Here is a 57671-nt window from a genome sequence, read left to right as displayed (position 1 = left end):
ACGGTGCGGCGCATCCGCTCGCCGTCGAGGCGGTGCACGACCTTGTCGCCGCTGATGCAGGGCGCGGTGCAGAGCGCGACTTCCGCGTCGCGCGTGGCGGTGATCGTGACGGTCTTGCCGCCGGGCACGTACAGGGCATCGGGCGACACGTCGTCGAACACGCTGTCGCGCTTGCCCAGGCCCTCAAACGTGGTGCCGTCGACCTCGGCGCGGATCGTGCCGGTCAGCACGACCACGCACAGCTCGCGCGTACCGGTTTCCACCGTTTCGTGGTCGCCGGCCGCCAGGCGCAGCGCGCGAAAGCCGACGTGCTTCCAGCCGGCGGATTCCGGCGTGACATTGCATATCTCGCGCTCCGGCAACGCCTTGACCAGCAATGGAGAGATCGTCATGGAAAGCTCCTTTCGCAAAGCGGTGGCGGCGCAGGTCAGGCGCCCAGCCGGTCGACCAGCGCGCGCAGCGTTTCGTAGCCCTTCTTCGCGTATTGATAGCTCGGCGCGACAGCCGGGTCCTGCTCGGCTTCGACGACGAGCCAGCCTTCGTAGCCGGCGTCCTTGAGTGTGCGCAGCGTGGCCTCGTAGTCGAGGGCGCCGTCGCCCGGCACGGTGAAGGTGCCGTTGATCACGCCGTTCAGGAAGCTCCAGCTGTCGTTGCGGGCCTGGGCGATCAACTGCGGGCGAACGTCCTTGCAATGGACGTGCGCAACGCGCGACACGTGCCGCTTGAGCAGTGCGACGGGGTCGGCCGCGCCGCCGAAGTATGCGTGGCCGGTGTCGAACAGCAGGAAGACCTTCTGCGGGTCGGTCAGCGACATCAGGCGGTCCACGTCGCCGGGGGATTCGACGTACGCGCCCATGTGATGGTGGTAGGCGAGCTTGATCCCGTAGGTCTCGAGCAGATACGCGCCGAACGCGTTCAGGCGTTGCGCGTAGCGCTGCCAGGCGGCGGCGTCGGGGAAGCGGGGCCGCTTCGAGACCGGCGTGTCGATCTGGCCCTGGATCGTGCCGGCGCATTCGCCGTACACGACCACCTTCACGTCGTTGTACTGCAGCTTGGCCATGTGAGCCTTGCCGCGCTCGATTTCGGCGGCGACCGCCTCGGCATCGGTCTTGCCGGGCTCGACCTCCGCGAGAAAGCCGGAGTACCAGCCCGACACGCAGACCAGCCCGTATTCGTTCAACTTCGCTTTCAGCTCGGGGCCGCTCTTCGGAAACTTGTTGCCGAGCTCGAAGCCCGCATAGCCGATTTCCGCGCCTTCCTTCAGGGCGGTCTCGAGCGGCGTTTCGCCGCCGAGCGATGGCAGGTCATCGTTCATCCACGACAGCGGGTTGATGCCGATACGAACGTTCCAGGTCATATGAATCTTCCTCGGGTGATGATGGGGGGAATCGGCGTGGGCCGCTGCGGCTGCCCGCGCCAGGCAGGTCAGTGCCGCTGCCGTGTCTTGGCTTCGAGGTAGGCGCGCCGTGCGCTCCTGACCTCGGGGCGGGTGGAGGTTTCCGGAACCGCGACGTCCCACCACGCGCCGCCATCGTCGGTGGTGCGATGGTGCGTGGTGTCGATCACCAGGACCTGGCTCCTGGTCGCCGCGCGCGCGCGCTTCATCTCGCGGCGCAGCTCCGGGATGTCACGCACGTGCACGGCTTCGGCGCCCATCGAACGGGCATGCATCGCGAAATCGATGGACGAGCGCTCGCCGCCTTCGGGCACGCAGTCGTCGAGCATGTTGTTGAAGCTTGCGCCGCCGCATTTGAGCTGCAGCCGTTCGATGCAGCCGTAGCCGCGGTTGTCGAGGATGACGACGATGATCTTCTTGCCGAGCATGACCGACGTGGCCAGCTCGGCGTTGAGCATCATGTACGAGCCGTCGCCGACGATGACGATCACTTCGCGCTCGGGGCGCGCGAGCTTGGCGCCCAGGCCGCCGGCCACCTCGTAGCCCATGCACGAATAGGCGTAGTCCATGTGGTAGTTGCCCGGCAGGCCGCAGCGCCAGAGCTTGTGCAGCTCGGCGGGCAGCGTGCCGGCCGCGCAGACGACGATGTCGTGGCGCGCGCTGTCCAGCCCGGCATCTGCCGCGGATTCGCGCACCGCGCCGATCACCTCGGCGTCGTAAGGCTGCGTGTCGTTCGGAACATGGCTGGTCAGCGCCGTGACGCGGGCGACCCAGGTGGCGGCCTGGTCGCGGCAGCCGGCTGTCCACGCCGGGTCGGTGTGCCAGCCGACCAGTTCGGCGCTGACCTGGGCGAGTCCGGTGCGGGCATCGGCCACCAGCTGCCGGCCGCGTTTCTTGCCGGCGTCGAACGGCTGGACATTCAGGCTGAGCAGCGTCGCGTGGCCGTAGAGCGCGTGCGAGCCGGTGGTGAAGTCTTGCAGCCGGGTGCCGACCGCGAACACGACATCGCATTGTTCGGCCGCGCGATTGGCGGCGGGCGAGCCCGTCACGCCGATCGCACCGAGATTGAGCGGGTGGTCCCACGCGAGGCTGCCCTTGCCGGCCTGCGACTCCGCAACCGGCACGCCATGCGTTTCGGCAAAGGCGCGCAAGGCGTCCCAGGCCTGGCTGTACAGCACGCCGCCGCCGGCCACAATCAGCGGCTTCCTGGCGGACTTGAGCAGGGCGACGGCGTCGGCCAATTCGACAGGGTCGGCCGGCTGGCGGCGCATGCGGATCAGCGGCGGCTCGAAGAAGCGCTCCGGCCAGTCGTGCGCAAAGGTCTGCACGTCCTGCGGCAATGCCAGGCAGACCGGGCCGCACTGGGCTGGGTCGGTCATCACCTGGATCGCGCGGGGCAGGGCGACCAGCAATTGTTCGGGCGTGGTGATCCGGTCGAAGTAGCGCGTCACCGGGCGGAAGCAGTCGTTGGCGCTGAGGTCGCCCTGTTCGAAGCTCTCGACCTGCTGCAGCACGGGATCGGGCTGGCGCGACACGAAAATGTCGCCGGGCAGGAGCAGCAGCGGCAGCCGGGCCACGTGCGCGAGCGCGGCCGAGGTGAGCATGTTGGTGGCGCCGGGGCCGATGCTCGAGGTGGCGGCCATCATGCGCTGGCGGAAGTGGGCTTTGGCGAAGGCGACCGCCGCGTTGGCCATGCCTTGTTCGTTGTGCGCGCGCAGCGTCGGCAGCCGGTCTTGCTCGGCTTGCAGCGCTTCGCCGAGCCCGGCCACGTTGCCGTGGCCGAAGATCGCGAACACGCCGCCGCAATACGGCAGGATTTCGGTGCGGCCGTCGGGCTGCATGACTTCGGCCCGCAGCGCGGCCAGATAGCGGACCAGCGCCTGGCTGACGGTCAGTCTCACGGTGGTTTTCACTGTCGAATTCGTCGCTCGTGATGGTCGGGCGGTTCAGGCGGCGGAGCGGGCGTCGGCGCGGCGGCCCAGCCACGCATCGGCCAGTTGGGCAAAGTTGTCGGCCACCTCGTCGATGAATGCCTGGTCGGAGATGTCGCCGCGCAGCCATTTCAGCGAGGCGTCTGCCCACAGCGTGCGCCCGACCATGAAGCCCTTGACGATCGGGTTGGTTGCCAAGCGGAAGCTGTCGACCAGATATTGCAGCGGCTGGTTCAGCCCGAGGATCACCGCGCCACGGCAGTGCGCGTCGCGTTCGGTGATGAGCGCTGCGAGCTGCGTCCAGCCGTCGGCGCTCATGGGCGCGAGCTTCCACCATTCGGGGCGGACGCCCAGGTTGTAGACGCGCGCGACCGTGCGCAGCACGGCATCGTCTTCGGTGCCGGCCAGCGTGAACGGGCGCGGCGGAATGATCTCCAGCAGCAGTTCGTTGCCGCTCTCGCGGGTGGCTTCCCAGAGTTCGAGCACTTTCTGCTCCTGGTCCACGCGCAGCGTTGCCGGATCGTCCGGGTGGTAGTGCACGAGGCACTTGACGACCTGTTCCGTCGGCCAGCGGATGAGCGCGGAGCCGACCGAGCGTGTGTCATCGAAGCGCAGCGGACGGGAGCCCGGCAGTTCCACGGGGCGCCCGACCCACCAGCCGCGCCCGGTTGCCGAGGCGAGTGCGTCGCTGCCGTAAGCGCCGCCGTCGATCAGCACGCCGACGTGGCCGTGAAGGGCGCGCTCGCGCTCGACCTGCTCGGCGGCGCGCACCAGCAGTTGCTTGAGCGTCTTGATGCGGGATTCGCCGGCGCCGGCCTGGACGGCCAGATCGTAGAACTGGCTGCGGTGGTCGAAGGCCATCACGCACAGGTCGTCCCAATGGGGACGGGCCACCGTCACGCGATGCAGATGGGCGAGCTCGCGATCGGCGTCGACGCCGGGATGGCGGCTGCCGCCGAACCAGTGCGCGAGTTCCGCGGGCGTCGGCATGGCGGCCGAACACGCGTGGCGCGACACGACGATCGCGCCGCACGCATTGGCGATGCGGGCGGATTCCGCCCAGCCCTTGCCGCGCAGCAGTCCCGAGAGCAACCCCGACAGGAACGCGTCGCCGGCGCCGAGCACGTTGAGCACTTCGACGCGCTCGCCGGGGAAAGTGGGCGCGTCTTCGATGCGCCCGGGAACCGCGCCTTCGATCACGCAGCAGCCGAGCGCGCCGCGCTTGACGACCAGCACCGCGCCCGAGATCTGGCGGACCGCGCGCAGCGAGGCCATCAGATCGCGCGGCACGCCGCCGGCGATCAGGAATTCCTCTTCGGTGCCGACCAGGAGGTCGAACTCGCCGAGCGCCTGCTGCAATTGCCGCGTCACGTGCGCATCGGGCACGTAGCGGTGTTCGCCGGCGCCGCGGCTGGTCAGGCCCCACAGCACCGGCCGGTAGTCGATATCCAGGATGCGCACGGCGCCGTGGCGGCGGGCGTAGGCGAGCGCTGTCAGCGAGGCCTCGCGCGTGGTGGGCGTCGACAGGTGGGTGCCCGTGATCGCCAGCGCGCGGCAGCCGGCGATGAAGCCCTCGTCGATGCCGTCGGCGCGCACGGCCATGTCGGCACAGTTCTCTCGCACGAACAGCAGCGGGAAGGTGTCGCGGTCTTTCAGCCCGAGCAGCACCAGCGCGGTGAGGCGCTCCGGATCGGTCTGGAGCTGGCTGGTGTCGCAGCCTTCGCGTTCCAGGGTTTCACGCAGGAAGCGGCCCATCTGCTCGTCGCCGACGCGCGAGATCATCGCGGTTTTCAGGCCCAGCCGCGCCACGCCGAACGCCACGTTGCCGGACGAGCCGCCCAGATACATCTGGAAGCTGCGCGCGTCTTCCAGGCGGCTGCCGATCTGCTGCGCATACAGGTCCACGGCAACCCGGCCCAGGCAGGCCAGATCGATGGGGCGGTCACTCGGAAAGTTCAACGGGCTCATGTCCACTCGTCATGCTCGCGGCCGGCGCACGGATGCACCGACAGGTTGAGGGCCGGTTGGGCGGATGGCCGTCTTGGGAGCGTGCTTGCCGCAACGGACATCCGCCTTGCCGGACATGCAAGGCTGCGGACGAAGTCTAGATTTTTTGGAAATCGCTTTCCCTAGGTGTAAATACGTAGAAATAAATTTCCAAAAACGATCGGGCGTGAACTAGAGTTTCGTCCTGAAGCCCAGGCTTGATCCGGGGCTTGGCATGGCGGTGCATCGAACACCGCCTTTCGCCCCAAGACAAGGAGACTGATTCATCATGAAGAACACGCTGATGGCCGCCGCCGCGGCCGCCGCCATTCTTGCCACGCCGCTGGCGCACGCCGAGAAGATCGGCGTGGCGATGGCGCTCTTCGACGACACGGGCCTGACCCTTCTGCGCAACGGCATCGCCGACACGGCGAAGAAGCATGGCGCGACCGTCCAGATCGAGGATGCCGGCAACGACGTCGGCAAGCAACTCAGTCAGGTCCAGAACATGATTGCGCAGAAGGTCGACGCGATCATCGTCAACCCGGTCGACACCGACGCGACGCCCAAGATCACGAGGATGGTGACCGAGGCGAAGATCCCCCTGGTCTACGTGAATCGCAAGCCGGTGGATTTCGACAAACTGCCGGCCGGCGTGGCGGTGGTGGCGTCCGACGAGCGGCTCTCGGGCACGCTGCAGGCCCGGCAGGTGTGCAAGCTGCTCGGCGGCAAGGGCGATCTCCTGGTGCTGATGGGCGAGCTCTCCAATGAATCGGCGCGCGCCCGGACCAAGGACATCGAGGACGTGATCGCGACCAACGCGTGTGCCGGCATGAAGATCGTCGACAAGCGCGAAGGCAGGTGGAGCCGTACGCTGGGCCAGGACATCACGATGAACTGGCTGAGTACGGGCATGAAGTTCGACGCGATCGTCTCGAACAACGACGAAATGGCGATCGGTGCGATCAATGCCTTGAAGTCGGCCAGGAAGTGGACGCCGAAGACCATCGTGGCCGGCATCGACGCCACCCCCGACGGGCTCGCCTCGATGCGCAGCGGAGACCTGAAGGTTTCTGTCTTCCAGAACCTGCCCGGGCAGGGCGCTGCGGCGATCGATGCAGCGATCAAGCTGGCGAAGAAGCAGCCGGTGGAGCGCTTCGTGAACGTGCCGTTCGAGCTCGTCACGCCAGAGAACCTGACCCAGTACGCCAAGCACTGACCCACGATCGCCGCAGCCGCGCGGGCATGCCATGCGCCGGCCCGCACTCGTCTTCCGAGGAGCGTCCATGTCCATAGCCGTGTTGGATCGGCCGATGTCCCGCCAGGACACGCCGTCCGCTTCGTCAGTCCCGTCCGCCTGCGACTGCCTGCTGGAAGTTCGTGGCGTCGGCAAATCCTTTCCCGGCGTGGTCGCGCTCGACGACGTGCGGCTGCGCGTGCGGCGCGGCACCGTTCATGCGCTGATGGGCGAGAACGGTGCCGGCAAGTCCACGCTGATGAAGATCATTGCCGGCGTGCATGCGCCGGACAGGGGCGAGATCCGCCTCAAGGGCGAGCCGGTCGTGCTGCACGGCCCGCTCGACGCGCTCAATCGCGGCATTGCGATGATCCATCAGGAACTGAACCTGATGCCGTACATGACCGTGGCCGAGAACATCTGGATTCGGCGCGAGCCCAGGAACCGCTGCGGCCTGGTCGATCACGCCGAACTGCGCCGGCGCACGCAGGCGCTGTTCGCCCGGCTGGCGATCGACATCGACCCGGAGGCCGAAGTGCGCACGCTGACGGTGGCAAGCCGCCAGATGGTCGAGATCGCGAAGGCCGTGTCGTTCGACTCCGAGGTGCTCATCATGGATGAGCCGACGTCGGCGCTGAGCGATGTCGAAGTCCACCATCTGTTCCGCATCATTCGCCAGCTGCGCGAGCAGGGCAAGGGCATCGTCTACATCACGCACAAGATGGACGAGCTGTTCGAGATCGCCGACGAGTTCTCGGTGTTCCGCGACGGCAAGTCCATCGGCACGCATGCGGCGAGCGACGTCACGCGCGACGACATCATCCGCATGATGGTCGGGCGCGAGATCACGCAGATGTTTCCCAAGGCGGATGTGCCGATCGGCGACGTCGTGCTGTCGGTGAAGAACCTGTGCCTCCACGGCGTGTTCCGCGACGTGAGCTTCGATTTGCGCGCGGGCGAGATTCTTGGCGTCGCGGGCCTGGTCGGCTCGGGGCGCTCGAACGTGGCGGAGGCGCTGTTCGGCGTCGTGCCGGCCAGCAGCGGCGAGATCCGGCTCGACGGCGAGCGGGTCAGCATCCGCACGCCCGCGCAGGCGATGCGGTACGGCATGGCCTTCCTGACCGAAGACCGCAAGGACACGGGCTGCTTCCTGAACCTCGACCTGCTCGCCAACATGGAAGCCGCGGTGCTGCAGCGCCACTACATGACATGCGGCTTCGTGCGGCGTGGCGCGCTGAAGCAGGATTGCGAGGCCATGAGCCGCACGCTGCGGGTGAAGTCGCCGGGGCTGCACGAAGAAATCCAGAACCTGTCGGGCGGCAACCAGCAGAAGGTGCTGATCGGCCGCTGGCTGCTGACCCACCCGCGGATCCTGATCCTGGACGAGCCGACGCGCGGCATCGATGTCGGCGCGAAAGCCGAGATCCACCGTCTCGTGAGCGCGCTGGCGGGCGAGGGCGTGGCGGTGCTGATGATCTCGTCGGAGATGCCGGAAGTGCTGGGCATGAGCGACCGGATCATGGTCATGCACGAAGGCCGCGTGACCGGCATCGTCGATCGCAAGGACGCGAGCCAGGTCCGGGTCATGGAACTGGCTTCCCGCTGAGCAGGGGACCCGGCATGGAGACAAGGGACATGGGAACTTCCAATGCAATCGCACACGCGCAGCCGATGCTGGGCAAGCCGCGGCGCGCCAGGTGGCCGCAGGAACTGAGCATTTTCCTGGTGCTGGTCGGCATCGGCCTGTTCTTCGAGGCCGCAGGCTGGATGGTGGTCGGCCAGAGCTTTCTCTTCAACGCGGAGCGGCTGCAGATCATCATCCTGCAGATGGCGGTGATCGGCATCATCGCCGTGGGGGTGAACCTCGTCATCATCACCAGCGGCATCGATCTGTCTTCCGGCTCGGTGGTGGCCGCCGCCGCGGTCGTATCGGCCAGCCTCGCGCAGGTGTCGGACTTTCCGCGCGCGGTGTTTCCGCACCTGACCGATCTGCCGGTGATCTGGCCCGTGCTGGCCGGCGTCTGCGTCGGGCTGCTGGTCGGGCTGATCAACGGCTCCCTGATCGCCTTGACCGGCATCCCGCCGTTCATCGCGACGCTGGGCACGATGGTGGCCGCGCGCGGGTTTGCCAAATGGTTCACCAACGGCACGCCCGTGTCGATGCTGACCGACCCGTTCGCGGCCATCGGTGCGGGCGCCAATCCGGTGATCATCTTCCTCGTGATCGCGGCGATCTTCCATGTGGTGCTGCGCTATACGCGCTTCGGCAAGTACACGTACGCGATCGGCGCCAACCGCCAGGCGGCCGTGGTCTCGGGCATCAACGTGCACCGCCAGCTGATCTGGGTCTACGCGATTGCCGGTGTGCTCAGCGGCATTGCCGGCACGGTGACGGCGGCGCGCGCCATCTCAGGGCAGTCGGGCATGGGCGTCATGTATGAGCTGGACGCGATCGCGGCGGTCGTGATCGGCGGCACCTCGCTGTCCGGCGGCCTGGGGCGCATCACGGGCACGGTGATCGGCGTGCTGATCCTGGGCGTGATGGCGTCGGGCTTCACGTTCATCCGCATCGACGCGTACTACCAGGAGATGGTCAAGGGCGCCATCATCGTCGCGGCGGTCGTCGCCGACCAGTACCGCAACAAGAAGACGCGCCGCTGACCGGCCGCTACGAACCCCTTTGCCGCTTTCTGAAGTGACATCGATTTCCGAATGACCAGAGGAACCGGGATGAAGATCGCGCTGGACCCCTACATGATTCGCCACCTGCCGCTCGACGCACTGCCCGGTGCCGTCGCCGAGCTGGGTTATGACCAGATCGAGCTGTCGCCGCGCAGCGATTTTCTCGACTGGTGGGTGATGCCGCGCGCCACCCGCGAGCGCATGGCCGCGTTCAGGCAGGCGATGCGATCGAGCGGCGTCGGGCTGGCGTCGCTGCAGCCGATGTATCGCTGGGCCAGCCCGTTCGAGGACGAGCGGCAATGGGCGGTCCGCTGCTGGCGCAAGGCCATCGAAGTCGCGGTCGAGATGGAGTGCAGGCTGATGGTGTCCGAATTCGGTCGCGGCGCCTCGCCGGAGCGGTCGGTGGGCGAGCGCCCCGGCGCGAATCCAAAGGAGATGTGCGAAGCCGCGTGGTTCCGCTCGATGGACGAGCTGCTGCCGATGTTCGAACGCGAGGGCATCACGCTGTCGGTGGAGCCGCATCCGGAAGACTGGATCGAACAGATGCAGCCGGCCGTCGACATCGTGAAGAACATCGGCTCGACGGCGCTGAAGCTGTCGTACATCGCGCCGCACACGTTCTATTACGGCGACGACATGGCAGCGATGATCCGCGAGGCCGCGCCGGTGCTGGCGCACGTGCGTGTCGCCGATACGTTCGACCACCGCAAGAGCAGCCAGCTGCGCTACATCGTCAATCCGCCCGGCTCGACGCACATCCGTGTGCACCAGCACCTCGACATCGGCCAGGGCGAGATCGACTGGGATGTGTTCTTCGGCGCGCTGGGCGAGGTCGGCTTCGACGGCGTCATGTCGTCCTGCGTGTTCGCCTGGGAAGACCGCGCGGAGGCATCATCCCGCTTCATGCGCGGTGAACTGCAACGTTACATCGACCGATATTTCCGCGGCGCCGTGCGCTGAATCCACCAATCGACCCCAACCATGAACCACCGCATCCAATTTGGCATCAACCGGATCAGCGCACCGCGCCAGACGTTCGCCGACTATCTGGCCATGTGCAAGCGCATCGGCGTTTCGGCCATCGAGATCCGCAACGACCTGAAAGGCGTGGAGATCAGCGACGGCACGCCGGCCGCCGAACTGAAGGCGCAGGCCGAGCAGGCCGGCATTGTCATCCGCTCGATCAACGCGCTGTATCCGTTCGACGTGTTCGACGCCGGGCTCGAGGCCCGGGCGCGCTCGATGGCCGCCTACGCGCGCGCCTGCGGCGCCCAGGCGCTGGTGATGTGCCCGCTCAACAGCCGGGACGACCAGCGGACCGAGGCCGAGCGCCGCCGGGATCTGGTGCACGCGCTGCGCAGGCTGCGCCCGATTCTGGACGAGCACGGTATCGAAGGGCTGGTCGAGCCGCTCGGCTTCGAGGAATGCGTCCTGCGCCGCAAGTCCGATGCCGTCGAAGCCATCTATGCCGCCGCCGGCGAGCGGCATTTCAAGCTGGTGCACGACACGTTCCACCACCACCTGGCCGGCGAGGACATCTTCTTTCCCGACCTGACGGGGCTCGTGCATGTGTCGGGCGTCGAATCGGCGGAGCTCGACGCGCGCGACATGCGCGATGGCCACCGCGTCCTGGTCGGGCAGGGTGACCGGCTCGGCAATATCGCGCAACTGCGGACGCTGCTCGATCGCGGCTACCGGGGCCTGGTGTCGTTCGAGCCGTTCGCGGCCGAAGTGATGGAGGCGGAGAACAGCGAGGCGTTGCTTGCCGAGAGCATGCACTACATCCACCACGCATTGTCTTGACACGCTGGACGACAAGGAAAACGGTATGACTCTGCAAATTGGGGTGATCGGCTGCGGCGCGATCGGCCAGGACCACATCCGGCGGCTGACGCGCACGCTGTCGGGCGCGCGCGTGGTGGCCGTGAACGACATCGATCCGACGCAGGCACACGCCGCCGTGGCGAATCACGGCCTGAATGCCGAGGTGTACGCGAACGGCGGCGATCTGATCGAGGCGCCGGACGTGCAGGCGGTGCTGGTCACGTCGTGGGGGCCGACGCACGAGGAATTTGTCCTGAAGGCGATCGCGCAAGGCAAGCCGGTGTTCTGCGAGAAGCCGCTGGCGGTGACCGCCGACGGTTGCATGCGGATCGTCGCGGCCGAGCAGGCGCACGGCCGCAGGCTGGTGCAGGTGGGCTTCATGCGCCCATACGACGCCGGCTATCGTGCGCTCAAGCAGGTGATCGACAGCGGCACGATCGGCGCACCGCTGATGCTGCATTGCGCGCACCGCAACCCGTCGGTCGGCGAACGCTATATGACCGACATGGCGATCACCGACACGCTGATCCACGAACTCGACGTGCTGCGCTGGCTGACCGGCGACGACTATGTCAGCGCGCAGGTCGTCTATCCGAGGAAGACGCGCCACGCGTCTTCGCATCTCGCCGATCCGCAGATCGTGCTGCTGGAGACGGCGCAGGGCGCGCGCATCGACGTGGAGATTTTCGTCAACTGCCAGTATGGCTACGACATCCAGTGCGAGGTGGTTGGCGAGAACGGGATTGCCACGCTGCCGGACCCGCAGGCGGTGTCGCTCAAACATGCGGCCAGGCATGCGATCGCGATCCTGACCGATTGGAAGGACCGCTTCATCGCCGCGTACGACGTCGAGTTGCAGGCCTTCATCGATGGCGTGCAAGGGGGCGCATTGACCGGCCCATCGGCGTGGGATGGCTATGCCGCGGCGGTTGCCGCCGACGCCTGCGTGCGGGCACAGAAGAGCGGCGCGATCGAGCGCATCGAGATGGCGGCGAGGCCAGCGTTCTATCGGGGCTGAGTCCGGCCGCGGCCCCAACGAATGGAATCCACCGATATGACGATGAAAATCGGCTGTGCGCCCTGCTGCTGGGGCGTGGACGACGTGAGGAATCCGCACCTGCCGCCCTGGCGCCGGGTGCTGTCCGAAGCGTCGCTGGCGGGCTACTCGGGCATCGAGCTCGGACCTTATGGCTATCTCCCGCTGGAGGCGGATGTCGTGCGGGCCGAGCTGGACGCGCGGGGCCTGAGCATCACGGCCGGCACGATCTTCGACGACCTGGTGTCGCCGGAGAATCTGCCGAGCCTGCTGCGCCAGACGCGCGAGATCTGCGCGCTGATCCGGCAACTGCCGCCATTGCCGACCCAGGCCGGTCAGCGTTATCCCGCGCCGTACCTCGTGGTGATGGACTGGGGGCACCCGGAGCGTGATTACACGGCAGGCCACCCGGAGCGCGCGCCGCGGCTGTCCGATGCACAGTGGGCGGGCATGGTCGAACACATCCGGCAGATCGCGGAGGTGGCCCGCGGCGAGTTCGGCGTGCGCGCGGTCATCCACCCGCATGCCGGCGGCTATCTCGAATTCGACGACGAGATCGACCGGATCGTCGCCGATATCCCCGCCGAAACGGCCGGGCTGTGCCTCGATACGGGGCACCTCTATTACTCCGGCATGGACCCGGCGAGCTGGCTGCGCCGGCATGCCGCGCGCCTCGACTACGTGCATTTCAAGGACATCGATCTCCCGACGTACCGGCAGGTGCTGGGTGAACGGATCGCTTTCTTCGAGGCCTGCGCGCGCGGCGTGATGTGCCCGATCGGCCAGGGTGTGCTGGATTACCCGGCCATCAAGCGCACGCTGGAAGCACTGGGCTACGCCGGCTACATCACGATCGAGCAGGAGCGCGATCCGCGCAACGCCGGCTCCAGCCTGCGCGATGTGGCGGCGAGCCGTGAATTTCTCGCCACGGTGGGTTTTGCCTGAACGCCATTTCATCTGCAAACGAGGAGCGCAAACACCATGATCGACGGACAGATCCGGCTCGGCCATTCGATGCCCTGGGGCATGGTCGGTGGCGGGCAGGGCAGCCAGATCGGCTATATCCACCGCTCGGCCGCGCTGCGCGATGGCAGCTTCCGGCTCGTTGCCGGCGCATTCGATCTCGACCCGGAGCGTGGCCGCCAATTCGGCCAGCGGCTGGGTGTGAGCGCGCAGCGCTGTTACCCGGACTACCGGGCCATGTTCGAGGCGGAGGCACGCCGCCCGGACGGCATCCGCGCCGTCTCGATCGCGACGCCGAACAACACGCACTTCGACATCTGCCGGGCCGCGCTCCATGCGGGGCTGCACGTGGTCTGCGAAAAGCCGCTGTGCTTCACGACCGCCGAGGCGCAGGCACTGCAGCGCCTGGCCGGCGAACAGCGCAAGATCGTCGGCGTGACCTACGGCTACGCCGGCCATCAGTTGATCGAGCACGCGCGCGAGATGATCGCGCGCGGCGACCTCGGTGAGATCCGCATCGTGCAGATGCAGTTCTCGCACGGTTTCCACAGCGAAGGCGTCGAAGCCGCGAACCCGGCCGCCCGCTGGCGCATGGACCCGACCTTCGCCGGCCCGAGCTACGTGCTCGGCGACATCGGCACGCATCCGCTCTACCTGTCCGAAGTGATGCTGCCCGGGCTGAAGATCGCGCGGCTGCTGTGCTCGCGGCAGAGCTTCGTGAAGACCCGCGCGCCGCTGGAGGACAACGCGTTCACCATCATGGAATACCAGGGCGGCGCGATCGGCTATGCCTGGTCATGCGCGGTGAACGCCGGTTCGATGCATGGCCAGAAGATCCGCGTGATCGGCTCGAAGGCGAGCCTGGAATGGTGGGACGAGCACCCGAACCAACTGCGCTACGAGGTCCAGGGACAGCCGGCGCAGGTGCTCGATCGCGGCATGGGCTATCTGCATCCGGCGGCACTGCACGACGACCGCATTGGAGCGGGGCACCCGGAAGGGCTGTTCGAGGCATGGTCGAACCTCTATTACCGGTTCGCGCTCGCGATGGATGCGACCGACCGCGACGACGCGGCGGCATTGCGTGGCATCCGCTATCCGGACATCCATGCGGGCGTCGAGGGCGTGCGCTGGGTGGAGAACTGCGTGCGTTCGGCCGATGCGGGCGGCGTGTGGGTCGACTATCGTTGAGTGCCGGCATGGTTTGAAGAACCGGCCGCCGCGGGTCTAAAATGGGCCTTCGCATTGTTTCCTGATACGCGTTGGGCTGGTTTCCCGACTGAGCGAACCGAATGTCGGGACTGTCCAAATCGCGTCATCCGATGAATCCATCCGAGAAGCCTCCCGCCACCATCGATGCGTTCCTGCAGCGCCTCACGCAGGAATACGACGGGCTGAGCAAGCGCCTCAAGCTGATCGCCCGCCATGTCGAGACCCATCGAGACCACCTGGGCCTGGAGGGCATTCAGTCGATGGCCGCCCAGTGCGGCGTCCAGCCGTCGGCCGTGGTGCGCTTCGCCCAGCATTTCGGCTTCTCGGGCTTTTCCGAGATGCAGCGGCTGTTTCGCGACGGGCTCGTGCAGCAGATCGCGCCCGGGCGGGATTACAACCTTCGCTTGCGCGAGGTGATCGAGTCGGGTTCTGCGAGCCTGCAGCCCGAGCAGATCGTCGATGAGTTCATCAAGGGCAGCATTGCCGGCATGCAGCAATTGCGCCAGGCGCTCGATCAGAAAGCCTTTGCGCAGGCGGTCGACATGCTGGCGGACACGCAGGCGATCTGGATTGCCGGCTCGCGCCGCTCGTTTCCTGTCGCCGTGTACCTGGACTACGCGCTGCAGCACACGGACAAGCGGGTCGGCCTGTTCAGCGCGCTGGGCAGCATGCACCTGGGGCAGATCCGCTCGGTGCGCGAGGGCGATGTGCTGATCGCGATCTCCTTCATGCCCAATGCGGAGGAGACCATCGAGGTGGCGCAGCAGGCCAGGCAACGGGGCGCGCGGATGATCGCCGTGACCGACAGCCGCATGAGCCCGCTTGCGCGCGAGGCCGAGGTCACGCTCGTGGTGCAGGACAGCACCACCTTCGGTTTCCGTGCGCTGACGGCGACGATGGGGCTCGCGCAAAGCCTGTTCATCGCGCTGGCGTATCGGCTTGAACTCTCCTCGGCCGGCGGCGAGCACGAGAAGGACGTGATGGCCTGAGGCGCCGCGATCGGCGCGCTGCAGCGTGTGGGCTTACAGCTTCTTCATCAGCACCATCGACCGCCGCTGCCAGTTGTACAGCTTGCGGCGGTCTTCCGGCAGGTCGTCCACGGTGGCGTGCACGAAGCCGCGCTTGAGGAACCAGTGCTCGGTGCGCGTGGTGAGCACGAACAGGCGCTTGAGCCCCACGGCGCGGGCGCGGGCCTCGACGTGCTTGAGCAGGCGTTCGCCGTCGCCGGTGCCCTGGGTATCGGGCGCCACCGTCAGGCAGGCCATCTCGCCCACGCCTTCCTTCGGGTAGGGGTAGAGCGCCGCGCAGCCGAAGATGATGCCGTCGTGCTCGATCACGGAGAAGTTGGCGATGTCGCGCTCCAGCAGCCGGCGCTCGCGTGGCACCAGCGTGCCGTCGGCTTCCAGCGGCTCGATCAGCTGGACGATGCCGCCCACGTCGTCCAGCGTGGCCTCGCGCAGGTATTCCAGGTCGGTGTGCGAGACCATGGTACCGACGCCGTCGTGCAGGAACAGCTCCAGCAGGATGCTGCCGTCCAGCGCGAACGGGATCAGGTGCGCCCGGCGCACGCCGCCGCGCATGGCCTTGACGATGTGCTGCAGGTAGTACGCGGTGTCGGCGGAGAGCCGCCCTTCGCGCAGGCGCTCGATGGCCGATTCCATCGACAGCTCCTGCTGCAGCTTGCCGACCCGGTCCATGATGCCCGGCACCTCGGTGATGAAGATCAGCTTGTCGGCCTTGAGCGCGGTCGCCGTGTTGGTGGCCACGTCTTCCATCGACAGGTTGAACGCCTGCCCCGTGGGCGAGAAGCCCAGCGGCGACAGCAGCACGATCTTGCGGTTGGACAGCGAGTGCTGGATCGATTCCGCGTCGATCTTGCGCACCAGCCCCGTGTGCTGGAAATCGACGCCGTTGACGATGCCCACCGGCCGCGCCGTCACGAAGTTGCCCGACACCACCGAAATGCGGGCCCCCGCCATCGGCGTATTGGGCAGCGCCTGGCTGAAGGTGGCCTCGATGTCGAGCCGCAGTTCGCCCGAGGCCTCCTTGGCCGATTCCAGCGCGGCGTTGTCGGTCACGCGGATGCCGTCGACGAACTGGGTCTGCACGTGGCGCAGCGCCAGTTGCTCTTCCACCTGCGGCCGCGAGCCGTGCACCAGCACGATGTGCATGCCCATGGCGTGCAGCAGCGCGATGTCGTTGACCAGCGCCCCGAGCATGCCGGCCTTGACCAGCTCGCCGCCGAAGCCGATCACGAAGGTCTTGTCGCGGAAGGCGTGGATATAGGGTGCCACCGCGCGCAGCCAGTCCACGAACTGCTGCTGCTCGGGCGTGGGCGGGATCGGAGCGACGTCGGCGGTGGCGGGCGTGTGCGCCACCAGCGAGACGCCGGATGCGGGGGCGGAAGGGCGTGCGGTCACGGGCGGATGGAGTGTGCTGGCCGGGCCGCGGCAGGGGGGGCGGGCCGGCAATGGAAAGATGCGCGGATTATAATCCCGGCCGATGTCAGATTCCCACGTCTCGCCGCCGCCGGCGGCACCCTCCCAGTCCTCCCCGAACGACGCCAGCCGGCCCACGCGCCAGGCGGGCCAGGCCGACGCCGGCGGCCGTCGCCCGCGCCGGCAGAAGCCGACGCCGGAAGCGCTCGCCGCCGCGCTGGAAGCCCGCCGCGCGCGCGCCAACGCGGTGCCGCCGATCAGCTTTCCCGAAGCGTTGCCGGTCTCGGCCCGGCGCGACGAGATCGCCCGGGCCGTCGCCGCGCACCAGGTGGTGATCGTCAGCGGCGAGACCGGCTCGGGCAAGACCACGCAGTTGCCCAAGATCTGCCTGTCGATCGGGCGCGGCATCGGCGCGGGCGGCACCGGGCTGATCGGCCATACGCAGCCGCGGCGCATCGCCGCCACCTCCACCGCCAAGCGCATCGCCCAGGAGATCGGCTCGCCGCTGGGCGAGCACGTCGGCTACCAGGTGCGCTTCAACGACACGCTGTCGGCCGGCGCCTCGGTCAAGCTGATGACCGACGGTATCCTGCTGGCCGAGACGCAGAACGATCCGCTGCTGCGCGGCTACGACACGATCATCATCGACGAGGCGCACGAGCGCAGCCTCAACATCGATTTCCTGCTCGGCTACCTCAAGCAGCTGCTGCCGCGCCGGCCCGACCTGAAGGTCATCATCACCTCGGCCACCATCGACGCGCAGCGCTTTGCCGAGCACTTCGCCGGGCCCAAGGGGCCCGCGCCGATCATCGAAGTGAGCGGCCGGCTGTATCCGGTCGAAGTGCGCTACCGCCCCGTGCAGCGCGACGAGAAGGACAAGGAGCGCGACCTCTACGACGGCATCGTCGACGCGGTCGACGAGCTCGCGCGCGAAGGCGCCGGCGATGTGCTGATCTTCCTGCCGGGCGAACGCGAGATCCGCGAGGCGGCCGAGGCGCTGCGCAAGCACCACCCGGCGCACACCGAGATCCTGCCGCTGTTCGCGCGGCTGTCGGTGCAGGAGCAGGAGCGGGTGTTCCGCCCGTCCAACGCGCGCCGCATCGTGCTGGCCACCAACGTGGCCGAGACCTCGCTGACGGTGCCGGGCATCCGCTACGTGGTCGATACCGGGCTGGCGCGCGTCAAGCGCTATTCGTACCGCAACAAGGTCGAGCAGCTGCAGATCGAGCCGGTTTCGCAGGCCGCCGCCAACCAGCGCGCGGGCCGCTGCGGCCGGGTGGCCGACGGCGTGTGCATCCGCCTGTATGAAGAGGCGGACTTCATCGCGCGCCCGCGCTTTACCGATCCGGAAATCCTGCGTTCGTCGCTGGCCGCCGTCATTCTGCGCATGAAGGCACTGCGGCTGACGGATGTGGAGCAGTTCCCCTTCATCGAGCCGCCGCTGGGCCGTGCGATCGCCGATGGCTACCAGCTCCTGCAGGAGCTGGGCGCGGTCGACGATGAGAACGCGCTGACGCCGCTGGGCAAGCAGGTGGCCCGCCTGCCGCTGGACCCGCGCGTGGCGCGCATGATCCTGGCCGGCCGCGACCACCAGTGCCTGCGCGAGATGCTCATCATCGCCAGCGCCCTGTCCGTGCAAGACCCGCGCGATCGCCCGCAGGAACTGCAGCAGCAGGCCGACCAGGCGCACCGTCAGTTTGCCGACGAGAAATCCGAATTCCTCGGCTGGGTCAAGCTGTGGAAGTGGTTTGAAGAGGCGGTCGCGCACAAGAAATCGAACAAGCAGCTGCAGGACCAGTGCCGCGCGCACTTCCTGTCGCACCTGCGGCTGCGCGAGTGGCGCGATGTGCATTCGCAGCTGCATACCACGGTGGCCGAGCAGGGCTGGAAGCTCAACGAATCCGAGCCGACCTACGAACAGCTGCACCTGGCGTTGCTGACGGGCCTGCTCGGCAACATCGGCGTGCGCATCGAAGAAGCCGATGGCAAGGGGCGCGAATACCTCGGCGCGCGCGGCATCAAGTTCTTCCTGTGGCCGGGTTCGGCCATCGCGCGCAAGGCCGGCAAGTGGATGGTGGCCGGCGAGCTGATCGAAACCAGCCGCCTGTTCGGCCGCACGCTGGCGCGCATCGAGCCTGAATGGGTGGAGAAGGTCGGCGCGCACCTGCTGAAGGTGTCGTGGAGCGACCCGCACTGGGAAAAGAAGGCCGGCCAGGTGATGGCCTTCGAGCGCGGCACGCTCTACGGCCTGCCGGTCTACCAGCAGCGCCGCGTGCATTTCGGGCCGATGCAGCCCAGGGAGGCGCGCGAGCTGTTCATCCGCCGCGCGCTGGTCGACGGCGAGTTCGAGACGCGCCTGCCGTTCTTCGCGCACAACCAGCGTCTGGTGCGCGAGATCGAGAACCTCGAGCACAAGTCGCGTCGCCAGGACGTGCTGGTCGACGACGAGCTGATCCACGCCTTCTACGACAGCCAGATCCCGGCCGACATCCACAACACCGTCGCCTTCGAGGGCTGGTACGCCGAGGCCGCCAAGGCCAGCCAGAAGCTGCTGTACCTGAACCGCGACGACCTGATGCGCCACGAGGCGGCCGGCATCACCACCGACCTGTTCCCCAAGACGCTGCCGATCGCCGGCATCGACATGGGCCTCACGTATCACTTCGAGCCCGGCAGCCCGCGCGACGGCGTGACGCTGACGGTGCCACTCTACGCGCTGAACCAGGTGCCCGCGCAGCGCGCCGAATGGTTGGTGCCCGGCATGCTCAAGGAGAAGGCGCACCTGCTGCTCAAGAGCCTGCCGCAGAAGCTGCGTCGCCACTGCGTGCCGCTGCCCGACTATGCCGCTGGCTTCGTGTCGCGCGTAAGGCTGGGTGACGGCGACCTGCTCGACCGCCTGATCGCCGACGTGCGCGAGCAGACCGGCACGCCGCTCAAGCGCGCCGACTTCAAGCTGGAAACGCTGCCCGCGCATCACTTCATGAACTTCAAGGTGATTGACGAGCACGGCCGCCAGCTCGACATGGGCCGCAACCTGGCCCAGCTGCGCGCCGAGCTCGGCGGGCGGGCGCAGCAGACTTTCCAGTCGATCGCCGCCAAGGACGCGGCGGTGGCCGGCGCGCCGGGCGATGGCGCCGGCGCCAGGCCGGGCAAGGGCGGCAAGCCGGACGCCCCGGCCAACCCCGCGCTGTACTCGGGCCTGACCACCTGGAACTTCGGCGAGCTGCCCGAACTGCTGGAAGTCCGCAAGGGCAGCCAGACGCTGTTCGGCTACCCGGCGCTGGTCGACGGCGGCGACCACTGCGACGTGGAAGTCTTCGACGACCCGGCCGAGGCCGCGCGCATCCACCGCCTGGGTTTGCGCCGTCTGTTTGCGCTGCAGCTGCGCGAGCCGCTGAAGTACCTGGAAAAGAATATTCCTGGCCTGTCGCAGATGGCGATCCAGTTCATGACCCTGGGCACGCAGGACGAACTGCGCAACCAGATCCTGGACGCCGCGCTCGACCGCGCCTGCCTGCAGGACCCGCTACCCGCCGACGACGCCGGCTTCGGCGCCCGCAAGGACGAGGGCCGCACGCGCCTGACGCTGCTGGCGCAGGAGATCGCCCGGCTGGCCGGCGCGATCCTGGCCGAATACGCCCAGCTGCCGCGCAAGCTGCAGATCGCCAAGCCGTTCGGCGCCGCGTATGCCGACATCGATGCGCAACTGAAGGCGCTGATGCACAAGCGCTTCATCGAGGCGACGCCCTACGCGCAGCTCGCGCACTTCCCGCGCTACCTGAAGGGCATCGCCATGCGCATCGACAAGCTCAAGGCCGATCCGACGCGCGACACCCAGCGCATGCAGGAGATGGCGCCGCTGTTCCAGCAGTACCAGCGCGCCGAGAAGCAGCTGCGTGTGCAGGGGCAGGGCCGAGCTGCGGCGGGCGACCCGCGCATGGAGGAATTCCGCTGGATGCTGGAGGAGCTGCGCATCGCGCTGTTCGCGCAGGAGTTGCGCACGCCGGTGCCGATGTCGGTGAAGCGGCTGCAGAAAGTGTGGGAGTCGATGCAGCGTTAGCCCGCCATCGGTCGCGGCAGCGCAATGCCTTGCGCCAAGACAAAAAGTTCCCCCATTTCTTTGCTTTTCTTTTTGATTTTGCGTCATCGGTGCCGCGAGGCCAGCCGTTAAAATGGCGGGCTAAGTTGCTGAATCTTCTCACTATGTCTGCCTCGCGCATTTCGTTTGTTTCCCGTTGGGTTTCGCTGCTGGCGCTCTCGGCCGGTGTGCTCGCGCCGCTTGCCGCACATGCGGAAGTCGTGACCGTGCTCAATTCGGGAGACGCCAGCGTCACCCTGATCGACAAGGATTCACGCCGGGTGCTGGAGACCTTCCCCATCGGCAAGGAGCCGCATCACCTGATCGCCACGCCGGACGAGAAGTCGCTGATCGTCGCCAACGCGGTCGGCAACGAGCTGGTGTTCCTCGACCCGGTCACCGGCAAGATCCAGCAGCGCGTGCCGCGCATCGACGATCCGTACCAGATCGGTTTCTCGCCCGACCAGAAATGGTTCCTGACCACCGGCAACCGCCTTGACCGCGTCGACATCTACCGCTGGGACGGCCACGCGCTGACCATCGCCAAGCAGTTGCCGCTGGCCAAGACGCCCAGCCACATCGCCTTCACCGCCGACAGCAAGGTGGCGTTCGTGACGCTGCAGGATTCCAACGAAGTGGTCGCCATCGACCTGCCCACGCAGACCGTGATGTGGCGCATGACCTCCGGCGCCGCGCCCGCCGGCGTGTGGGTGACCACCGACCAGAAATACCTGCTGGTCGGCATGACCGGCGCGGATTTCGTCGAGGTCATCGACTGGCGCAACCGCACCAGCGTCAAGCGCATCCCCACCGGCAAGGGCGCCCACAACTTCCGCGCGCTGGGCGACAAGCGGCACCTGTTCCTGTCCAACCGCGTCTCGGGCACCATCAGCATCATCGACGAGCAGACGCTCACCAAGGTGGGCGACATCACTGGCCTGCCGCCGGGCCCGGACGACATGGAGCTGACCGCCGACGGCAAGCAGCTGTGGGTGACCTGCCGCTGGGCCAAGCGCGTGGCGATCGTCGACGTGGCCAGCCGCAAGGTGGTCGAAGAAATCAAAGTGGGGCGCTCGCCGCACGGCATCTATTTCCGCACGCGCGCGCCGCTGATCTGAGGGGATGGCCATGCAGTCCGTTCTGCCGATGCTGCGCTCGGTGGCCGCCGCCGTGGCCCTCGGAGCCTGCGCGTTCGCCGTGGCGGCGCCGGGCGGCGTCAATGCGGGCGCGTGCAAGGGCACGGTCTACCTGACGTTCGACACCGGCAGCATGAGCCAGGCTCAGCTGATTGCCGACACGCTGCGCCGGCACCGCATCCGGGCCACTTTCTTCCTCGCCAACGAACAGACCATCCACGGCGACAGCACGCTGGACGACGCCTGGGCGCCGTACTGGAAGTCGCTCGCCGCCGATGGCCACGCCTTCGGCACGCATACCTTCGATCACGTCTACTACAAGGGCGAGGCCGGTCCGGACAAGGTCCGCTTCCGCCCGCAGTTCGGCGCGCAGGGCGGCCGCAATGTCGTCTGGGGCGAGCCGGAATTCTGCGCCGAGCTCAAGCGCAGCGCCGATCGCTTCCATGCCATGACCGGCCAGCCGATCGACCCGCTGTGGCGCGCGCCGGGCGGTCACCTGTCGGCCGTCACCGAGGGCTGGGCCAAGCAGTGCGGCTTCGCGCATGTGGCGTGGGCCCCGGCCGGCTTCCTCGGCGACGAGCTGCCCTCCGAGCGCTATCCGAACGCCATGCTGCTCGACAAGGCCCTGGCCAACCTGCGCGACGGCGACATCACCATGGCCCACCTGGGCATCTGGTCGCGCAAGGCCCCGTGGGCCCCGGCCGACCTGGAGCCGCTGATCACCGGTCTGGAGCGCAAGGGCTTCTGCTTCGCCACGCTGCGCGACCATCCGCAGTACCAGGCGTGGTTCGCCGCCCACCCGCCGGCCCGCTGACATGTTCGACTGGGTCGCCGACACCTTCACCCAAGCGCAGGACCTGCTGTTCCAGCATGTCGTGATGCCGCTCACCTATGCCATCGGCATGGGCGGCTACGTGGAGGATGCCTATCCCGGCACCGAATGGCTGCTGATGGGCCTGGTGCAGATTGCCGTGATGCTGCTGGTGCTGCGGCCGCTGGAGCGCTGGCGCCCCGTGGAGCCGATGCAGGATCGCGGCGCCGTGCGGGCGGACATCGTCTACACGCTGTTCCACCGGCTCGGCCTGTTCCCGCTGCTGCTGTTCTTCACGCTGCAGCCGCTGATCGACGCGCTCGACGGCAAGCTGCGCTTCTGGGGCTGGGCCCACCTGAACGTGGAGGACTGGTGGCCCGGCGTGACCTCCATCCCCATCGTCAGCTTCCTGGTCTACCTGGTGCTGTTCGACCTGCTCGACTACGCGTACCACCGCCTGTCGCACACCTTCCACTGGTGGTGGAACCTGCACGCGCTGCACCACAGCCAGCAGCAGATGACACTGTGGTCCGACGACCGCAATCATCTCTTCGACGATCTGCTGCATGGCACGGTGTTCGCCGTCGCGGCACTGGTGATCGGCGTGGAGCCGTCGCAGTACGTGCTGCTGGTCGCCATCTCGCAGTTGCTGCAGAGCCTGCAGCATGCCAATGTGCGGCTGCATTTCGGCTGGCTGGGCGATCGGCTGCTGATCTCGCCCCGCTTCCATCGGCTGCACCACGCCATCGGCCTGGGGCACGAGGTGCCGGGCAAGCCGGGCGTGCTGGGCGGTTGCAACTTCGGCGTGCTGTTCCCGTGGTGGGACATGCTGCTCGGCACCGCCGTCTTCTCGCCCGAATACCACGCCACCGGCATCCGCGACCAGCTGCCCGCGCCGCGCGGCCGCTCGCGCGACTACGGGCGCGGCGTGCTGCGCCAGCAGTGGCTGGGCGTCAAGCGCCTGCTCGGCCGCGCCTGAGCGTGTGCGTGCAGCGGCGTGGTCCGCTGCGCTGCTGTGCTAGGCTTGTCCGCATCCTGAACTCCCGATTTCCGCATGAACGACCTCATCCGCTCGTTTGGCCGTGCGCTGCTGTCGCAACTGCATCCGCGCATGCTGTTCATGACGGTGCTGCCGTTCATCGTGGCGCTGCTGGTGTGGGGGCCGATCCTCTATTTCGGCTGGAACCCGGTGATGGAGGTGGCGCGCGGCATGCTGGAGGGCTTGCCGCTCACGCACTGGATCTACAGCGGGATGGACAGCCTGGGCATGACGGGCTTCCGCGCCGTGCTCACGCCGCTGGTCGTGATCGCGGTGCTGGTGCCGGTGATCGTCGTGTCGATCCTGGTGTTCGTCGGTGCGGCCTCGGTGCCGGCCGTGATGCGCTTTCTCGATCGCAGCTATCCGCTGCTGGAGCGCCGCCAGGGCGGCTCGGTGTTCGGCAGCGTGATGCATTCGCTGGGCTGCACGCTGGTGTTTGCCGTGGTGGCCGTCGTCACGCTGCCGCTGTGGCTGATCCCGCCGTTCTTCGCGCTGATCCCGCCGCTGCTGTGGGGCTGGCTGACCTACCGCGTGATGACCTACGACGCGCTGTCCGAGCATGCCTCCGCCGACGAGCGCCGCATCATCATGCAGCGCTACCGGCTGCCGCTGCTGGGCATCGGCGTCGCCGTCGGCATGCTGGGCTCGGCGCCGACGCTGCTGTGGGTGTCGTCGGTGGTGACCATCGTGCTGTTCCCGATCATCGCCATCGCAGTGATCTGGCTGTACGTGCTGATCTTCATCTTCTCGGCGCTGTGGTTCGGCCACTTCTGCCTGCGCGCGCTGACCCGGCTGCGCGGCGAGGCGCCGCCGCCGACCCGCGTGATCGAGTCGACCGTGATCGACGTCACCCCCGGCCTCCCGCGCGAATAAGACAGGAAACGATCCCATGGCTTTCGGCATGATCATCATCGGCGACGAGATCCTTTCCGGCCGCCGCGAAGACCAGCATCTGCGCAAGCTGATCGAGGTGCTGCGCGCGCGTGGCCTGTCGCTCGAATGGGCCGAGTACGTCGGCGACCAGCCCGCGCGCATCACCGATGTGCTCAAGCGCACCTTCGCCACCGGCGACGTGGTGTTCTGCACCGGCGGCATCGGCGCCACGCCCGATGACCACACGCGCCAATGCGCCGCCGCCGCGCTGGGCGTGCCGCTGGCGCTGCATCCCGATGCGCGCGAGCAGATCACGCTGCGCATCGCCGAGACCGCCGCCGGCGACCCGCTCAAGGCGGACCTGTCGACGCCCGAGAACCAGCACCGCTTCAAGATGGGCGAGTTTCCGCAAGGCGCGCGCATCATCCCCAACGCCTACAACCGCATCCCCGGCTTCTCCGTGGGCGACCATCACTTCATGCCGGGCTTTCCGGTGATGGCATGGCCGATGATGGAGTGGGTGCTCGATACCTACTACGCCCACCTGTTCCACAGCGCTCCGCGCCAAGAGCGCTCCTTCCTGGTGTTCGGCTTGCCGGAGTCGCGGCTGACGCCGCTGATGGAGCGCATCGAAGCCGAGTTCGGCGGGGTCAAGGTGTTCAGCCTGCCCAGCGTGGGCGATGCGGCGCGCGGCGAGCGCTACGCGCGCAGCCACATCGACCTCGGCGTGAAGGGGCCGCCCGACGCGGTGGCGCGCGCCTATGCGGTGCTGCGTGAAGGCGCCGTGGCGCTCGGCGGCGAGATTCTGGAGGCGGACGCCGCCGCCGCGTCCTGAGCGGCGGGGCCTCAGGCGCGCCGGCGCCCGGAGCGTGCCCGCGCAGCGCCGCCGCCGACGCGCGTGGCGAATCTCGCGAGCCGGGAGCGCGCCGCGCGGCAGCCTGGGGACGTTCCCGTCAGGCGCCTTGCCACGGCAGGCCGCGGAAGCACCAGCCTTCCACGGTCTTGCGGTGGCCCGCGGCATCCTTGGCGCCTTCGAAGCCTTCCAGCACATCCATCGCCAGCGCATAGCCGGCCTGCGTCGCGGCGGCGGCCGCGTGCTTGGAGCGCGCGGCGCTGCGGCACAGGAACAGCACCGGCGCATCCTTCGGCACGGCGGCTTCCAGTTCAGCCAGGAAGTCCGGGTTGCGCACGCCGCCCGGATACCGGTTCCATTCCACATGGACGAACTGGCCGGCCGGGACCTGCGGCGCCCCGACCCAGTCCAGCTCGGCGCGGGTGCGCACGTCCACCAGGCGGGCCTGCGGATCGGCGGCAAGCAGCGCGGCGGTCTCTTCGGGCGTCAGGGCACCGAAGTACGGCAACTGGCCGGCTTCGCGGCGCGCGGCGGCGGCATCGAGCAGGGCTTCGCGGGTAGGCGTGGTGGCGGTCATGGCAATCGGTGGGGTGGAAAAGCCGCATTTTAATGCCGCCACAGCAGCGGACGGCGGGGTTTCCCGTGATTGGTGCAAAAAGATGAGGTGGGCACAAATAGTGTGCCGATCGATCCGTTGCGCACTATGATGGTGCGTAGGCTGGTCCGCCAGGACAGCCTCCGGTGCGCCGCGCGCGAGGCCGGGCTGCTGGACGATGCACGATTCCGGTCCGGCCGCACCGTGCCAGTCATGGTCCGGCGCCATCCTGCACTATTTGCGGGAGACCAGGCGCGACCTGGGGCAGGAATTGGCATGGTTTCTGCTAAAGTTGTCGCGGTCTTTTTCAGGGGCGTCCAGCCATGCCGGACGGTCCTGCTAGGAAGAAGATGTTCCGGTGCGTGGGGGCGGGGCGCTACGATCCGTCACACAACCGGCTCACAATGTTGCGATATAGCGCTACCAGGAGAATGGCATGTCCCAAAGCATTGCAGACGTGATGAAGCTCGTGAAGGAAAACGACGTCAAGTTCGTCGATTTCCGCTTCACCGATACCAAGGGTAAAGAGCAGCACGTCTCGGTTCCCGTGTCGCATTTCGGCGAAGACAAGTTCGAAAGCGGCCACGCATTCGACGGCTCGTCGATCGCCGGCTGGAAGGGCATCGAAGCTTCGGACATGCTGCTGATGCCGGATGCGAACACCGCCCACATCGACCCGTTCTACGAAGAGCCGACCCTGGTCATGACCTGCGACGTGATCGAACCGTCGGACGGCAAGGGCTACGACCGCGACCCGCGCTCGATCGCCAAGCGCGCTGAAGCCTACCTGAAGAGCACCGGCTTGGGCGACACCGCCTACTTCGGTCCGGAACCCGAATTCTTCATCTTCGACGGCGTGACCTGGAACGTCGACATGCAAGGCTCCTTCGTGAAGATTCATTCCGAAGAAGCGCCGTGGTCGTCGGGCAAGGAATTCGAGCACGGCAACTCCGGCCACCGTCCGGGCAAGAAGGGCGGCTACTTCCCGGTCGCCCCGATCGACACGTTCCAGGACATCCGCTCGGAAATGTGCCTGATCCTGGAATCGCTGGGCATTCCGGTTGAAGTGCATCACCACGAAGTGGCGGGCCAAGGCCAGAACGAAATCGGCACGAAGTTCAGCACGCTGGTGCAGCGCGCCGACTGGACCCAGCTGCAAAAGTACGTGATCCAGAACGTCGCGCACACCTACGGCAAGACCGCCACGTTCATGCCGAAGCCGGTCGTGGGCGACAACGGTTCGGGCATGCACGTGCACCAGTCCGTGTGGAAGGACGGCCAGAACCTGTTCGCAGGCAACGGCTACGCCGGCCTGTCGGAATTCGCGCTGTACTACATCGGCGGCATCATCAAGCACGCTCGCGCGCTGAACGCTATCACCAACCCGGGCACGAACTCGTACAAGCGTCTGGTGCCGGGCTTCGAAGCACCGGTCAAGCTGGCTTACTCGGCTCGCAACCGTTCGGCTTCGATCCGGATCCCGTACGTTGCCAACCCGAAGGGTCGCCGCATCGAAACGCGCTTCCCGGATCCGCTGTGCAACCCGTACCTGGGCTTTGCCGCGCTGCTGATGGCCGGCCTGGACGGCGTGCAGAACAAGATCCACCCGGGCGAAGCCGCCGACAAGAACCTGTACGACCTGCCGCCGGAAGAGGACGCAAAGATCCCGACCGTGTGCTCGAGCCTGGATCAGGCCCTCGAGTACCTGGACAAGGATCGCGAGTTCCTGACCCGCGGCGGCGTGTTCACCAACTCGATGATCGACGCCTACATCGAGCTGAAGATGGAAGAAGTCACCCGCTTCCGCATGACCACGCACCCGGTCGAGTTCGAGATGTACTACTCGCTGTAACAGGCGGGCGCCCCGCGCGATGCGGCAGCGGGGCGCGGATGCGACAGTGTTGAGGGGTAAGGGCGGCGCAGGTCGCCCTTCCTTTTTGTGAAGCGGGGGATTATGGCTAGAATGGGCGACCGCCGGATTCCGGCGCTCAATCGACGTTTCAGCCAGGTTCCATTCATGTTCCGTCCTTCTTCCCGCATCGCATCCGGGCTGCTTGCCGCTACCGCGGCGCTTGCTGCGCTGTCCGTGCAGGTTCCCGCGCATGCGGATGATGTCTATCTGTGCACCGGCCCGAACGGCGTGCCGGAGTACCGCAACAGCGGCAACGTGAAGGGCTGCCGCAAGCTGTCGCTGCCCGACGTGGTCACGGTGCCGGGCACGCGCAGTCCGCGCAGCGGGGGGGCGGCGGCGCCGGCCGAGTCGAGCGGCAGCTTCCCGCGCGTCGACAGCGCGACGCAGAAGAGCCGTGACAGCGAACGCCGCCGCGTGCTGGAGGCCGAGCTGTCGGAAGAGGAGCGCAAGCTCCAGGCGTTGCAGGCCGAGTACAACAACGGCCAGCCCGAGCGCCAGGGCAACGAACGTAACTATCAGAAATATCTCGACCGCACCGCGCAGCTGAAGAGCGACATCGAGCGTAGCCAGGCCAATGTCGAATCCATCCGCCGGGAGCTGTCCAACCTGAAGGAGTAGTACTGTGACGCGTCGACTGATCCGCAAAGCGGCCCACCGCGATGACCAGGAACAGACGACGCCATCCGCGCCGCCCACCGCCGCTCCGGAAGCTCCGGCCGGCGGCCGCGCCGCGTCGGCGATGCCGCCTCTGCCGTTCTCGCACAGTGCGCCGCCGTCGTATCCCGGGCTCGATGCCGTGCCCAATCCCGTCCTCTTCGTCCGCCATCCGTCGCTGACGATCTTCTACGCCAATCCCGCCGCCGAGGCCACGCTGGCCGTGTCGCGCCGCCAACTGGTGGGCACGTCGCTGCACGAGCTGTTCGCCGATCCGGTCGAGCTGATGGAGATGATCGGCACGGTGGCGAGCCGCCTGTTCGACGCCAAGCGCCGCGACCTGACGCTCGAGCGGCCGGGCCACGAGGCGCTGCACGTGCACGCGGTGGTCGGCACCATCGATTTCGAGCCGGGCTGCGCCCTGCTGGAGCTGCTACCCAACGAGCAGAAGATGCGCAGCGAGCGCGAAGAGCGCCTGCTGGACCTCACCTCCGCCAACAAGGAACTGATCCGCAACCTGGCGCACGAGATCAAGAACCCGCTGGGCGGCATCCGCGGCGCGGCGCAGTTGCTGGAGTTCGAGCTGCCCGAGCGTGCGCTGCGCGAGTACACCCAGGTCATCATCAAGGAGTCCGACCGGCTGCAGACGCTGGTGGACCGCCTGCTGGAGCCCCACCGGCATCCGCACATCGTCGGCGACGTGAACATCCACGAGGTGCTCGAGCGCGTGCGCTCGGTGGTGCTGGCGGAGTTTCCGCAGGGCCTGCGCATCGTGCGCGACTACGATGCCAGCCTGCCCGAGTTCCGCGGCGACAAGGAGCAACTGATCCAGGCCGTGCTCAACATCGTCCACAACGCGGCGCATGCCTTGGGGCCGCGCATCGCGCAGGGCAATGCCGAAATCATTCTGCGCACGCGGGTGGCGCGCCAGGTCACGATCGCCAAGCATCTCTACAAGCTGGCATTGGACTTGCATGTGGTGGACAACGGTCCTGGTATCCCGGACGACATCCGCGAGCGCATCTTCTTCCCGCTGGTGTCAGGACGGGAGGGGGGGAGCGGGCTGGGCCTGACGCTGGCGCAGACCTTCGTGCAGCAGCACGATGGCCTGATCGAATGCGACAGCAGGCCGGGCCTGACCGATTTCCGCATCCTGGTGCCGCTGCATTGACGGCGGCGGCATCGGGGGCCCAGGCGATCTGAAGTCAAGCTGACACACAACACATGAAGCCAATCTGGATCGTCGACGACGATCAATCCATCCGCTGGGTCCTTGAGAAAGCGCTGGCGCGGGAGAGCCTGCTGTCGCGCAGCTTCACCAATGCCCGCGACGCGCTCAACGCGCTCGAAGAAGAAACGCCGCAGGTGCTGATCTCCGACGTCCGCATGCCGGGCGGCTCGGGGCTGGACCTGCTGCAGGCCATCAAGGGCCGGCATCCGGGCCTGCCGGTCATCATCATGACGGCGTATTCCGACCTGGACAGCGCCGTGGCGGCGTTCCAGGGCGGTGCCTTCGAATATCTCGCCAAGCCGTTCGACGTGGACCGCGCGGTCGAGCTGATCCGCCGCGCGCTGGAAGAGAGCCTGCGCGAGGAAGAGATCGACGACCGGTTGGGCGATGCGCCCGAGATCCTCGGTCAGGCGCCGGCGATGCAGGATGTGTTCCGCGCCATCGGCCGGCTGTCGCAGTCGAACGTGACGGTGCTGATCACCGGCGAGTCCGGCACCGGCAAGGAGCTGGTGGCGCGCGCGCTGCACAAGCACAGCCCGCGTGCAAGCGGCCCGTTCATCGCGCTCAATACCGCGGCGATCCCCAAAGACCTGCTGGAATCCGAGCTGTTCGGCCATGAGCGTGGCGCCTTTACCGGCGCGCAGACCATGCGTCGCGGCCGCTTCGAGCAGGCCGAGGGCGGCACGCTGTTCCTCGATGAGATCGGCGACATGCCGTTCGACCTGCAGACGCGCCTGCTGCGCGTGCTGTCGGACGGGCATTTCTACCGGGTGGGCGGCCACAATCCGCTCAAGGCCAACGTGCGCGTCATCGCGGCCACGCACCAGAACCTGGAAACGCGCGTCAAGGACGGCCTGTTCCGCGAAGACCTGTTCCACCGCCTCAACGTGATCCGCCTGCGGCTGCCGGCGTTGCGTGAGCGTCCGGAAGACATCACGCTGCTGGCGCGGCACTTCCTGCAGAAGAGCGCGAAGGAGCTGGGCGTGGAGCCCAAGCGCATGTCGGACGAGGCGTTGTCGCACATCGCCACGCTGCCGTTCCCGGGCAACGTGCGCCAGCTCGAGAACCTCTGCAACTGGCTGACCGTGATGGCGCCGGCGCAGACCATCGAGATCAAGGATCTGCCGCATGACCTCGTGCGCGGCGCCAGCCAGATGCTGCCGGGCACGGCCGAGCTGATGGCGGCGGGGCGTGCGGTGGCGGGCGAGCCGTCTTTCGGCGCCGATGCCCATGCCGCCGGCGCCGAGGCACCCGTGGCCGCGGGCGCGGCGGCGGGGGCTTCCGCTGTGTCCGGCTGGGAGCGCGCGCTGGCCGGCGAGGCCAAGGCGATGCTCGAGGCCGGCCAGCCCGATGTCATGGATGCGCTGACCCGCCGCTTCGAGCGGGCCATCCTCGAAGCCGCCCTCGGCGTCACGCGCGGGCGCCGGGTCGAAGCGGCCACGCGCCTGGGCATCGGCCGCAACACCATCACCCGCAAATTGCAGGAACTCGGCTTCGACTGACACCGCAGCGAAGCCGGTCCAACCGGATATCGTCGAGCTTGGCGATTGGGATTGGGCGGATTTCCGCAAGGGAATCCGCCTCTTTTTTTATCTACAGGGTCCGCTCAGTGCAGGCGATGCTTGAGCTGCGACAGCTCTGCGTACGTGCGCATGACAGCGGTCTGGACCGTGTGGTCGACCTTGCCGGCGCTCTGGCAGGCCATCTTGGCGCGGTCCGATGCGGCTTCCAGCCTGTCGATGGCCTCGACGAATGACTGCTCGTCCTTGGCGCTTTCCAGCCGCGCGTGATATTGGCGGGCCTGCTCATCCAGCTGCTGGATCGACTGCTTCAGCGCGTCCGGCACGTTGTCGTGCGTGGCGCAGGCCTGGGCGAGTTCCGCAATGGTGTGTTCGGCGTGTTCGAAACGCTGGCGTAGTTTCTGGGTTTGCATCAGAGGCTCCTGTCGAATGGGAAAGGAACGCTGCGAACGCACCACAATGAGGCGAATGCGTGGCGCGAAACGGTGCAGCGCCCAAGACTGGCGCAAGCGGCGTGCCGCGTGCCGGAGCCGGTACATCGGAAGGCGGGCGGGACGGTCCGGGCGACCATCCCGGATGCGCCGCTCAGGGGCGCGGGGCCGGCAGCGCGGGCGCGCGTGCCCCAAGAATGCGCTCGGCCACCTCGGCAAAGCCCGCGCCGCCTTCACCCGACGTGAGATAGGCCGGCGGCACCGGCAGCGTATCGATCACATTCAGTACGTTGGCGACGCCCACGGATAGCGGGAAGAACTCGAACATGGCGGCATCGTTGGCCGAGTCGCCGACGAACAGCCAGTGCTCGCGTTCGGCATGCAGGTCCATGGCGAAGGCGCGCCGCCCCAGGGCGATACTGGCGCTCAGCTTGTCGTGCCTGCCGAACCAGCCGTTGACGTGGACCGAGCTGACCGTCGCATGCATGCCGTGCGTGCGCATGATGTCGACGATGTGCCGGATGGCCACCTGCGGCAGCGGGGGCACCTGCTCGGCGTGATCGATGGCCAGGTCGGCGGCATGCCACGCCTGGTCGGTGGCCAGCGCCGTGCCGGGCACCGCGCGCAGGATCTCCGCGCCGATTTCGCGGATGCGCTCCAGGTTGCGCAGGCGGGTCTGGGCGTCGTCGACGAAATCGGACGCCAGATGGCCGAGTGCGTCGACCCGCATGGCGAAGGCGCCGTTCTCGCCGATCACCGCATCGACCGGCCACAGCCGCGCGATGACTTCGCACCACGCGATCGATCGCCCCGTCACCGGCACGACCTTGACGCCGGCTCGGTGCAGGCGCTCCAGCGCGGTGTAGGCCTGGGCCGGCAGCTTGCCGCGCGTGGTCAGCGTGCCATCGACATCGGTGAACACCCCGACGACATGCCGCAGCGCATCATCGGAGAGCTGGTGCAGGGCCAGCGGGATGCGGCGCGCGGCAAGCGCGGACGTGGACGCGGGGGCGTTGGCGGGCGTGGTGGTCGGGGCGAGCATGCTGCGGTTGCGAAGAGAGTCGGCTTCAATTCATTCTAACGGTGCTGCGCCGGCCGGCCCTGGAGGGAATCCCCGATTTCTTTGCGGCGCAAAGCCACGTAACATGCCGCTGTCATAAAAAATGCCCGACCGGCCGGATAGAGTCGGGCGCGTCGCGGGCCGGCAAAGGCCCGCCGGGAAGCCATAACCGAGGAGGAGCGATGATGATCCGGAAGATTGCGGGGGCAGTGGCCGTGCTGGCGGCCTGCACGTTTGCGCAGGCCGCGCATGCCGTGACCGAGATTCAGTGGTGGCACTCGATGGAGGGCGCCCTGAACGACAAGGTGAACGAGCTTGCCAACAAGTTCAACGCCAGCCAGCCCGACTACAAGGTCGTGCCCGTCTACAAGGGCCAGTACGACGAATCGCTGGCCGCCGGCATCGCGGCCTTCCGCGCCGGCAACGCGCCGGCCATCCTGCAGGTCTTCGAGGTCGGCACCGCGACCATGATGAACGCCCGCGGCGCCATCGTGCCGATCGCCAAGGTGATGAAGGACGCCGGCGAGAAGTTCGACCCCAAGGCCTACGTGCCGGCGGTGGCGGGCTACTACACGTCGAACAAGGGCGAGATGCTGTCGTTCCCGTTCAACAGCTCGACGACGATCCTGTACTACAACAAGGACGCCTTCAAGAAGGCCGGCCTCGACCCGAACAAGCCGCCCGCGACGTGGCAGGAGGTCGCCATCGACGCGGCCAAGCTCAAGGCGGCCGGCTTCGCGTGCGGCTACACCACCGACTGGCAGTCGTGGGTGCACCTGGAGAGCTTCTCGGCGTGGCACAACGTGGCGTTCGCGACCGAGAACAACGGCTTCGGCGGCGCGAAGGCGCGCCTGATCTTCAACGGTCCGGTGCAGGTGCAGCACATCGAGCATCTGCTCGACATGGAGAAGAAGGGCTACTTCACCTATGCCGGCCGCAAGGACGAGCCCAAGGCCAAGTTCATCGCGGGCGAGTGCGCCATGCACACCGGCTCGTCGGCGGCGCTGGCCAACATCCGCAAGAACGCCAGGTTCAGCTTCAGCCCCGCGCCGCTGCCGTACGAGGCGGGCGTGCCGGGCGCGCCGCAGAACACCATCATCGGCGGCGCCTCGCTGTGGGTGATGGGCGGCCACAAGCCCGAAGAGTACAAGGGTGTCGCCCGGTTCTTCTCCTTCCTGTCGCGCCCCGAGATCCAGTCCGACTGGCACCAGTCGACCGGCTACCTGCCGGTGACGATGCAAGCGTACGAACTGACCCGGCAGTCGGGCTTCTATGACAAGAACCCGGGCGCCGACGTGGCCGTCAAGCAGATGATCGTCAGGACGACCGACAAGTCGCGCGGCATCCGCCTGGGCAACTTCCCGCAGATCCGCTCGGTGATCGACGAAGAACTCGAAGCCGTGTGGGCGGGCAAGAAGTCGCCGAAGGAAGCGCTGGACAGCGCGGTCGCGCGCGGCAACGATCTGCTGGCCCGCTTCGAGAAGACCGTCAAGGAGTAAGCGCGCGGTTGCGCGTGCCGTCAGCCGCCGGTCCCGCATGCGCGGGGGCGGCGGCGCGTTTTGGGAATCCCCATGGAAAAACGGGTCGTATTCCGGTCGCGCTGGCTGCCCTATGTGCTGGTGGCCCCGCAGATCGCCGTCACCCTGGTGTTCTTCTTCTGGCCGGCGGGGCAGGCGCTGTACCAGTCGCTGCTGCGGCAGGATGCCTTCGGCATGAATCTCGACTTCGTCGGGCTGGAGAACTTCGCCGACCTGTTCGCCGATCCGACCTACCTCGGGTCGTTCCGGACCACGGCGGTGTTCGCCATCGGCGTGGCCGTCGTGGGGCTGTCCACGTCACTGGCGCTGGCCTACTTCGCCGACCGCGCACTGCGCGGCGGCGCCTTCTACAAGATGCTGCTGATCTGGCCCTACGCGGTCGCGCCGGCCGTGGCGGGCGTGCTGTGGAGCTTCCTGTTCAACCCGTCGCTGGGCATCGTCTCGTTCGTGATCCGCAGGATGGGCGTGGACTGGAACTTCGTGCTCAACGGCGGGCAGGCACTGCTGCTGGTCGTCGTCATCGCGGCGTGGAAGCAGATCAGCTACAACTTCCTGTTTTTCCTGGCCGGGCTGCAGAGCATCCCGAAATCGCTGATCGAGGCGGCGGCCATCGACGGCGCGGGCCCGTGGAAGCGGTTCTGGTCGATCGTCTTTCCGCTGCTGTCGCCCACGACCTTTTTCCTGATGGTGGTGAACGTGGTGTATGCCTTCTTCGACACCTTCGCCATCATCGATTCGGTCACGCAGGGCGGGCCGTTCAAGGCGACCGAGACGCTGGTGTTCAAGGTGTACCAGGACGGCGTGCGCGGGCTCGACATCGGCGGCTCGGCCGCGCAGTCGGTGATCCTCATGGCGGTGGTGATCGTGCTGACCATCGTGCAGTTCCGCTACGTCGAGCGCAAGGTCCAGTACTGAGGAGCGCGACCATGATCGAACGCCGCCCGTTCCTGGATGTCCTGACCCACCTCGTGCTGATCCTGGGCGTGGTGGTGGTCGCCTTTCCGGTCTACGTGGTCTTCGTCGCGTCCTCGCTGACGGCCGAGGACGTGCTGCAGGCGCCGATGACGCTGATCCCCGGCCCGCACCTGATCGACAACTACCGCGAGGTGCTCGCGCACGGCATGGGCAACGCCGCCACGCCGGTCGGCACCATGCTGATGAACAGCCTGATCATGGCGCTGGGCATCTCGCTGGGCAAGATCGCGATCTCCATCATCTCGGCCTTCGCCATCGTCTATTTCCGCTTTCCGCTGCGCAAGACCTTCTTCTGGCTGATCTTCGTCACGCTGATGCTGCCGGTGGAGGTGCGCATCCTGCCGACCTACAAGGTGGTGTCGGACCTCGGCATGCTCAACAGCTACTTCGGCCTGACCATCCCGATCATCGCCTCGGCCACCGCCACGTTCCTGTTCCGCCAGTTCTTCCTGACCATTCCCGACGAACTCGCCGAGGCCGCGCGCATCGACGGCGCCGGGCCGCTCAAGTTCTTCTGGGACGTGGTGCTGCCGCTGTCGCGCACCAGCATCGCGGCGCTGTTCGTGATCCAGTTCATCTACGGCTGGAACCAGTACCTGTGGCCGCTGCTGGTCACCACCGAGCGGGACATGACGCCGATCGTGCTGGGCGTCACGCAGATGATCTCGCGTTCGGGCGATTCCGCCACCGACTGGAACCTGCTGATGGCCACCGTGATGCTGGCCATGGTGCCGCCGGCGCTGGTGGTGATCGGCATGCAGCGGTGGTTCGTGAAGGGCCTGGTGGAAACCGAAAAATAGCAAACAGCGCAAAAAGAAGGCGACCCGCCCATGGCAAAACTGTCTCTACGCAACGTCCAGAAGCACTACGCCGGCCTGCAGGTCGTGCACGGCATCGACATGGAGATCGGCGACGGGGAGTTCATCGTCATCGTCGGGCCGTCGGGCTGCGGCAAGTCCACGCTGCTGCGCATGGTGGCCGGCCTGGAGGCGATCACCGGCGGCGAGGTCTGGATCGGCGATCGCGTGGTCAACGAACTGGAGCCGGCCGAGCGCGACATCGCCATGGTGTTCCAGAACTACGCGCTGTATCCGCACATGACCGTGTTCGACAACATGGCGTACGGCCTGAAGATCCGCGGGCTGCCCAAGAGTGAGATCCTGGCGCGCGTGCAGCAGGCCGCCGGCATCCTCGAGCTCGGCAAGCTGCTCGAGCGCAAGCCGCGCCAACTCTCGGGCGGGCAGCGCCAGCGCGTGGCGATGGGCCGCGCCATCGTGCGCGAGCCGGCGGTGTTCCTGTTCGACGAGCCGCTGTCCAACCTGGACGCCAAGCTGCGCGTGCAGATGCGGCTGGAGCTCAAGGAGCTGCACCGCCGCCTGCGCACCACCAGCCTGTACGTGACGCATGACCAGGTCGAGGCGATGACACTGGCCGACCGCATGATGGTGCTCAGCGGCGGCCGCGTCGAGCAGATCGGCACGCCGCTGGAAGTCTATGCGCGCCCGGCCAGCACCTTCGTCGCCGGCTTCATCGGCTCGCCGCCGATGAACCTCGTGCCGGTGTCGCGTCACGCGGGCGAGGGCGCCCAGATCCGTGTCGACGGCGCGCAGGCGGGCGATGCGCCCGCCACGCTCGGCCATTTGCCGATGGGTTTGCATCTGCCTGAGCACGCGCTGATGGGCCTGCGTCCCGAGCACATCGAGCCGTGCGCCGCCGACCGGGCCATCGCCTTCGTCGAGGTGCGGCTGGTCGAGGCGCTCGGCGCCGATGCGTTTGCCTATGGCGCGCTGGCCGGCCATCCGGTCGTCGTCCGGCTGGACCCGCACGCCAGCGTCAAGGCCGGCGACCGGCTGCCCATCACCGCCTCGGCTGACCATCTGCACTGGTTCGACCCGCAGACCACCCGCCGCATCGAGGCCCTGGCATGAGCGAAGCACGCGCCCTGCCGGCTTGGCCGTATCCGCGCGCCATTGCCCACCGGGGCGCGGGCAAGCTCGCGCCCGAGAACACGCTGGCAGCGTTCCGCCACGGCGCCGGGTTCGGCTACCGCATGTTCGAGTTCGATGTGAAGCTGTCGGGTGACGGCGTGGCCGTGCTGCTGCACGATGCCACGCTGGAGCGCACCACCAGCGGCCACGGGCGCATCGACGCGCTGTCGTTCGGCCAGATCGCGCAGCTGGACGCCGGCAGCTGGCACAGCCCGGCCTTTGCCGGCGAGCCGGTGCCGACGCTGGCCGCCGTCGCCCGCTACCTGCGCGCCAACGGCTTGCTGGCCAATATCGAGATCAAACCGGTGCCCGGCACGGAGTGGCGGACCGGCGCGGCGCTCGCGCTGGATGCCCGCACCCTGTGGGCCGACGCCGGGGTGCCGCCGCTGCTATCGTCGTTCTCGGAGACGGCGCTGGCCGCCGCGCGCGAGGCCGCGCCGGAGCTGCCGCGCGCCTTGCTGCTGGACACCCTGCCGGCGGACTGGCTGGACCGCCTGCGCGCGCTGGATTGCGTCGCGCTCGATGCCAACCATCGTGCCCTGACGCCGGAGGTGATCGTCGCTGCCCATGCGGCGGGCTTCCGCGTCTGCTGCTATACCGTCAACGATGTGGAACGGGCCTGCCTGCTGTGGGGCGCCGGACTGGACGGCCTGATCACCGACCGGGTCGACTGCATCGAACCATCCGGCACGTGACGGCGCCGCTTTCTGATGCAACAAAGCAACGTTTTATTGTTGTGCCAAGGAATCAGAATATTGCCCATAAACGTGCTATACTTTTTGCCGCGAAGACTTTAGGTCCTTCCCGCACAACTTGTCTGTCAAAGCTGTTTCGGTGCCTCACCCCGCCACGCGCGATGCGGTCCGACCAGGTGATTTCAGGCGACTCAAAGTTTGCGATCCGCTAACCGGTCAAGCCGTGTCGCGGAAGGTTGATGAACCCGCTGAACTCCGGCAGACCCGGAGAAAGGTGAGCGCCCCATGACTGAGCTGTACAAGCAGTATCTGGACACTTCGTACCTGTCCGGCGGCAATGCCGCATACGTTGAAGACCAGTACGAAGCCTATCTCCAGGATCCCACTTCCGTCAGCGAGGCTCTGCGCGCGTATTTCGATGCGCTGCAGAACATCCCCGCCGTCGACGGCTCCAACGCCCGGGATATCGCCCACGCCCCCATCGTTACGTCGTTCGCTGAGCGCGCCAAGCAAGGCCCGATCAAGACGATCGTCGCGTCTGCCGATTCCGACATGGGCCGCAAGCGCGTGTCCGCGACGCAGCTGGTCGCCGCCTACCGCAACGTGGGCCTGCGCTGGGCCGACCTGGATCCGCTCAAGCGTCAGGAGCGCCCGCCGGTGCCGGATCTGGACCCGGCCTTCTACGGTTTCACCGAAGCCGATCAGGACATCGTCTTCAACGCCAGCAACACGTACTTCGGCAAGGAAACGATGAGCCTGCGCGAGCTGCTCAACAACCTGCGCGAAACGTATTGCGGCTCGATCGGCGCCGAATTCATGTACGTCAGCGACCAGGCGCAGAAGCGCTGGTGGCAGGAGCGCCTGGAGAGCATCCGCTCCAAGCCGACCTTCTCCGCTGAAAAGAAGAAGCACATCCTGGAGCGCCTGACGGCCGCCGAAGGCCTCGAGCGCTTCCTCCACACCAAGTACGTCGGCCAGAAACGTTTCTCGCTCGAAGGCGGCGAGAGCTTCATCGCGGCGATGGACGAACTGATCCAGCACGCCGGCGAGAAGGGCGTGCAGGAAATCGTGATCGGCATGGCCCACCGCGGCCGCCTGAACGTGCTGGTCAACACGCTGGGCAAGATGCCGGCGGACCTGTTTGCCGAATTCGAAGGCAAGCACGTGGACGACCTGCCGGCCGGCGACGTGAAGTACCACAAGGGCTTCTCGAGCGACGTCACGACCCTGGGCGGCCCCGTCCACCTGTCGCTGGCGTTCAACCCGTCGCACCTGGAAATCGTCAACCCGGTGGTGGAAGGTTCGGTCAAGGCGCGCCAGGAACGCCGCGGCGACAAGACCGGCGAGCAGGTGCTGGCCGTGCAGGTGCACGGTGACGCGGCCTTCGCCGGCCAGGGCGTCGTGATGGAAACGCTCAACCTCGCGCAGACGCGCGGCTACGGCACGGGCGGCACTATCCACATCGTCATCAACAACCAGATCGGCTTCACCACCTCCGACCCGCGCGACTCGCGTTCCACGCTGTACTGCACGGACGTGGTCAAGATGATCGAAGCGCCGGTGCTGCACGTGAACGGCGACGATCCGGAAGCCGTCGTGCTGGCCATGCAGCTGGCGATCGACTTTCGCACCGAGTTCAAGAAGGACGTCGCGGTCGACATCATCTGCTTCCGCAAGCTCGGCCACAACGAGCAGGACACGCCGGCGATGACGCAGCCGCTGATGTACAAGAAGATCGGCCAGCACCCCGGCACGCGCAAGCTGTACGCAGACAAGCTCGTCACGCAGAGCACCCTGAAGACCGAGGAGCCGGACGGCCTGGTGCAGGAATACCGCGCCGCCATGGACGCCGGCAAGCACACGGTCGACCCGGTGCTGTCGAACTTCAAGAACAAGTTCGCGGTGGACTGGCTGCCGTTCCTGAACCGCAAGTGGACGGACTCGGCCGATACCGCCGTGCCGATGGCCGAACTCAAGCGCCTGGCCGAGCGCATCACCGCCATCCCCGACCACTTCAAGGTGCACCCGCTGGTCGAGCGCGTGGTCAACGACCGCGCCAAGATGGGCCAGGGCGAGCAGGCGCTGGACTGGGGCATGGGCGAGCATCTGGCCTTCGCCTCGCTGGTGGCTTCGGGCTACCCGGTGCGCATCACCGGCCAGGACGCCGGCCGCGGCACGTTCACGCACCGCCACGCCGTGCTGCACGACCAGAACCGCGAGCGCTGGGACGCCGGCTCGTACATCCCGCTGCAGAACGTGTCGGACAACCAGGCACCGTTCACCGTGATCGACTCGGTGCTGTCCGAAGAGGCCGTGATGGGCTTCGAGTACGGCTATTCGTCGGCCGAGCCGAACACCCTGGTGATCTGGGAAGCCCAGTTCGGCGACTTCGCCAACGGCGCGCAGGTCGTGATCGACCAGTTCATCTCGTCGGGTGAAGTGAAGTGGGGCCGTGCCTCGGGCCTGACGCTGATGCTGCCGCACGGCTACGAAGGCCAGGGTCCGGAGCACAGCTCGGCGCGCATGGAGCGCTACCTGCAGCTGTGCGCCGACCACAACATGCAAGTGGTGCAGCCGACCACGCCGGCGCAGATCTTCCACCTGCTGCGCCGCCAGATGATCCGCCTGTTCCGCAAGCCGCTGATCATCATGACGCCGAAGTCGCTGCTGCGCAGCAAGGACGCCGTGTCGCCGCTGACCGATCTGGCCAAGGGCCACTTCGAGACGGTCATCGCCGATCACGAAGAGCTGAACGCGGCCAAGGTCAAGCGCATCGTGGCCTGCTCGGGCAAGGTCTACTACGACCTGGTCAACGCGCGCAAGGAACGTGGCCTGACCGACACCGCCATCATCCGTGTCGAGCAGCTGTATCCGTTCCCGCACAAGGCGTTCGCGGCCGAGCTCAAGAAGTACCCGAACCTCGCCGAAGTGGTGTGGTGCCAGGATGAGCCGCAGAACCAGGGCGCCTGGTTCTTCGTGCAGCACTACATCATGGAGAACATGAGCGAGGGCCAGAAGCTGGGCTACGCTGGCCGTCCGGCCTCGGCTTCGCCGGCCGTGGGCTACTACGCCAAGCACAACGAGCAGCAGAAGGCGCTGATCGATGCCGCTTTCGCCAAGCTCAAGGGCTTCGTGCTGACCAAGTAACGCGACCAATGCACCAGGGCGGCGGCTTCGACCGTCGCCTTGGCGCATCTTCGCCTCCCGCATTCCATCGCATACACGCATTGAATTGAAGCGGCGCGCCCGGCAGGGGCGCCGCGCACATGATCCAAGGAACCACCGAAATGGCTATCGTTGATGTCAAGGTCCCGCAGTTTTCCGAATCCGTCGAAGAAGGCACGCTGATCTCCTGGAAGAAGAAGCCGGGTGAAGCCGTGACCGTGGACGAAGTCCTGGTCGAAATCGAGACCGACAAGGTCGTGCTGGAAGTGCCGGCTCCGTCGGCCGGCGTGCTGGCCGAAGTGCTGGTGGCCGATGGCGCCACCGTGACGTCGGAACAGCTGCTGGCCAAGATCGACACCGAAGGCAAGGCGGGCGCCGCTGCCCCGGCGGCCGCCGCACCGGCTCCGGTCGCCGCCGCGCCGGCTGCCGCAGCCGCCACGGGCGGCGTGGCCATGCCGTCGGCTGCCAAGCTGATGGCCGAAGCCAACCTGTCGGCCGGCCAAGTGGCCGGCACCGGCCGCGATGGCCGCATCACCAAGGGCGACGTGCTGGGTGCCGTGGCCGGCGGTGCCAAGCCGGCTCCGGCCGCCGCCCCGCAGGCCGCGCGTCCGGCCCTGCAGCAAGTGGCCGCCCCGGTGGACTTCGCCGCCCTGGGCGACCGTCCGGAAGAGCGCGTGCCGATGAGCCGCCTGCGCGCCCGCATTGCCGAGCGCCTGGTGCAGTCGCAGTCGACCAACGCCATCCTCACCACCTTCAATGAAGTCAACATGAAGCCGGTGATGGACCTGCGCGCCAAGTTCAAGGACCAGTTCGAGAAGACCCACGGCGTGAAGCTGGGCTTCATGTCGTTCTTCGTGAAGGCTGCCGTCCACGCGCTGAAGAAGTACCCGGTCATCAACGCCTCGGTGGACGGCAACGACATCGTCTACCACGGCTACTTCGACATCGGTATCGCGGTCGGCTCGCCGCGCGGCCTGGTGGTGCCCATCCTGCGCAACGCCGACCAGATGAGCCTGGCCGACATCGAGAAGAAGATCGCCGAATTCGGCCAGAAGGCCCGCGACGGCAAGCTGACGCTGGACGACCTGACCGGCGGCACGTTCTCGATCTCCAACGGCGGCACCTTCGGCTCGATGCTGTCGACCCCGATCATCAACCCGCCGCAATCGGCCATCCTGGGCGTGCACGCCACCAAGGACCGCGCCGTGGTGGAGAACGGCCAAGTTGTCGTCCGCCCGATGAACTACCTGGCCATGTCCTACGACCACCGCATCATCGACGGCCGCGAAGCCGTGCTGGGCCTGGTGGCGATGAAGGAAGCGCTGGAAGATCCCGCACGCCTGCTGCTGGACCTGTAATCGACCGCGTTGATGACCCGAGACGCCGCCGCCCACCGCGCGCGGCAGCGTCCGATTCAAGGATTTCTCCATGAGCAAACAATTTGACGTGCTGGTGATCGGCGCCGGCCCCGGCGGCTACATTGCCGCGATCCGCGCCGGCCAGCTGGGCTTGAACGTGGCCTGCTGCGAAGACAACGCCTACGACGATCCGAAGGGCGAGCCGCGCCTGGGCGGCACCTGCCTGAACGTCGGCTGCATTCCGTCCAAGGCGCTGCTGGCCTCGTCGGAAGAATTCGAGAACGTGAACCACCACCTGGCCGACCACGGCATCACGGTGGACGGCGCCCGCGTCGATGTCGCCAAGATGCTCAAGCGCAAGGACGACATCGTCGGCAAGATGACCAAGGGCATCGAGTTCCTGTTCCGCAAGAACAAGGTGACGCTGCTCAAGGGCCACGGCAAGTTCGTCGGCAAGACCGACGCCGGCTACCAGGTCGAGATCGCGGGCAAGGCCGGCACGGAAGTCGTGACCGCCAAGCACGTGATCATCGCCACCGGCTCGAAGGCCCGCCACCTGCCGGGCGTGCCGGTCGACAACGTGACCATCGCCGACAACGAAGGCGCGCTGAAGTTCGGCGAAGTGCCGAAGAAGCTGGGCGTGATCGGCGCCGGCGTGATCGGCCTGGAGCTGGGCTCGGTGTGGCGTCGCCTGGGTTCTGACGTGACGATTCTCGAAGCACTGCCGAGCTTCCTCGGCGCGGCTGACGAGTCGGTCGCCAAGGAAGCCAACAAGCTGCTGAACAAGCAGGGCCTGAAGATCAACGTCGGCGTCAAGGTCGGCGAGATCGAATCGTCGGCCAAGGGCGTCAAGGTGAACTACACCGACGCCACCGGCGCCGCCCAGGTGCTGGAGTGCGACAAGCTGATCGTCTCGATCGGCCGCGTGCCGAACACCGACAACCTGGGCCTGGACGCGATCGGCCTGGCGACGGATCAGCGCGGCTTCATCGAAGTGGACGACCACTGCGCGACCAAGCTGCCGAACCTGTGGGCGATCGGCGACGTGGTGCGCGGCCCGATGCTGGCGCACAAGGCCGAAGACGAAGGCGTGGCCGTGGCCGAGCGCATCGTCGGCCAGAAGCCGCACATCGACTACAACTGCATTCCGTGGGTGATCTACACCTTCCCGGAAATCGCCTGGGTCGGCAAGACCGAGCAGCAGCTCAAGGCCGAGGGCCGTGAGATCAAGGCGGGCCAGTTCCCGTTCATGGCCAACGGCCGCGCGCTGGGCATGGGCGCGTCCGACGGCTTCGTCAAGGTGATCGCCGACGCCAAGACCGACGAGATCCTGGGCGTGCACGTGGTGGCCGCCAACGCGTCGGACCTGATCGCCGAAGCCGTGGTGGCGATGGAGTTCAAGGCCGCGGCGGAAGACATCGGCCGCATCTGCCACCCGCACCCGTCGATGTCCGAAGTGATGCGCGAGGCCGCGCTGGCCGTCGACAAGCGTCAGCTGAACATGTAATCGCACGCCATCAGGCGAGCACGGTGCCCGGTCATCCACAAGATGCCGGGCATCGGTCCATTTGGGCCACCGAACGGCCGGCCCCACGCAGATGAACGTCCAGGAAACCTACCTGAAGGAACTGAAGGCGCGCGGCTACCAGCCCGACGAGGCGCAGCAGCGCGCGGTCGATCGCCTGCAGCTGTGCTACGACGAATGGGTGGCCTACAAGGCCAGGCGTTCAAGCGCCCTGCGCAAGCTGCTGGTGCGCCCGGAGCTGCCGCGCGGCGTCTACATGTGGGGCGGGGTGGGGCGCGGCAAGTCGTTCCTGATGGATGCCTTCTACAGCTGCGTGCCGGTGGTGCGCAAGACGCGCCTGCACTTCCACGAGTTCATGCGCGAGGTGCACCGCCAGCTCGAAGAGCTGCGTGGCCGCGCCGATCCGCTCGACGAACTCGCACGGCGCATCGCCAAGCGCTATCGCCTGATCTGCTTCGATGAATTCCACGTCAGCGACGTCGCCGATGCGATGATCCTGCACCGCCTGCTCGATCAGCTCTTCGCCAACGGCGTGCAGTTCGTGATGACGTCCAACTACCGCCCGGACCTGCTGTACCCGGACGGCCTGCACCGCGACCGCGTGCTGCCCGCCATCGCCCTGCTGCAGGAAAAGCTCGACGTCCTCAATGTCGATGCCGGCATTGACTACCGCAAGCGTGCCATGGAGCAGGTGCAGGCCTACCACACGCCGCTGGGCGCCCAGGCCAACTCGGCGCTGCGCGACGCGTTTGCCGCGGTGGCCGAGGCGCCGGACGAATCGCCCATCCTGCATATCGAGCACCGCGAGATCCGCGCGCAGCGCAAGGCCGGCGGCGTGGTGTGGTTCGACTTCGCCACGCTGTGCGGCGGACCGCGCTCGCAGAACGACTACCTGGAGATCGCCGCGCGTTTCCATACCGTCATCCTCGCCGATGTGCCGAAGATGACGCCGCGCATGGCCTCCGAGGCGCGCCGCTTCACCTGGCTGATCGACGTGCTGTACGACCACAAGGTCAAGCTGCTGATGTCGGCGGAGGTGCCGGCGGACGCGCTCTACACCGAAGGCCAGATGGCCAACGAATTCCACCGCACGGTGTCGCGCATCATCGAGATGCAGTCGCGCGAATACCTCGAGGCACCGCGCCGCGCGGTCGATACGACACTGACCTGATGCCGCCTCAGCGCGGCGGCATCGGGTTGCGATGCGAGGCCGGCGTCGGGCGCAAGGCGCGCAGGCCGGCGGCACCGAGCAGGTCCGGTGACAGCATGCTTTCGGACTTGGGCGTGGCGTTGCGGAACGCGCCTTCCACCAGCATCGGCGCCACCGTGCTGACGTCGGTCTGCGCGGCAATCGTCACGTCTTCCGCGAAGCCGCGTTCGCACAGTTCGCGGCCCGACACGGAATCGAGCAGCCAAGCCTTCATCATGCCGGTCTGGGACGCCTCGCGATAGACCGCGCGGGCCGCCAGTGCTTCCGGCGACAGCGCATGCGGCAGGAAACCCGCGATGGTTTCCGACAGGTGATGCACGATCGCACCGGCCGCCAGCCAGTCTTCCAGCGCCGGCCGCAGGTTGCCGTCGGCCCAGCGCTCACCCGAAGCCACCACGGCGATGCGCCGCCCGTGCCGCGAGGCGGCTTCCGCCACGGCGCGCGCGTTGCGTAGGCACCCCGCGAAGGTGGGCGTCGAGCCGGTCGCCAGGGCCAGCGTCGCGCCGTTGGGCGAGGGCAGCACCAGGCTGCTGCCCATCGGCAGGCCGCGCAGCGAGGCCGGCGACAGCGTATAGCCCGGCTGGCTGCGGTTGGTGCCGGCCAGCATGGCGCCCGCGCGGCGGGCGAAGGTCTCGGCGCTGCCATCGCGCCACGGATAGGGGTAGATGCGCGCGCCGCGCCCCACCGCAATGTCCACGCACGTGCAGAAGGACAGCACGTCCACCACGATCACCACGTCGCAATGCGGTGCCAGCGCGGATGCACCGTGCTCGCCCCATTCGCAATGGACGTTGTACAGGCTGAATTCGGTTGCCACGGATACGGTCCTCCTGGTTGCCCAGTCGAACTATCACTATAGGACGCCAAAGATTTTGCGACAGGCCGGCCGGCGGGATGGCGTGCCGCGGGCGCCGCATCTCTGCGTGGATTTTTGTGGGGTCGCTCTTGATGCGCATCAAAGGTTGGGTGGGGCGCGCTGATTAGCATGTTCACCATAATGACAACGACGCTCGCCCCCATCCTTGCCGCCGCGCCCGGTGTCGGTTCGGTCTCATCCGGCCGGCCGGATGATGCGCAGGCGTCACACGTCACGTGCTATCACTGCGGCGCATCATTGGATGGCGATGCCGCGTTGCATGCCGAGATGGCCGGCCAGTCCCGCGACTTCTGCTGTGCCGGCTGCCAGACCATCGCCATGACGCTGCACGCGTCGGGCATGGGCCACGTCTACGACGGGCCGATCGCCTTCGCACGGCCCATCGACGGCGAGGTACGCACCGAGGCCGAAGCCGCGTGGGCGACCTACGACTTGCCGGTCATGCGCGAGCGCTTCGTCCGCACGCGCAAGGATGGCGCCGAAGAGGTGTCGTTGACCCTGGCCGGCATGCGCTGCGCCGCCTGCGTGTGGCTCATCGAACGCGCGCTGGCGCGCGTGCCCGGTGTGCGCGAGGCCATCGTCAACTACGCGACGGAGCGCGTGCGCATCGTGTCCGACGCCGGTGCGGTCCGGCTCGCCGACCTGTTCGCCGCCATCGCCGACGTCGGCTACGAGGCGTGGCCGGACCAGCCTTCCACGCGCCGCGCGGCCGAGGCGCACGAGCGGCGCCAGTTGCTGATCCGTCTGGGCATCGCCATGCTGGGCATGATGCAGGTGATGATGTATGCGTGGCCGGTCTACCTGCACGGCGGCAGCATCCCCGCGGACCAGGTCATGCTGATGCAGTGGGCCAGTCTCGCGCTGACCACACCGGTCGTCCTGTTCTCCGCCGGGCCTATCTTCCGCAATGCGTGGCGCCAGGTGCGGCACGCGCATGTCGGCATGGACGTGCCGGTGGCGCTCGGCGTCGGCGCGGCCTTTGCCGCGAGCGTGGCCGCCATGGTGCGCGGCCACGGCGAAACCTACTTCGATTCGGTGACGATGTTCGTCGCTTTCCTGCTGGCGGCGCGCTATCTGGAACTGCGCGCGCGGCAGAGCGCAACGTCCGGCACCGAGGCGCTGGTGCGGCAACTGCCGGCCACCTGCCGGCGCATCGCCGATGGCGCCGAGGCGACGCAGACCGTTCCGGTCGCCGCGCTGCAGGTCGGCGATTGCGTGGAGGTCCGCGCCGGCGAGATCCTGCCGGCGGATGGCGTGATCGAACGCGGCACGACCGAGATCGACGAATCCCTGCTGTCCGGCGAGAGCGTGCCGCAGCCGCGCGGCATCGGCGCGATGGTGCTGGCAGGCAGCTACAACGCGGCCAGCGCGATTTGGCTGCGCGTGCATCGCGTGGGGGCGCAGACGCGGCTGGCGGCGATCGTCGAACTGCTCGAGCGCGCGCTGACCGACAAGCCGCGCATGGCCGAGCTCGCCGATCGCGTGGCGGGGCGTTTCGTGATGGTGTTGCTCGGCTGGGCCGTGCTGACGGCGCTTGCGTGGTGGTGGATCGATCCGGACCGCATGTTCGCCGTGACGGTGGCCGTGCTGGTGGTCAGCTGCCCGTGCGCGCTGTCGCTGGCGACACCGTCCGCGCTGGCGGCGGCAAGCGGCGCGCTGGCCAGGCGCGGCATACTGGTCACGCGCGGGCACGCCATTGAAAGCCTGGCCGCCGTGACCGACGTGCTGCTCGACAAGACCGGCACGCTGACGCAGGGCCACCTGCGCCTGCTCAGCATCGAAACCTTCGACGATCCCGACGCGCAGCAGTGTCTTGCGCTGGCCTGTGCGCTCGAGCAGGCAGAGAACCATCCGATCGCGCAATCGCTGCGTGCCGCCGCCGCGCAGGGGCGGGTGCCGGCGGTGGCGGTGAGCGACGTGCTCAACGTGCCGGGGCAGGGCGTGCGTGCCCGGCTGCAGATGCAGGACATCCGCCTGGGCACCCAGGCGTTCGCGGCCCAGGCGTTCGATGGGCAGCCGCCGCATGCCACCGCGCACGTCAGCGGCGAGCCGGCGGAGGACGTGCCGTCCGCCGCCTGCACGGCAATCTGGCTCGGCTGCGACGGCCACCCGCTGGCCCGCTTCGTTCTTGCCGATACGCCGCGTGCCGATGCGGCGGCTTGCCTGGATGCGCTGCGTGCGCAGGACCTGCGGCTGCATCTCGTTTCCGGCGATGCGCCGCAGACCGTGCGCTGGTGGGCCGCGCGCCTGGGCATCGCGCATGCCGTGGGCGGCGCCAGTCCCGAAGATAAGCGTGCCTATGTGCGCGCGTTGCAGGCCGGCGGCGCTCGCGTGCTGGCGGTGGGCGACGGCATCAACGATGCACCGCTGCTGGCGCAGGCGCAGGTCTCGATCGCCATCGGCACGGGCGCGCCGCTGGCGCAGGCCGGTGCCGACGCCATCCTCACGGAGCCGCGCCTGCCCGCCATCGGCGAGGCCGTCTCGATCGGCCGCCGCGCGCTGCGTGTGGTGCGCCAGAACCTGGGCTGGGCCTTCGCCTACAACGCCGTCAGCATCCCGCTGGCGACGCTGGGCTGGCTGTCGCCGCTGGAAGCCGGGATCGGCATGTCGGTGTCTTCGCTGCTGGTGGCGCTCAACGCGTGGCGGCTGTCGCGCGTCGCATAGAGCTTTGATATGGAAACCCTCTACCTGCTCGTGCCCCTGTCGCTGATGGCGGTGGCAGTGATCGTCAGCGCACTGTGGTGGGCCGTCGGCACCGGCCAGTACGACGACCTGAAGGCGCCGGCCGAATCGATCCTGCTGGACCGCGACCTGCCGCCCGATGTGTCACCGCGCGACGACGCTCCATAGCAGGGGCGAGGGCCGTCCGGCTCGCTGGACGGGGGTGCCTTGACGCATATCAAAACCTGCAAGGCATCTGATTTTTAACATGTGCATATCACTACAACCATCACGGGGAGCGAGCATGGATGCATCCAGCGCGTTACAGCACGCCCAGACGTTCAATTACCGCGTTGTCCGCCAGTTCTCGATCATGACGATCGTCTGGGGCATCGTCGGCATGGCGGTCGGCGTGCTGATCGCGGCACAGTTGATCTGGCCGCAACTGAATTTCGGGGTGCCCTGGCTGACATATGGGCGACTGCGTCCGCTGCATACCAATGCCGTCATCTTCGCCTTCGGCGGCAGCGCGCTGTTTGCCACGTCGTATTACGTCGTCCAGCGCACCTGCCAGGCGCGGTTGGTTTCCGACGCGCTCGCGGCCTTCACGTTCTGGGGCTGGCAGGCCGTCATCGTGGCGGCGGCCATCACGCTGCCGCTGGGCTACACCAGTTCGAAGGAGTATGCAGAGCTGGAGTGGCCGATCGACATCCTGATCACCGTGGTGTGGGTGGTGTACGCCATCGTCTTCTTCGGCACCATCCTCAAGCGCAAGACCCGGCACATCTACGTCGCCAACTGGTTCTTCGGCGCCTACATCCTCACCATCGCGCTGCTGCATATCGTCAATAACGCCGAGCTGCCGGTGTCGATGTGGAAGTCGTACTCGGCCTACGCCGGCGTGCAGGACGCGATGGTGCAGTGGTGGTACGGCCATAACGCGGTGGGCTTCTTCCTGACCACCAGCTTCCTCGGCATGATGTACTACTTCGTGCCCAAGCAGGCCGAGCGCCCGATCTATTCGTACCGCCTGTCGATCGTCCACTTCTGGGCACTGAACTTTACCTACATGTGGGCGGGCCCGCACCACCTGCAATACACCGCGCTGCCGGACTGGGCTCAGTCGCTGGGCATGGTGTTTTCGCTGATCCTGCTCGCGCCGTCGTGGGGCGGCATGATCAACGGGATCATGACGATGTCCGGCGCCTGGCACAAGCTGCGCACCGACCCGATCCTCAAGTTCCTAGTGGTGGCGCTGTCGTTCTACGGCATGGCGACCTTCGAGGGCTCGATGATGTCGATCAAGACCGTCAACGGGCTGTCGCACTACACCGACTGGACCATCGGCCACGTGCATTCCGGCGCGCTGGGCTGGGTGGCGATGATCACCATCGGCTCGATGTACTACATGATCCCGCGCCTGTTCGGGCGGCAGAAGATGTATAGCACGCGGCTGATCGAGGTGCACTTCTGGGTGGCCACCATCGGCGTGGTGCTCTATATCGCGGCCATGTGGGTCGCCGGTGTGATGCAGGGCCTGATGTGGCGCGCCACCGAGCCCGACGGCACGCTGACCTACAGCTTTGTCGAGGCGGTGAAGGCAACGTATCCGTTCTACGCGATCCGTCTGCTGGGTGGCCTGTGCTTCCTCGGAGGCATGCTGCTGATGGCCTTCAACGTGCTCAAGACCCTCCAGGGCAGCCGGGCCGTGGATGCGCCGATTCCTCAAGCCGCGCAGATGCCCCTGCCGGCGGCACAGTGAGGAGACCGACATGAGCAACCAACCTTCCCGCTTCTTCTCGCACGAGACGCTGGAAAAGAACATCGGCCTGCTGATCATCATGACGTTGGTCGTGGTCAGCATCGCCGGGCTGGTGCAGATTGTGCCGCTGTTCTTCCAGCACTCCACCACCGAGCCGGTCAAGGGCATCGCGCCGTATTCGCCGCTGCGGCTGGCCGGGCGCGATATCTACATCCGCGAAGGCTGCGTCGGCTGCCACTCGCAGCAGGTGCGCACGCTGCGCGCCGAAACCGAGCGCTACGGCCATTACTCGATGGCGGGCGAGTCGGTGTTCGACCACCCGTTCCTGTGGGGCTCGAAGCGGACCGGCCCGGACCTGGCGCGCGTCGGCCAGCGCTACTCGGACGACTGGCATCGTATCCATCTGCGCGACCCGCGCATGGTGGTGCCCGAGTCCAACATGCCGTCCTATGCATGGCTGTCCAAGACGCCGCTCGATAACCATGACATCGAAGCGAAGATGCGCGTGCTGCGCAAGCTGGGTGTGCCATACACCGACGCGCAGATCGCAGGCGCCCGCGAGCAGTTGGCCGGCAAGACCGAGGAGGACGCCGTAGTGGCCTATCTGCAGGGCCTGGGCGTGGAACTGCGCAACGTGCGCGATGTGGCCGGGGTTCCGGTTGCCGCCGCCGCCAAGGAGTAAGCCATGGCCATGCTGAGCGCAATTGCCACGGCGGTGTTCCTGGTGCTGTTCATCGCGATTACGTGGTGGGCCTATTCGGCACATCGGCGTCATGCCAACGCGGAATCGGCGATGCTGCCGTTCCTGCTGCCCGACGAAGCCGAGGTCGCCGCCGGACGCATGGATGCGTCCCGCCCAAATCAATAAGGACCGCCAGATCATGAGCGACTTCATTTCCGATTTCTGGAGCTACTACATCGCGGCGATCGCCCTGCTGGGCATCGTGTGGTGCGCGTGGCTGCTGCTTTCTCAACGCCGCATCAAGCTCGCGCCGGGGCAGAAGCCCGACGGCGACACCGGACACGTATGGGACGGCGACCTGCGCGAGCTGAACAATCCGCTGCCGCGCTGGTGGATGTGGATGTTCCTGCTGTCGTGCGTCTTCGCCGTGGCCTATCTGATCCTGTATCCGGGGCTGGGCGCCTATGGCGGCATGCTGGGCTTTTCCAGCCGCGGCGAACTGGCTGCCCAGCGCGCCGCCGCCGAGGCCCAGGTGCGGCCGCTGTATGCGCGTTATGCCGGAATGGACATCAAGCAGATCGCTGCCGACCCCCAGGCCCATGAGATCGGGCAGCGCCTGTTCCTCAACAACTGCGCGCAGTGCCACGGCTCCGATGCCGGCGGTTCGAAGGGTTTCCCGAACCTGACCGATAACGACTGGCTCTATGGTGGCGATCCGGAGACGATCCTGGCGACCATCACCAAGGGGCGTCATGGCGTGATGCCGTCGCTGGCCGCGGTGGTGGATGGCAACCAGGCCGTCAATGTGGCCCACTATGTGCGCTCGCTGTCGGGGCTGGCCTATGACCCGATCAAGGCGGCACGCGGCGAGCCGACCTTCAAGTCGGTCTGCGCGGCGTGCCACATGGCGACCGGCAAGGGCAACCAGGCGCTGGGCGCCCCCAACCTGACCGATCGCATCTGGCTGTACGGCAGTTCGGAGTCGACCATCGTCGAGACCATCCTGAAGGGGCGCGACAACACGATGCCGGCGCATGAAAACCTGTTGTCGCCCGAGAAGATCCGGTTGCTCGCGGCCTACGTATGGGGCCTGTCCAACAGCGGTGCCGCGGGTCTTGACGCACAATCGGCCACACAGCAATGAGTGAACACGAGCCTGTCTGGCGCCCCATGTCGCCCGCCACCGCAGCGGCGGACAGCCAGGATGCGCCCACCGAGCAAATGCTGTACGAGGTGCGGCGCAAGATTTATCCACGTGCCGTCACGGGGGCATTCGCGCGCTGGCGCGTCTGGCTGGTGCTGGCCACGCAGGCCGTGTTCTATGGGCTGCCGTGGTTGCAGTGGCATGGCCGGCAGGCTGTCCTGTTCGATCTCGGTGCGCGCAAGTTCTACCTGTTCGGCCTGGTGCTCTGGCCGCAGGACGTGATCTACCTGACGGTGCTGCTGGTGCTGTCGGCGTTGTCGCTGTTCCTGTTCACGGCGGTGGCGGGGCGCTTGTTCTGTGGCTACGCCTGTCCGCAAACGGTCTACACCGAAATCTTCATGTGGATCGAGCGGCATATCGAAGGCGACCGCTTCGCCCGCATCCGCCTCGATGGCGAGCGCTGGAGCGTGCGCAAGCTGCGCCTGAAGACGGCCAAGCACAGCGTCTGGATCCTGATCGCGCTGTGGACCGGCTTCACCTTCGTCGGCTTCTTCACGCCGATCCGCGAGCTGGGCATGGAGGTCTGGACGTTGTCGCTCGGGCCGTGGCAGACCTTCTGGATGCTGTTCTATGCCTTTGCGACCTGGGGCAATGCGGGCTTCATGCGCGAGCAGGTCTGCCGCTACATGTGCCCGTATGCGCGTTTCCAGAGCGTGATGGTCGACCGCGATACTTATGTGGTCACCTACGATACGCAGCGCGGTGAGCCGCGCGGCAGCCGCTCGCGCAACGAGGATTTCGCGGCCAGGGGACTCGGGGCCTGCGTCGATTGCAGCATCTGCGTGCAGGTGTGCCCGACCGGCATCGATATCCGCCAGGGCCTGCAATACGAGTGCATCGGCTGCGGCGCCTGCATCGATGCCTGCGATCAGGTGATGGACAAGATGCGCTACCCGCGCGGCTTGATCCGCTACACCTCGGAGCGCGCCATGCGCGACCGGCTGCCCCCGGGCGAGGCGCGCCGGCATCTGCTGCGCCCGCGCGTGCTGATCTACAGTGGGGTCCTGCTGACCCTGGCGGCGGGCCTGATCGTGGCGCTGGCCTTGCGCGCACCGCTGAAGGTCGACGTGATCCGCGACCGCGGCGCGCTGGCGCGCGAAGTGGACGGCGACAAGATCGAGAACGTCTATCGGCTGCAGCTGATGAATGCATCCGAGCAGCCCATGCGCGTGACCATCACTGCCGAAGGCCTGCCGCAGCTTGAAGTGCAGGGCGGACGAGGCGAGTCGACCACGCTCGAGCTGGCTCCGGCGGCCAACCGTCTCGTGCCGATCCGCGTACGCCGTCCCGCAGACGACGTGCAGCCCGGCTCGCACAAGATCCGCTTCGTGATCCAGGCAGACAAGGACGGCGGCAGTCTCGTGCTGCGCGAGCCGTCCAGCTTTATCGTGCCGCGCTAGTGCGGCGTTCCGACCAGGAGGTTCCTGATGCAAGCAATCCAACCTTCCGCGGCGCAGGCGCGGCCCTGGTGGCGCGAGCCCTGGCCGTGGCTGCTGATGGCGGGCCCCTTCGCGGCCATGATCGGCTGCGGTGTGACGATCTGGCTGGCCGCCACGCACCCCGATCCTGCGATCCAGGATAACGTCGTGCGGCGCGGCCTGGTGGTGGAGAAGGCTGTTTCCGTGCCGGCACGCGCCGTTCACGGAGCGGTACGATGAAGCGCCGCCTGCTGATGTGGATCTTGTGGCCGGCATTCCTAGCCGCGGCGCTGGCCGAGCTGGTGGTCTTCTCGGTGGTGGATCCGGCGGACCTGCGCTTTTTCGGTCAGCAGATCACGGTGTCTTCCGAAGCGGTCTACACCGTATCGTTCTTTGCGTTCTGGGTGATCTGCGGGTTGTCGAGCGCGCTGACGCTGTATGTGTCGCCGGGAATCGGCAAGCTGGAAGCGCACGAACATCCGCTCATCTGAGCGGATGCCGTGGTAGGCGATCAGCCGGCGTGGCCGGTCATCACCTGGCGCAGGCCGGCCATGTCGATCAGCTTGACGTGGCGTTGGCGGATCTGGATCAGCCCGGCTTCGGCAAAGCGCGAGAACAGGCGGCTGACGGTCTCCAGCTTCAGGCCCAGATAGCTGCCGAGTTCTTCTCGGCTCATGCGCAGGACGAATTCGGTCGAGGAATAGCCACGCTCAGCCGAGCGGCGCGACAGGTTCAGCAGGAAGGCGGCGAGGCGCTCTTCCGCGCGCATCGAGCCTAGGGTCAGCAGCATCAGGTGATCCTGCGAAATCTCCTTGCTCATGATGCGCAGGAACTGGTGCTGCAGCGAAGGCAGTCGGCGCGACAGCTGCTGCAGTTCGGCATAGCGCACCACGCAGACTTCGGTATCTTCCAGTGCGGTGGCATCCGATACGTGGCGCATTTCGCCGATGCCGTCGAGCCCGACGATTTCGCCGGGCAGATGGAAGCCTGTGATCTGGTGGCGGCCGTCTTCCAGCGTCAGATGGGTTTTCAGTGTGCCGAAACGGATGCCGTAGACCGCTTCCAGCGGTTCACCCAGTGCGTAGAGCACCTGGCCTTTCTTGATGCGGATGCGTTCGGTGACCAGATCATCCATCTTGCGCACGTCGTCCGCGTTCATGCCTACCGGCAGACAGATTTGTCCGAGCACGCAGGTGGAGCAACGGGAGGTTTGATCGGTGAGTGCGATTCGTGTGAGCACGGGGGCGAAGAAATTCCGAGGAAAGTGAGATCGAAAATCTGTGAGCAACCGCAGCCGCATTATAACGGCGCCCCCGCTGTTATCGGCGGTCTTCGATGTTCAGTTTTAAGAGAATTTCATTTGAACTACGACAGCAATCCTCCACGATTTGCGCCGGTTCGGTCGAGGCCCGGTTCATGAGTGCGGCAGCATTATTGAGTGTCTTTCTGATTGCGTTGCTCGGCGGCGTGCATTGCCTTGCCATGTGCAGCGGTATTGCGCTTGCCGCGGAGCGCGCGCAGCCTGCCGTGCGCATCGTTTCGCGTCGCCGGCTGTGGTTCGAGCAACTGGTGATGCATCTGGGGCGGCTCACCACTTACGCGCTGCTCGGGGCCGCGATGGGCGCACTCGGCGCGACGGTGTGGCGGCAGCAGTGGCTGCCCATCCAGCGTGGCCTGTTTGCGTTGGCGAGCGCGCTGTTGCTCGCCTATGGGGTGCTTCTGCTGTCGCGCACGGCTGCCGATGTCTGGCGTGGCGCCTGGCTCGAACGCATACTTGGGCGCCTGTCCGGCGGGCTGGCGGCCGTTGCCTCGCGGGTGCGCGCGTCGTCGCTGCGTGCGCGTTTTCCGTTGGCGGGCCGGTATCTGACCGGGCTGGCCTGGGGGCTGGTGCCTTGTGGCATGGTCTATGGCGCGCTGGCCGTCGCGTTGCTGGCGGGCAACGCGGCATCGGGGGCGGTGGTCATGCTGGCGTTCGGCGCGGGTACGCTGCCGAACCTGCTGATGATGTCGGGCGTGGCCGGATGGTTGCGTGGCGTGTCGCGGATGCGCTGGGCTCGCGGTGTCGCGGGCATCGGAATCGCCGCATTCGGCATCTGGGGACTCGTGTGTGCCGCGTGGCTGCCCGAGATGCTCAACGCACATGGATTCTGCCTGGTACTTTGACCGTTTGGCCCGACATCAGGGGCGGCGGTGCTGCCGGCTTTGCGGTTAGGCGATATTCCCGGTTGCGGCCGCGCCGGAATATGGCCTACAATCAACCGCAATTCGACTCGCCACCGGTCGCGCAGATCAAAATCCCAAGCGCGGCGATAGGCGAAGCTGTCCGGTGGCCCAGCCGCCCTGGACTGTCGATTCGGGCGGGTCGCCGGTCATCTGAGGCAGCCGTCCGGTGCAGCAGCCGTCCCCATGGCGGCGGTAGAAATTGCCCTTGTGGTGCCGACTGGCACCGGATCAACTCGCTCCTCCGGCCCTTTAGTGGGCAACAGCCACTGTGTTTCGGTGCGAGGCCAAACGGCCGACGCGCGCCGGGCCCGGGCGGGCAGCAGCATATTCAGCATGCCGCGTAATCGCGGCGGAACGGAAACTTTCAAGCGTGACGGCATGTGCCGTGCGCGAGCAATGACGAGCCGCTCAACCCGATGAATACCCAAGAGGCGAAAATCGTCCTCGAGACCGCGCTGATCTGCGCGCAGGATCCGTTGCGAGTCAGCGACTTGCGTAAGCTGTTCGACGAAGACGTCTCGGCAGACACTATCCGTGTGCTGCTTGAAGAGTTGCGCCAGGACTGGCTCGACCGCGGTGTGGAGCTGGTGGCGCTGGCTTCGGGCTGGCGCTTGCAGAGCCGGCCGGAAATGCGGGCCTATCTCGATCGCCTGCATCCGGAAAAGCCGCCCAAGTACTCGCGTGCCGTGATGGAGACGCTGGCCATCATCGCCTATCGCCAGCCTGTCACGCGGGGCGATATCGAAGACATCCGCGGCGTGACGGTCAACACCCAGGTCATCAAGCAGATCGAGGACCGCGGCTGGGTCGAGGTGATCGGCCATCGCGATGTGCCCGGCCGCCCGGCGCTGTATGCCACCACCAAGCAGTTTCTCGACGATCTTGGCCTGCGCTCGCTCGACGAGCTGCCGCCGCTCGAAGACGCCCGGGCCCAGGCCCAGGCCAGCCTGCTGGAGCAGGGCGCGATCGAATTCGAGGGCGGCACGGTCTCCGTCGAAGCGCTGACCGCCATGGTCGATCACGCGAGCGCCGACGCTGCCCCCGCGGAGGGGGCGGCGTCGGCGCCGGCCGGCGATGCGGCCGCACCGGCAGGGGATGCCGTGCCGGAGGTTGCGGAAGCATCGGCGATGGCTTCGGCCGTCGGACGGCTCGGCGCGCAAGTCGCGGCGGATGCGGCGTCGCCCGAGGTGGAGCCGCATGCGGTTGTCGATGTCGCCGCAACGGAGCTTCCGGTGGCTCGAGCCGAAGGCGAGGTGCCGACGGCCGCCGCCGAATCCCACGCCACGCCGGAAGGTGACCGCAAGGCGGCTACCGGCAACGAACATCCATAGGCCGTGTCTGCCGCGCGACCGGTGCATGGCCTGAACCCCTTTTTGATCTGAATGACGCTGTGAGTACCCTGCCAGATTCCATGGATACACGTATGTCGGCCGATGCCAATGCAGCGGCGCCTCGCCAGGATGGCGCCGGAGAGGGCGAGGAATCGTCCGCG

General features: G+C 67.1%; 50 protein-coding genes (2 of these 50 cut by a window edge). 40 read left to right on the top strand and 10 right to left on the bottom strand.

Going from position 1 to position 57671, the window contains the following annotated elements:
* The 4 genes from iolB to GO999_RS10225 form a co-directional block, all read right to left on the bottom strand.
* On the bottom strand, positions 1-392 hold the start of the coding sequence (gene iolB, locus GO999_RS10240) for a 5-deoxy-glucuronate isomerase (protein ID WP_071011270.1). Its footprint begins 424 nt before the window's first position; only the first 392 of its 816 coding nucleotides appear in the window; it begins with the start codon at positions 390-392; its stop codon lies off the left edge, out of view.
* Between the two features lie 35 nt (positions 393-427).
* Positions 428-1357, bottom strand: coding sequence for a myo-inosose-2 dehydratase (gene iolE, locus GO999_RS10235; RefSeq protein WP_016722133.1), 930 nt, complete (start codon positions 1355-1357; stop codon positions 428-430).
* A gap of 68 nt (positions 1358-1425) precedes the next feature.
* Complete coding sequence (gene iolD / locus GO999_RS10230) at positions 1426-3309, bottom strand: 3D-(3,5/4)-trihydroxycyclohexane-1,2-dione acylhydrolase (decyclizing) (RefSeq protein WP_211906201.1); 1884 nt, start codon at positions 3307-3309, stop codon at positions 1426-1428.
* 33 nt (positions 3310-3342) lie between these two features.
* Positions 3343-5295 carry a bifunctional 5-dehydro-2-deoxygluconokinase/5-dehydro-2-deoxyphosphogluconate aldolase gene (locus GO999_RS10225; RefSeq protein WP_211906200.1) on the bottom strand — a complete coding sequence of 651 codons (1953 nt, stop codon included), beginning with the start codon at positions 5293-5295 and terminating at the stop codon, positions 3343-3345.
* Between the two features lie 307 nt (positions 5296-5602).
* On the opposite strand from GO999_RS10225, the gene GO999_RS10220 reads away from it, so the two are divergent.
* The 9 genes from GO999_RS10220 (at position 5603) to GO999_RS10180 (ending at position 15256) form a co-directional block, all read left to right on the top strand.
* A complete protein-coding gene (locus tag GO999_RS10220) occupies positions 5603-6532 on the top strand; it encodes a sugar ABC transporter substrate-binding protein (RefSeq protein WP_019718045.1) in 930 nt (309 codons plus the stop codon).
* Between the two features lie 67 nt (positions 6533-6599).
* Positions 6600-8156 carry a sugar ABC transporter ATP-binding protein gene (locus GO999_RS10215; protein WP_028852947.1) on the top strand — a complete coding sequence of 519 codons (1557 nt, stop codon included), beginning with the start codon at positions 6600-6602 and terminating at the stop codon, positions 8154-8156.
* 29 nt (positions 8157-8185) lie between these two features.
* On the top strand, positions 8186-9211 hold the full coding sequence (locus GO999_RS10210) for an ABC transporter permease (RefSeq protein ID WP_019718046.1): 1026 nt from the start codon (positions 8186-8188) through the stop codon (positions 9209-9211).
* A gap of 69 nt (positions 9212-9280) precedes the next feature.
* On the top strand, positions 9281-10192 hold the full coding sequence (locus GO999_RS10205) for a sugar phosphate isomerase/epimerase family protein (protein WP_165591753.1): 912 nt from the start codon (positions 9281-9283) through the stop codon (positions 10190-10192).
* 21 nt (positions 10193-10213) lie between these two features.
* A complete protein-coding gene (locus GO999_RS10200) occupies positions 10214-11035 on the top strand; it encodes a TIM barrel protein (protein WP_019718048.1) in 822 nt (273 codons plus the stop codon).
* Positions 11036-11060: 25 nt separating this feature from the next.
* Positions 11061-12074, top strand: a complete 1014-nt coding sequence (iolG, locus tag GO999_RS10195) for a bifunctional inositol 2-dehydrogenase/D-chiro-inositol 1-dehydrogenase (RefSeq protein WP_211906199.1) — start codon at positions 11061-11063, stop codon at positions 12072-12074.
* Between the two features lie 36 nt (positions 12075-12110).
* On the top strand, positions 12111-13037 hold the full coding sequence (locus GO999_RS10190; RefSeq protein ID WP_020425196.1) for a TIM barrel protein: 927 nt from the start codon (positions 12111-12113) through the stop codon (positions 13035-13037).
* A gap of 36 nt (positions 13038-13073) precedes the next feature.
* On the top strand, positions 13074-14246 hold the full coding sequence (locus GO999_RS10185; RefSeq protein WP_016722124.1) for a Gfo/Idh/MocA family protein: 1173 nt from the start codon (positions 13074-13076) through the stop codon (positions 14244-14246).
* A 131-nt stretch (positions 14247-14377) separates the two neighbouring features.
* Entirely contained in the window at positions 14378-15256 is an 879-nt protein-coding gene (locus GO999_RS10180) for a MurR/RpiR family transcriptional regulator (protein ID WP_028852952.1), read from the top strand.
* Positions 15257-15289: 33 nt separating this feature from the next.
* On the opposite strand, the gene argA is transcribed toward GO999_RS10180, so the two are convergent.
* Positions 15290-16687 carry an amino-acid N-acetyltransferase gene (argA, locus tag GO999_RS10175; protein WP_028860477.1) on the bottom strand — a complete coding sequence of 466 codons (1398 nt, stop codon included), beginning with the start codon at positions 16685-16687 and terminating at the stop codon, positions 15290-15292.
* An 82-nt stretch (positions 16688-16769) separates the two neighbouring features.
* Here argA and hrpA point away from each other — a divergent pair, with 82 nt between their 5' ends.
* From hrpA to GO999_RS10145, 6 genes are all read left to right on the top strand, one after another.
* Positions 16770-20765 (top strand): ATP-dependent RNA helicase HrpA, encoded by a 3996-nt coding sequence (gene hrpA, locus GO999_RS10170; RefSeq protein WP_211906198.1) that lies wholly within the window; start codon positions 16770-16772, stop codon positions 20763-20765.
* 143 nt (positions 20766-20908) lie between these two features.
* Positions 20909-21901: a YVTN family beta-propeller repeat protein gene (locus GO999_RS10165; protein WP_011001201.1), complete on the top strand. Its 993-nt coding sequence runs from the start codon at positions 20909-20911 to the stop codon at positions 21899-21901.
* A 10-nt stretch (positions 21902-21911) separates the two neighbouring features.
* On the top strand, positions 21912-22733 hold the full coding sequence (locus GO999_RS10160; RefSeq protein ID WP_197360243.1) for a polysaccharide deacetylase family protein: 822 nt from the start codon (positions 21912-21914) through the stop codon (positions 22731-22733).
* A gap of 1 nt (position 22734) precedes the next feature.
* Positions 22735-23709, top strand: a complete 975-nt coding sequence (locus tag GO999_RS10155) for a sterol desaturase family protein (protein ID WP_011001203.1) — start codon at positions 22735-22737, stop codon at positions 23707-23709.
* Between the two features lie 75 nt (positions 23710-23784).
* Positions 23785-24642, top strand: a complete 858-nt coding sequence (locus tag GO999_RS10150) for an EI24 domain-containing protein (RefSeq protein ID WP_011001204.1) — start codon at positions 23785-23787, stop codon at positions 24640-24642.
* Between the two features lie 16 nt (positions 24643-24658).
* On the top strand, positions 24659-25477 hold the full coding sequence (locus GO999_RS10145) for a competence/damage-inducible protein A (RefSeq protein WP_197360241.1): 819 nt from the start codon (positions 24659-24661) through the stop codon (positions 25475-25477).
* Positions 25478-25595: 118 nt separating this feature from the next.
* On the opposite strand, the gene GO999_RS10140 is transcribed toward GO999_RS10145, so the two are convergent.
* Positions 25596-26072 carry a rhodanese-like domain-containing protein gene (locus GO999_RS10140; RefSeq protein ID WP_011001206.1) on the bottom strand — a complete coding sequence of 159 codons (477 nt, stop codon included), beginning with the start codon at positions 26070-26072 and terminating at the stop codon, positions 25596-25598.
* 454 nt (positions 26073-26526) lie between these two features.
* On the opposite strand from GO999_RS10140, the gene GO999_RS10135 reads away from it, so the two are divergent.
* The 4 genes from GO999_RS10135 (at position 26527) to ntrC (ending at position 31389) form a co-directional block, all read left to right on the top strand.
* On the top strand, positions 26527-27942 hold the full coding sequence (locus tag GO999_RS10135; protein ID WP_011001207.1) for a 3-hydroxylaminophenol mutase: 1416 nt from the start codon (positions 26527-26529) through the stop codon (positions 27940-27942).
* 165 nt (positions 27943-28107) lie between these two features.
* On the top strand, positions 28108-28620 hold the full coding sequence (locus GO999_RS10130; protein WP_011001208.1) for a hypothetical protein: 513 nt from the start codon (positions 28108-28110) through the stop codon (positions 28618-28620).
* A gap of 4 nt (positions 28621-28624) precedes the next feature.
* Complete coding sequence (gene glnL / locus GO999_RS10125; protein ID WP_019718056.1) at positions 28625-29827, top strand: nitrogen regulation protein NR(II); 1203 nt, start codon at positions 28625-28627, stop codon at positions 29825-29827.
* Between the two features lie 53 nt (positions 29828-29880).
* Entirely contained in the window at positions 29881-31389 is a 1509-nt protein-coding gene (gene ntrC / locus GO999_RS10120; RefSeq protein WP_020831743.1) for a nitrogen regulation protein NR(I), read from the top strand.
* A gap of 104 nt (positions 31390-31493) precedes the next feature.
* Here the strand turns inward: ntrC and GO999_RS10115 are convergent, their stop codons facing one another.
* A complete protein-coding gene (locus GO999_RS10115; protein ID WP_011001211.1) occupies positions 31494-31820 on the bottom strand; it encodes a hypothetical protein in 327 nt (108 codons plus the stop codon).
* A 172-nt stretch (positions 31821-31992) separates the two neighbouring features.
* On the bottom strand, positions 31993-32880 hold the full coding sequence (locus GO999_RS10110; RefSeq protein WP_165591439.1) for an HAD family hydrolase: 888 nt from the start codon (positions 32878-32880) through the stop codon (positions 31993-31995).
* A gap of 200 nt (positions 32881-33080) precedes the next feature.
* Here GO999_RS10110 and ugpB point away from each other — a divergent pair, with 200 nt between their 5' ends.
* The 9 genes from ugpB to zapE all read left to right on the top strand — a co-directional run bounded on the left by ugpB (position 33081) and on the right by zapE (position 45313).
* Entirely contained in the window at positions 33081-34397 is a 1317-nt protein-coding gene (gene ugpB, locus GO999_RS10105) for a sn-glycerol-3-phosphate ABC transporter substrate-binding protein UgpB (protein WP_028860481.1), read from the top strand.
* A gap of 72 nt (positions 34398-34469) precedes the next feature.
* Positions 34470-35351 carry a sn-glycerol-3-phosphate ABC transporter permease UgpA gene (ugpA, locus tag GO999_RS10100; RefSeq protein WP_118872278.1) on the top strand — a complete coding sequence of 294 codons (882 nt, stop codon included), beginning with the start codon at positions 34470-34472 and terminating at the stop codon, positions 35349-35351.
* Positions 35352-35362: 11 nt separating this feature from the next.
* Positions 35363-36211, top strand: coding sequence for a sn-glycerol-3-phosphate ABC transporter permease UgpE (gene ugpE / locus GO999_RS10095; protein WP_016725855.1), 849 nt, complete (start codon positions 35363-35365; stop codon positions 36209-36211).
* A gap of 30 nt (positions 36212-36241) precedes the next feature.
* Positions 36242-37339, top strand: a complete 1098-nt coding sequence (locus tag GO999_RS10090) for a sn-glycerol-3-phosphate import ATP-binding protein UgpC (RefSeq protein ID WP_011001216.1) — start codon at positions 36242-36244, stop codon at positions 37337-37339.
* The gene (gene ugpQ, locus GO999_RS10085; RefSeq protein ID WP_165591437.1) at positions 37336-38094 is read left to right on the top strand and encodes a glycerophosphodiester phosphodiesterase; all 759 of its coding nucleotides are present in this window, start codon (positions 37336-37338) and stop codon (positions 38092-38094) included. The genes GO999_RS10090 and ugpQ overlap by 4 nt, the downstream gene beginning before the upstream one ends.
* Positions 38095-38379: 285 nt before the next feature.
* The gene (locus tag GO999_RS10080) at positions 38380-41241 is read left to right on the top strand and encodes a 2-oxoglutarate dehydrogenase E1 component (protein WP_011001218.1); all 2862 of its coding nucleotides are present in this window, start codon (positions 38380-38382) and stop codon (positions 41239-41241) included.
* Between the two features lie 140 nt (positions 41242-41381).
* The gene (gene odhB, locus GO999_RS10075; RefSeq protein WP_211906197.1) at positions 41382-42617 is read left to right on the top strand and encodes a 2-oxoglutarate dehydrogenase complex dihydrolipoyllysine-residue succinyltransferase; all 1236 of its coding nucleotides are present in this window, start codon (positions 41382-41384) and stop codon (positions 42615-42617) included.
* 70 nt (positions 42618-42687) lie between these two features.
* Complete coding sequence (lpdA, locus tag GO999_RS10070; protein WP_011001220.1) at positions 42688-44124, top strand: dihydrolipoyl dehydrogenase; 1437 nt, start codon at positions 42688-42690, stop codon at positions 44122-44124.
* A gap of 91 nt (positions 44125-44215) precedes the next feature.
* Positions 44216-45313, top strand: coding sequence for a cell division protein ZapE (gene zapE, locus GO999_RS10065; protein WP_011001221.1), 1098 nt, complete (start codon positions 44216-44218; stop codon positions 45311-45313).
* A gap of 7 nt (positions 45314-45320) precedes the next feature.
* Here the strand turns inward: zapE and GO999_RS10060 are convergent, their stop codons facing one another.
* On the bottom strand, positions 45321-46169 hold the full coding sequence (locus GO999_RS10060; protein ID WP_011001222.1) for a 2-phosphosulfolactate phosphatase: 849 nt from the start codon (positions 46167-46169) through the stop codon (positions 45321-45323).
* Between the two features lie 180 nt (positions 46170-46349).
* Between GO999_RS10060 and GO999_RS10055 the strand changes: the two genes are divergently transcribed.
* The 9 genes from GO999_RS10055 to GO999_RS10015 all read left to right on the top strand — a co-directional run bounded on the left by GO999_RS10055 (position 46350) and on the right by GO999_RS10015 (position 54447).
* The gene (locus GO999_RS10055; protein ID WP_211906196.1) at positions 46350-48893 is read left to right on the top strand and encodes a heavy metal translocating P-type ATPase; all 2544 of its coding nucleotides are present in this window, start codon (positions 46350-46352) and stop codon (positions 48891-48893) included.
* Positions 48894-48902: 9 nt separating this feature from the next.
* Entirely contained in the window at positions 48903-49079 is a 177-nt protein-coding gene (gene ccoS, locus GO999_RS10050; RefSeq protein ID WP_011001224.1) for a cbb3-type cytochrome oxidase assembly protein CcoS, read from the top strand.
* A 115-nt stretch (positions 49080-49194) separates the two neighbouring features.
* Positions 49195-50652, top strand: coding sequence for a cytochrome-c oxidase, cbb3-type subunit I (ccoN, locus tag GO999_RS10045; RefSeq protein WP_011001225.1), 1458 nt, complete (start codon positions 49195-49197; stop codon positions 50650-50652).
* A 10-nt stretch (positions 50653-50662) separates the two neighbouring features.
* The gene (ccoO, locus tag GO999_RS10040; protein WP_011001226.1) at positions 50663-51334 is read left to right on the top strand and encodes a cytochrome-c oxidase, cbb3-type subunit II; all 672 of its coding nucleotides are present in this window, start codon (positions 50663-50665) and stop codon (positions 51332-51334) included.
* Positions 51335-51337: 3 nt separating this feature from the next.
* Positions 51338-51520 carry a cbb3-type cytochrome oxidase subunit 3 gene (locus GO999_RS10035; protein ID WP_019718066.1) on the top strand — a complete coding sequence of 61 codons (183 nt, stop codon included), beginning with the start codon at positions 51338-51340 and terminating at the stop codon, positions 51518-51520.
* A 13-nt stretch (positions 51521-51533) separates the two neighbouring features.
* Positions 51534-52478, top strand: coding sequence for a cytochrome-c oxidase, cbb3-type subunit III (gene ccoP, locus GO999_RS10030; protein ID WP_016722100.1), 945 nt, complete (start codon positions 51534-51536; stop codon positions 52476-52478).
* Positions 52475-53938 (top strand): cytochrome c oxidase accessory protein CcoG, encoded by a 1464-nt coding sequence (ccoG, locus tag GO999_RS10025; RefSeq protein ID WP_211906195.1) that lies wholly within the window; start codon positions 52475-52477, stop codon positions 53936-53938. The genes ccoP and ccoG overlap by 4 nt, the downstream gene beginning before the upstream one ends.
* Positions 53939-53965: 27 nt before the next feature.
* Positions 53966-54196, top strand: a complete 231-nt coding sequence (locus GO999_RS10020; RefSeq protein ID WP_071011244.1) for a hypothetical protein — start codon at positions 53966-53968, stop codon at positions 54194-54196.
* On the top strand, positions 54193-54447 hold the full coding sequence (locus GO999_RS10015; protein ID WP_011001231.1) for a hypothetical protein: 255 nt from the start codon (positions 54193-54195) through the stop codon (positions 54445-54447). The genes GO999_RS10020 and GO999_RS10015 overlap by 4 nt, the downstream gene beginning before the upstream one ends.
* Before the next feature lie 20 nt (positions 54448-54467).
* On the opposite strand, the gene GO999_RS10010 is transcribed toward GO999_RS10015, so the two are convergent.
* Complete coding sequence (locus GO999_RS10010; RefSeq protein ID WP_011001232.1) at positions 54468-55196, bottom strand: fumarate/nitrate reduction transcriptional regulator Fnr; 729 nt, start codon at positions 55194-55196, stop codon at positions 54468-54470.
* A 176-nt stretch (positions 55197-55372) separates the two neighbouring features.
* Between GO999_RS10010 and GO999_RS10005 the strand changes: the two genes are divergently transcribed.
* From GO999_RS10005 to GO999_RS09995, 3 genes are all read left to right on the top strand, one after another.
* Positions 55373-56119 carry a sulfite exporter TauE/SafE family protein gene (locus GO999_RS10005; protein ID WP_071089325.1) on the top strand — a complete coding sequence of 249 codons (747 nt, stop codon included), beginning with the start codon at positions 55373-55375 and terminating at the stop codon, positions 56117-56119.
* Between the two features lie 476 nt (positions 56120-56595).
* On the top strand, positions 56596-57510 hold the full coding sequence (gene scpB, locus GO999_RS10000; RefSeq protein ID WP_011001234.1) for an SMC-Scp complex subunit ScpB: 915 nt from the start codon (positions 56596-56598) through the stop codon (positions 57508-57510).
* Between the two features lie 92 nt (positions 57511-57602).
* Positions 57603-57671, top strand: the start of a protein-coding gene (locus tag GO999_RS09995) for a pseudouridine synthase (RefSeq protein ID WP_071011242.1). 1728 nt of this gene lie beyond the right edge of the window; only the first 69 of its 1797 coding nucleotides appear in the window; the start codon lies at positions 57603-57605; its stop codon lies beyond the right edge, outside the window.

This window comes from Ralstonia nicotianae, assembly GCF_018243235.1.
In the GTDB taxonomy this organism is placed as follows: Bacteria; Pseudomonadota; Gammaproteobacteria; order Burkholderiales; family Burkholderiaceae; genus Ralstonia; species Ralstonia nicotianae.
This window is presented reverse-complemented; position numbering and strand designations above follow the sequence as displayed.

Bases quoted from the DNA above. Each gene is read 5' to 3' on its own strand.
- GO999_RS10180 (WP_028852952.1), top strand. From the start codon at position 14,378: ATGAATCCATCCGAGAAGCCTCCCGCCACCATCGATGCGTTCCTGCAG.
- GO999_RS10035 (WP_019718066.1), top strand. From the start codon at position 51,338: ATGGCCATGCTGAGCGCAATTGCCACGGCGGTGTTCCTGGTGCTGTTC.
- GO999_RS10130 (WP_011001208.1), top strand. From the start codon at position 28,108: ATGTTCCGTCCTTCTTCCCGCATCGCATCCGGGCTGCTTGCCGCTACC.
- ccoG (WP_211906195.1), top strand. From the start codon at position 52,475: ATGAGTGAACACGAGCCTGTCTGGCGCCCCATGTCGCCCGCCACCGCA.
- GO999_RS10210 (WP_019718046.1), top strand. From the start codon at position 8,186: ATGGGAACTTCCAATGCAATCGCACACGCGCAGCCGATGCTGGGCAAG.
- GO999_RS10005 (WP_071089325.1), top strand. From the start codon at position 55,373: ATGAGTGCGGCAGCATTATTGAGTGTCTTTCTGATTGCGTTGCTCGGC.
- scpB (WP_011001234.1), top strand. From the start codon at position 56,596: ATGAATACCCAAGAGGCGAAAATCGTCCTCGAGACCGCGCTGATCTGC.
- ccoP (WP_016722100.1), top strand. From the start codon at position 51,534: ATGAGCGACTTCATTTCCGATTTCTGGAGCTACTACATCGCGGCGATC.
- GO999_RS10185 (WP_016722124.1), top strand. From the start codon at position 13,074: ATGATCGACGGACAGATCCGGCTCGGCCATTCGATGCCCTGGGGCATG.
- GO999_RS10225 (WP_211906200.1), bottom strand. From the start codon at position 5,295: ATGAGCCCGTTGAACTTTCCGAGTGACCGCCCCATCGATCTGGCCTGC.
- iolG (WP_211906199.1), top strand. From the start codon at position 11,061: ATGACTCTGCAAATTGGGGTGATCGGCTGCGGCGCGATCGGCCAGGAC.
- GO999_RS10190 (WP_020425196.1), top strand. From the start codon at position 12,111: ATGACGATGAAAATCGGCTGTGCGCCCTGCTGCTGGGGCGTGGACGAC.
- GO999_RS10150 (WP_011001204.1), top strand. From the start codon at position 23,785: ATGAACGACCTCATCCGCTCGTTTGGCCGTGCGCTGCTGTCGCAACTG.
- ccoS (WP_011001224.1), top strand. From the start codon at position 48,903: ATGGAAACCCTCTACCTGCTCGTGCCCCTGTCGCTGATGGCGGTGGCA.
- GO999_RS10080 (WP_011001218.1), top strand. From the start codon at position 38,380: ATGACTGAGCTGTACAAGCAGTATCTGGACACTTCGTACCTGTCCGGC.
- ntrC (WP_020831743.1), top strand. From the start codon at position 29,881: ATGAAGCCAATCTGGATCGTCGACGACGATCAATCCATCCGCTGGGTC.
- GO999_RS10055 (WP_211906196.1), top strand. From the start codon at position 46,350: ATGACAACGACGCTCGCCCCCATCCTTGCCGCCGCGCCCGGTGTCGGT.
- ugpA (WP_118872278.1), top strand. From the start codon at position 34,470: ATGGAAAAACGGGTCGTATTCCGGTCGCGCTGGCTGCCCTATGTGCTG.
- GO999_RS10215 (WP_028852947.1), top strand. From the start codon at position 6,600: ATGTCCATAGCCGTGTTGGATCGGCCGATGTCCCGCCAGGACACGCCG.
- GO999_RS10015 (WP_011001231.1), top strand. From the start codon at position 54,193: ATGAAGCGCCGCCTGCTGATGTGGATCTTGTGGCCGGCATTCCTAGCC.
- GO999_RS10155 (WP_011001203.1), top strand. From the start codon at position 22,735: ATGTTCGACTGGGTCGCCGACACCTTCACCCAAGCGCAGGACCTGCTG.
- ugpQ (WP_165591437.1), top strand. From the start codon at position 37,336: ATGAGCGAAGCACGCGCCCTGCCGGCTTGGCCGTATCCGCGCGCCATT.
- ugpB (WP_028860481.1), top strand. From the start codon at position 33,081: ATGATGATCCGGAAGATTGCGGGGGCAGTGGCCGTGCTGGCGGCCTGC.
- lpdA (WP_011001220.1), top strand. From the start codon at position 42,688: ATGAGCAAACAATTTGACGTGCTGGTGATCGGCGCCGGCCCCGGCGGC.
- GO999_RS10145 (WP_197360241.1), top strand. From the start codon at position 24,659: ATGGCTTTCGGCATGATCATCATCGGCGACGAGATCCTTTCCGGCCGC.
- GO999_RS10140 (WP_011001206.1), bottom strand. From the start codon at position 26,072: ATGACCGCCACCACGCCTACCCGCGAAGCCCTGCTCGATGCCGCCGCC.
- GO999_RS10110 (WP_165591439.1), bottom strand. From the start codon at position 32,880: ATGCTCGCCCCGACCACCACGCCCGCCAACGCCCCCGCGTCCACGTCC.
- GO999_RS10200 (WP_019718048.1), top strand. From the start codon at position 10,214: ATGAACCACCGCATCCAATTTGGCATCAACCGGATCAGCGCACCGCGC.
- ugpE (WP_016725855.1), top strand. From the start codon at position 35,363: ATGATCGAACGCCGCCCGTTCCTGGATGTCCTGACCCACCTCGTGCTG.
- zapE (WP_011001221.1), top strand. From the start codon at position 44,216: ATGAACGTCCAGGAAACCTACCTGAAGGAACTGAAGGCGCGCGGCTAC.
- GO999_RS10220 (WP_019718045.1), top strand. From the start codon at position 5,603: ATGAAGAACACGCTGATGGCCGCCGCCGCGGCCGCCGCCATTCTTGCC.
- ccoN (WP_011001225.1), top strand. From the start codon at position 49,195: ATGGATGCATCCAGCGCGTTACAGCACGCCCAGACGTTCAATTACCGC.
- iolE (WP_016722133.1), bottom strand. From the start codon at position 1,357: ATGACCTGGAACGTTCGTATCGGCATCAACCCGCTGTCGTGGATGAAC.
- GO999_RS10115 (WP_011001211.1), bottom strand. From the start codon at position 31,820: ATGCAAACCCAGAAACTACGCCAGCGTTTCGAACACGCCGAACACACC.
- GO999_RS10205 (WP_165591753.1), top strand. From the start codon at position 9,281: ATGAAGATCGCGCTGGACCCCTACATGATTCGCCACCTGCCGCTCGAC.
- ccoO (WP_011001226.1), top strand. From the start codon at position 50,663: ATGAGCAACCAACCTTCCCGCTTCTTCTCGCACGAGACGCTGGAAAAG.
- GO999_RS10090 (WP_011001216.1), top strand. From the start codon at position 36,242: ATGGCAAAACTGTCTCTACGCAACGTCCAGAAGCACTACGCCGGCCTG.
- GO999_RS10135 (WP_011001207.1), top strand. From the start codon at position 26,527: ATGTCCCAAAGCATTGCAGACGTGATGAAGCTCGTGAAGGAAAACGAC.
- GO999_RS10160 (WP_197360243.1), top strand. From the start codon at position 21,912: ATGCAGTCCGTTCTGCCGATGCTGCGCTCGGTGGCCGCCGCCGTGGCC.
- GO999_RS10020 (WP_071011244.1), top strand. From the start codon at position 53,966: ATGCAAGCAATCCAACCTTCCGCGGCGCAGGCGCGGCCCTGGTGGCGC.
- odhB (WP_211906197.1), top strand. From the start codon at position 41,382: ATGGCTATCGTTGATGTCAAGGTCCCGCAGTTTTCCGAATCCGTCGAA.
- GO999_RS10165 (WP_011001201.1), top strand. From the start codon at position 20,909: ATGTCTGCCTCGCGCATTTCGTTTGTTTCCCGTTGGGTTTCGCTGCTG.
- hrpA (WP_211906198.1), top strand. From the start codon at position 16,770: ATGTCAGATTCCCACGTCTCGCCGCCGCCGGCGGCACCCTCCCAGTCC.